The following is a 56,575-nucleotide window of genomic DNA, read 5'->3' as shown; positions in this document are numbered from 1 at the left end:
GGAAGAACGGCTGATTGACGCGCTGAATCCACGATGACATGGTCAGCGTGCTGCGAAGCTATCGCGCGAATCCGAAGCTGCTGCCGCCGTTCGAGCCGCGCTTGAACGGCTATGTGTCGGCGGCGGATCAATCACAGCTGACGCTGCCGTCGTCGAGCGTCGCCGGGATGCCTGCCGGAACGCACGAGATCATCGTCGGCGACCAGGAAATTCACGTCGCCATTGCCGGGTTGGAAGGGGCACGGCTCTACCGTGTCTATGACTTCAGCCGTTACGAGAAACACTTCAAGCAGATGATCAACGTGCTGATGGTCGTTACGGGGCTTTTTGCGCTGCTGACCATCTGGCTTTCATTCGGCGTCTCGGGACTGCTGGTACGCCAGGTTGCCGGCCTTGCCCGCCAGGTCAATGCGCTTCGGCACGAAAACGCGGCGCTGATCGATTCGGGCAGGTATGACGAAGCCGAAATTGCAGGACTGGTCGAGGCTTTCAACGACTATCACCGACGCATGGCCAACATGATCGCGCGAGAAAAAGACTTACACGCAATAAGCAATGGCAGTGGTCGTTAACAAAAAACCGCCACGAGTCTCGTGAACTCGTGGCGGTCTTCCGACAGTCGTCGGTCTATACGACGATGGTTGATAGTCGAGGCGTCAATCAGTAGTCCCACTGCACCGGGACGAAACGGAAGCTTTCGCCGTGCTTCGCAACGTGACCGATGGACGGGAACGCGACATGCGCTGCTGCCAGCAGAGAGCCGGTTTCAGCGGCTTCGTTGAATAGCGCGATTCGCACGTCCACAGCCTTTTCAGGATCGTGCTCGAAGCCATTTTGCCAAGCAGGATTATCGAAGCCGACCTCGAAAATTGCGTCGCCTACGAACGTCAGCTTCTCGCCCTTTGATGCGACGTCGACGACGCAGTGCCCCGGCGTGTGCCCGCCCGTCACGCGTGCCGACACGCCCGCTGCGATTTCGACGGTTCGATCGAATCGCACGATATTTTCGCCGTAGAGTTCCACGAACTTTGCAGCAGCCTTGCGAAGCGCCGGAGGAACCGATTCCGGCATCACCGTCTTGCTGAAGTCCGGATTTTTCCAGAACTCCACTTCCGCGGCCGACACGTGAATACGCACGTCGGGGCGCAGCTTGGCCTTGACGCCAGCAACGTTGAGCCCGCCGACGTGATCCATGTGCATATGCGTAATCACGATATCGGTAATCGCAGCCAGGTCGATGCCAGCCGTTTCCAGGCGCATCACCGAGCGACCGGCGCGCGAAAAGTATTCGAAGCCGTCGCCCACGCCCGAGTCGATCAGGATCAGGCGTTCGCCGCTGCGCACGAGCGCGATATTCAGCGCCCAGTCGAACATGTCACGTTGCAGGAAACGGCCATCGAACCATTCGTTGCGGTCCGCTTCGCTCACGTTAGTGGACATGGTGGAGGTGGGCAGCGGCAGAATGCCATCGCTGATCAGCACGACGTCGATGTCACCCACGCGCACGGCGTAGCGCGAAGATACGAGTTCGCCTGAATCTTCCTTGCCAAGGTTGGCGATAACCGGCTGCACATTGCGGGTAGTTGCGCTCATCTTCAATAGTCCTGTTGATTAAGTGGGGTAAGCCGCACTGGGCGACGCGGTTCACGAGCACGACCACGAGTTTCGCGCGCTTCGTTGTGCTCGCGTTTCGACTGATCGTCAGAGCGATTTTAGTTAGGCTGGCGAACGTAAGTAGTGTCGCAAATGCGTTTATCGTGTTGTCCGAATGGCAACAATCGAAGCCCATGTTGATTGATGTTCCGCGCGCAACACTGTGGGTGCCGGCAACGATCTACCGCAGGAAGCAGCACGTACGTACGATCGCTCGTGGATGGACCGCCGTCGCCGCGCACGCCGAGTATGGCGCCATACGCGGCGGCAATCTGTAGAGGCAACATCCCATGGAGAAACTACATGAAGTTCATCGTCATTGGCGGTACGGGACTTATCGGCAGGAAGGTGGTGAAGAACCTGCGTGAGCGCGGCCATGCCGCCGTCGCGGCTTCTCCAGCAACGGGCGTGAATACGTTCACGAACGAAGGACTGCGGGTGGCGCTCGAGGGGGCCGACGTCGTCGTCGATCTTGCCAATTCACCTTCGTTCGAGGACAACGCCGTTTTGGCCTTCTTCGAAACGTCGGGCCGCAACCTGTTCGCGGCGGAAATCGAGGCCGGCGTCCGGCATCACGTCGCGCTTTCTGTCGTCGGCACCGGCAGGCTTTCGCAAAGCGGCTATTTCCGCGCCAAGATCGCGCAGGAAAAACTCATTCGCGATTCGGGCGTGCCATACACGATCGTGCATTCCACACAGTTCTTCGAGTTCCTCGGTGGCATTGCGCAATCGGGCACCGAGGGCGACAGCGTCCGGCTCTCGCCCGCTTTCTTCCAGCCAATTTCGTCCGACGACGTGGCCGTGGCCGTGACGGACTTCGCGGTTGGCGAGCCGCGCAACGGCATCGTGGAAATCGCCGGGCCGGAACGCGTTCGACTTGCGGCAATGGTGCGACGCTATCTACAGGCGACGCATGATAACCGTACGGTCTTCGAAGATGCCGACGCGCGTTACTTCGGCGCGCAACTGCAGGACGACACGCTTGTGCCAGGTCCGCATGCGCGGCTGGGCTCTGTCGATTTCGACGCGTGGTTCCGGCAGGCCCAGGCGGCGAAGTAAACGCGACCCATGAAGGCGCGTTATCAGAGGTCTTAGCGTCGAGCTATTCCACTCGTCGATTAGCGCTCCCCCTGTTTGCCCGTCTGGTAAGGCGGGCTTTTTTTCTGTTCATACCGGAGTGCCCATACGCACGATCAGATGTCGCGCGTGTGTGGAATGATCACCGCCTGGCCGTGCAGTGTGCCGTTCGCGTCGAGTAGCTGCCACAGTGTGGCTTGCTCGATCATGAAGCGCTCGCCAGACTTGGCAACACGCACGCCCCGGTAGTTCGTCTCGTAGCCGAGCCGCTGCACGCGTTCGAGGAATTGCTGCCGTTCCTCACGATTCGGGGCCTCGGCGGAAAGCCGCGACGGCAGCCTGGTGATTTCATCCCAGCTATATCCAAAGCGGCGCTGTGCGGCCTTGTTGCCGTAAATAAAGACCGGGTCGGGATCGGTATTGTGCGCGAGTACCGCGAATGGGGCATGTTCATAGAGCCATTCGGTCGCTTCAGCAACGGGCATGACGTGCGGAACCAGACTGTGGCCGACTAGCCGGGCGTAACTGTCGGAAAGGAGTTGGTAAAAAGACGGATTACGGTGAAGTGGAATCATCGGATTTATATCGACGAAGAACATTGGGGACACTGGATCGCGGAATCCTGATCCAGATTGTCCATGATTGGTGCATCCAGGTCGACCAACCGAGACCTGACGGGGACAACGGTGTTGAGCGGCCGGTCGAAACCATTGCCGCACCAAAAAGCCCGCCGAAGCGGGCCTATGTTAAACGTTAGCTGCGCACGAAGGCGAGCAGATCCGCGTTGAGGACCTCTGCGTTCACCGTCAACATGCCGTGCGGAAAAGCCGGGTACGTCTTCAGTGTCCCGTTCTTCAACAGCTTGATCGACTTCAGCGCCGCGGCGGCGATCGGTACGATCTGGTCGTCGTCTCCATGCAGTACGAGCGTCGGGACGGTAATCGCCTTGAGATCTTCCGTCTGGTCAGTTTCCGAGAAGGCTTTGATACCCTCATAATGCGCTTCCGCACTACCCATCATTGCCTGCCGCCACCAGTTTTGGACCACACCCTGGTACACGGTCGCGCCGGGACGGTTGAAGCCGTAGAAAGGACCGGCCGCGACGTCGAGGAAGAACTGGGCTCGATTGTCTGCAAGCGCTTTCCGGAAACCGTCGAAGACTTCGACTGGTAGACCTTCTGGATTTGCGTCAGTCTTGAGCATGAGCGGAGGCACGGCACTGACCAGGACGGCTTTGGCTACTCGTCCCGCCGGCTGCCCGTGTTTCGCTACATACCGGGTTGCCTCGCCGCCGCCCGTCGAATGGCCGATATGCACCGCGTTATGCAGATCGAGTGCTTCAACGACGGCAAAGGCATCGGCAGCGTAATGGTCCATGTCATGACCGCCCGAGACCTGCGACGAACGACCATGGCCGCGCCGATCATGCGCGATGACGCGGTAGCCTTTCTGCACGAAGAACAGCATCTGCGTATCCCAGTCGTCGGAAGATAGCGGCCAACCGTGATGGAAGACGATAGGCTGTGCGTCCTTTGGACCCCAGTCTTTGTAGAAGATATCGACATTGTCCTTAGTCCTGACGTACGGCATGGTCATGCTCCTTTGACGTTATCCGCGCTAGGAGACGGATCATCGTGATCCGGCGCCCGCGCAACAGAGGTCACCGCTTCGGCACGAACGCTCGCAAAAAGCGGACGAAGCAAAGCGGTGTGAAGACAGGCATTGGGACGGAACAAAGACGTACCGTCGGAAACATCGTAGCAGTCGCAAGGGTATGCGAACCATGCTTAATGTTGCCGGACATGCAACACGGTGAGCCGTCCCGCCCGCCTCACGGTCCTCGGGCTACAGGGCAATCGTTTGCTGTTCGAGATCCTCCGTTCGCTCGCCTAGCATCGATCGAACATCGCGCTCGATGTGCGCGCACAGCGTCGAAATCGGCACGTCATTCGCGCTTCCTTCAAACGGGTTTTCAGTGCTGTCGCCCACCTGTTCGAGCGAGGTGTACATCCACGACGCGGCCACGCTGAACGGCACGACGAGCCATATCATGTTTCCGTGCATAAAGCCGCTCACGCTGTCGTTGAGCCTGTCGAATTCTCGCAGTAGGCCAAACGGAAAAAGCAGGCAGAAGAAGCGGACGAATAGCGCGCACACGGTTGCGTATTGACGGGGATACGGAAATTCCTTCAACTGTTCTGCCTTTGCTTGCAAATCAATGAAATCGCCCAACGCGCGTTGAAGTTCCAGATAGTACGACGGATGCAGTTTTCCCGCCGCGTGAAGCTTCTGCAGACATGCGCCTTGGGCGCTCAGCAGGCTTGTCGCGGCGCTCGGGGAATCGAGCGTCTGCTCGGTCTCCAGCACAGTCAAATATTTGCGCAGCGCTTCTTCGAGACTCCTTTCCCATTCGGGCACCCTGTAGTGCCGACGGTATTCGGTATTGAATCGCTTGCTCATGCTTTCCCACACGCGCGGGCGGCGCAGCGAGTAACGCAATGCAGTGAGCCAGGCGAGATGACGGTCGATCAACTGCCGGCTGGTGCTGTCGTCGTCCAGAAAATCGCGGGCAAGCTGGCCCCAGCGCCGGCTCGCGCTCACGATGCCTGTCCAGATCGTTTGGGCATCCATCGCCCTGTTATAGGTCTGAACGTTCTTGAAGCCGACAATGAACGACGTGGCGGTGCCAAGCAGAACGACGATCGTGAGCGGCACTGACAGCCACGCCATGCCGCAAAACTTGAAGAGAATGACGGGCAACGTGCCCCAGATGATGAGGGCATAGATTTGCCTTCTCGTCCAGAACAGGAACTCCGATAACTTATAAGATTTGCCGAGGTGCATGGCGCGGCTACCTGGTGACGCGGTGACGTTCGCCCGCGATTGACTCATGCGTGGACAGTCGCTTGAGGGCTCAGGCGGGATAAGGCCTTTCGACTCGCACGTGAAAGATGCAACCAGGCACGCAGAGCATGACCTGTGCATCCATCATCTGACGCTCCGTGGGGCTACCTCGGCTTGTCGCTAACGTGAATCCGCGCGGGACGCAGTTCAATTCGGCGCACTCTGGTACGTTGCGACGAAGCGCGCCTGTGCGACGATCTTGCCGTGCATCTGAAACGCAACGAGCGCCGGACTCGACGCAGCACTGACGTCGATATGTGGCACGTCAAGTGCGTACGCAGTGACCACATAGCGATGCGGCTTGCCTTGCGGCGGACAGGGCCCGCCGTACTTTGATATGCCGAAGTCAGTCAGCGTTTCAATGGCGCCAGCCGGCAGCAGTTGTCCGTTGCCGGAGGCGCCTTTCTGAAGCGACGTCTGCGAGGGCGGTATGTTGGCAACCGCCCAGTGAGTCCAGCCCAGACCTCCCGTCGGCGCATCGGGATCGTGGATGGTCACGACGACGCTGCGGGCTTCGGCCGGTAGGTGCGACCAGGACACACCGGGCGACACGTTCTCGCCGTGGCAACCGAATCCGCTGTACACCTGTTCATTCCTGAAGCGGCCATGATCGAGGTCGGCAACTTTGAGGGAAAACGGTTCAGCGGCGGCGACCGCGGGCAGCGTTGCGAGTAGCGCGCATACGCAGACAGCTTTTCGTGGCAGGACAAAGAGTCCCATGTCAGCCTCCTGTGATTGAAGAAAGTGCAGTGACTTCGCTGTCAGACGGTATCGCGCGCCGGTGCGCGGTGGAAGCCGGGCCACGGAAACCACTGTGTTGCCTCATGCGCAACAAGCACCTGTCCCGTGAGCGTGATGCAATTCCAGAGGGTGCCCGCTCAGTGCGGATGTCTGGTCAACGAGGGCGCGAGGGGGGACTGGCGTTCAACGGGACGATGGGCGATTCTCGGTTGTTCGAATCGATCCAGATCCAATGCAGGACTGCGGCTGGTTACTTCGCGCGATCACACAAACTGTGCGCGGCTTGAAGGAAGGATGCGCGCTTATCTGACGTGCATAACGCTAACTGGAACGCGTGCTCGTCACCGCCTCGATGGCAGCTGTCAGTTCTTTGGCACTCAAAGGCTTGGTCAGAAACGCACAGGCGCCCGTGGCTAGCGCTTCCTGCTGCAGTTCAGGCTTCGGATAGGCGGAGACAAATACTGTTGGTATGGACCGTCCGGTTTCGATCAGACGCAGAGTCAATTCGAAGCCCGACATGCCGGGCATCTGTACGTCCGAAATGATGCAATCGGGCTGCGTTTCTCCGGTACGTGCGATCAGGTCCGCTCCAGACTCGAAGGTCAAGACAACGTAATCGAGCGATCTGAGCAGGCTTGAGAGTCCAGATCGAAACGAGGGATCGTCATCAACGACCCAGATTACCTGTGGCGAGCGCAATTATCCTTCTCCCAGTCCGCGCCGGCTGCGACGGTTTGGCCGCCCTGTCGTGTGTGCGCAAACGAAGGATACTCAACGTAGAGCCCGGTTGAAAGCATACGCGGGTATATCGAGAGGTCAGTGCGGGTCGTGGGTGGAATGCGGGAGGCGAGTGAGCTACGCACTGCAGCGGGCGGTGCCGGCGATGTCGGCACCGCCTCGCCAGAATCCTACATTTAAATTACACTTCGGGAGGCAGTTTAAATCTTGGTGCGCGACCGATGCGTTGTGCACATCAGTACAGGAAAGGAACGCGAATGGAGAAAAATACCTTTCCAGCCTTGGCTAACACCGACGGTGCAATTGTCTATGTAATCGACGACGACGCGTCGCTTCGCTCGTCGCTCTCGAGCTTACTGCGTTCGTGCGGATATTCGGTGCGAACCTTTGAGGGGACGCGCGATTTCATTTCGGCCGAAAAACCAGGTGTTCCGAGCTGTCTGCTACTGGACGTTCGCCTGCAGGGGGAGAGTGGTTTGACGTTCCAGTTGAGCGCGAGAAGGCATCAGGTCGACATGCCAATTATCGTCATGACTGCCCATGCGGATATTGAAATGTCGGTGGAGGCCATGAAAGCCGGCGCCGTTGATTTCCTGACCAAACCTGTCCGGGAGCAACGTGTTATCGACGCTGTTTCATCGGCGATCGGTCGTCATGCCGAGCAATTGGAAAAATCTCTGACAAGGGTTGCGCTGCTGGCGCGTTATAACACGCTTACCGCGCGGGAGCGTGAAGTGATCTGGTTCGTTGTGAAGGGGTTTTTGAACAAGCAGATCGCTGCTGAAATGAACTTGAGCGAAATCACCATCAAGATGTACCGTGGCGCCGCGATGAAGAAGCTTGAAGCGTTATCGCTTCCCGATCTGATCAGAAAGACGGACATCATCAAGGGTTGTGTCTCGACGAAACAGGAATGGTGATAGCGCAGCTTCGCGAAGCCTGACAGCGCGGCGCTATGTTCTCCCGCCGGACCGAACAGGTTTCGCGTGCGTAATTGTAGTGAACCGATCTCCGCGTATTTGTGACATCGCGGACAAACAGTTGATCCGGTTTTTCATGAAACAGATCATCCTGATCGATTTAGTATTTCATCTCTGCCGCTCTGGATTTTCCCTCATCTTCGATATGGGTATCTAACTAGCCGAACTTGTCGAGGAAGTAGAATAATCCATATCCGATTGGAAATTGTGACCTTGATCATCATGCGTTGAATTTTGATTTAGTGCTTCACTCTTATTGCCATGATTTTTCTGAAGGACCAATTTGTCCTACAGAAAAACAGCCGCCAGGAAGGAAAGAACGATGCTTAAGGATTTTGAAGGTCGTCTCGCTGTGGTCACGGGAGCGAGTTCCGGAATTGGGCTTGCGACTACCCGTCGCTTATTAAACAATGGGGCGCGCGTGCTGGCGATGAGTCGAACGAAAGGGGGTTTGGCGGCATTGCAGTCGACATTCGACGAGAGGCTCGTATGGATCAAAGGGGACGTCACACGAAGTGACGATCTCGAGTTGCTTTCTGCGGAGGCCCAGCGGCTGGGTCCGATCGACTTTCTGGTGCCGAATGCAGGCATCGCTATATTGGACGACGGTCTTGAAGCCGCGGCGTTCGAGCGTCAATGGGCAGTGAACGGAGCGGGTGCGCTGAACACGCTTTCAGTGGTGCGAGAACAGTTGGCGAAACCTGCGTCGGTTGTGTTCATCGGGACGTTTCTGTCACAGACAACATTTCCGGGGCTGGGCGCGTATATAGCATCAAAGGCGGCGGTCAAGGCGCATGCGCGGACGCTCGCAGTGGAACTGGCACCACATGGCGTCAGAATCAATCTGGTCTCGCCGGGACCAACCGCTACAGCAATCTGGTCCTCGTTGGGCTTGCCAGATGATCAGCTTTCCGCGATTGCCGAACGTGTCAATCGGCGTTTGCTTCCTGGCCGCTTCCTCGAGGCCGATGCGGTAGCCGACACAATCATGTTTTTGCTGTCGCCGGCGTCTCGCGGGATATATGGTCAAGACTTGATAGTCGATAATGGCTATACGTTGGCCTAGGACATTTATCTTCGGCCACGCGTCTGCACTCAGACGGCTATTCCGCTGAAATACATTTGGGACCCAACATCGCATTCGAACTGAACGCGATGTTGCGTTGCTGTCTCTCGGTCGGCTGTTCAAGCCTTGTTCAAGCGCGCCGAGAATCGATTTGTCTTATCCTGACGCACCATTCCATCCGCCTTCGTCTCGCACACGACAAGGTGCGCGTTTGCATGGCCATCCATGCGCAAACGGCTTCGAAGCGGGAGCTCGACATCAACTGCGGTTTCAGACCGGCGAACGAGTGGGTAACGATAGACCCGCAGGCTGACCCGCGGCCTTTCCCGGGCGCTTGAAACGGGTGGCGAGCGCGAGATGCGGGCCGTCGAGCCTGTGGTCGATACTCCGACGCTCGCCCATGCCTTGCCCTCCACTCGTTAGGCCACGCTCCTACACTGTCTATAACCCCGAGTTCATCAAAAACGTCACCTCTGCTTCGTTCGCACGCGAGACCGTAATGACCGCACCGTTACCGGCATTGACCATCGAGATCGATCCGCAACATGAGTTGCCGATCTATCTGCAAATCTGCGAGCGCTTCCGGACTGCGATCGCCGCGGGGAATCTGCGCCCTGGAGACCGCGTGCCCGCATTGCGCGGTCTGGCCACGCAGCTGAATACCGCACTCGGCACGGTTGAACGCGCGTACACGACCCTCGTCGACGAGGGCTACCTGCAGGTGCGCGGCGCGGCGGGCACCTTCGTATCGCCATCGCTTCCGGTGTCGGCGATGCGATCGTCAAGGCTGCAAACCGCTCGGTACTCGCTCGACAGGCCTCGCGCGGTCGCAGGCGGAGTAACGACTGAGCCGGTCGCGCCGCACGGCCGTCAATCGGCGCTGGATCGACCGGTCGTCCCCTTCAGCGGCGAACCGCTGCCGTTACAACCGGGCTTGCCTGCGCTCGACGCTTTTCCGCGCAAGGTCTGGAACCGGCTGTTCTCGTTTCGCGTACGCAGCGGTGAACGTGCGGCACTCGCTTATCCAGCGCCGGCCGGCTACCAGCCACTGCGCGAACACATCGCTACCCATCTCGGACTGTCGCGCGGCGTCACCTGCCTGCCCGAACAGGTGTTCGTGACCGGGAGTTACCGCGCGACGCTCGAACTCGTGATACGCAGTCTCGCATCCGCGGGCGATCGCATGTGGTTCGAAGATCCCGGCTATCTGCTCGCACGCAGCTTTCTGGCCGATGCCGGCGTGCGGCTCGTGCCGGTGCCGGTCGACGGCGAAGGGATCGACGTCGAGCGCGGCATACAACTGGACGCGCAGGCACGCTTTGCACTCGTTACGCCGTCGCATCAGAGTCCGCTCGGACACACGCTGTCACTCGCGAGGCGGATCGCACTGCTCGATTGGGCGGAGAACGCCTCTAGCTGGATCCTGGAAGACGATTACGACAGCGAGTTCCGCTACACGGGCCGGCCTTTGCCGGCTTTGAAGAGCATTGACCGGCACGGTCGCGTGATCTATTGCGGCACCTTCAGCAAGGTGATTTTTCCGGGCTTACGGCTCGCGTATGTGGTCGTGCCGGAACGGGCGATCGAGAGCGTCGAGCGGGTGACGCACAGCATGAACGCAGGCGCTTCGACATTGCTGCAGGCGGTTGCTTCGGATTTCATCGGGCAGGGACATTTCGCGCGCCATCTGAAGCGTATGCGCGCGTTGTACGAGGAGCGTCGGATGCTGATCGTGGACGCGTTGAAGGGGGCGTTCGGAGAACGGCTGATGGTCGATCCGCCATCGGGCGGAGTGCAGTTTGCGACCCGATTCGCCGAAGGCCCCAATGGCGCAATCGACGATGTCGCAGTTGCCGCGCGCGCCCGCGAAGCCGGACTTGCGGTTCTGCCGCTTTCGAGCTGGTACGCGGATGGCCGCGCACCGCACACTCCGCGCGGTCTGGTGATGGGCTTTGCGAACGTTGCCGATGCGCGGGAGGCCGAGCGTCTCGCGCAATTGTTGCGAGCCTGCCTGGACGACTGACATCACGAATCGATCAAGCGTTGCGACCGTTTAAATCATGGAACGGTCCGGATCGCGTGCAACGCTGCCGCCGCCGGTCGGACACTACGCTGGCATCGCCGCAATGCAGTTCATAGCCTCGCTCGCATTGGCGCGGTCCAAATTATTCAGATCAAGCGCCCGGATCTGCTCAGTCATGAAATCGATAAAGACGCGGACCCGGATCGGCAGGTGTTCACGGCAAAGGTAGCAAATGTAGTAGGCGCGCTCCTTCGACACATGCTGGGTCAACGTCATCACAAGCTCCTGGCGCCTCGCGCAGTCCCAGATCTGATGCGCCGGCATCTGCGCAATGCCGCGACCACCGAGGACGGCATCGCGTACGAGATCCGCGTCATTGAACGTCAACTTGGAGGGCGGGAGGAATTTTTGAGTCCGGCCCTCCACCATGAACTCCCACTCGACGACTCGCCCAGTTGAATGTTTCATGTTGATGCACTCGTGCTGGCCAAGCTCGCCGAGGCTGGAAGGAAGTCCGTGCCGCTCGGCGTAGGCACGCGACGCGCAAACGATGAGCTGCATCGGAATCAGCCGCTTTGCGACGATGCGGGAGTCCGTGAGGTGTCCATCGCGGAACGCAACATCGATCTGGCTACCGGCGAAATCCACCGGTTTGTCATCGAGAAGCAGTTCGACCGAGATGTCCGGGTAGAGCTCGGCGAACTTCAACAATAGCGGCGCGACCACATTGCGCCCGAAACCGATGCCCGATGAGACCCGCAGCAAGCCACGAGGCGGACCGTGGCGCAGGTCGAGCATGTCGTTGACGGCCCCGACGATATGAGCCACACCAAGATTGCAGTGCTCAAAAAAGCGCTCTCCCTCGCGCGTCAGGCGCGTGGTTCTCGTCGTTCGAAGGAATAGGCGTGTGCTGAGCTGCTTCTCGAGCCGCTGGACACTGCGCGAGACGCTCGAGCGTCCAACTCCAAGTCGCTCGCCCGCTTTGGCAAAACTCCCTTCTTTAGCAACCGCCATGAACGTGACGATGCCTGCATAGCTGCTCGCAAAGCAGTTTAAGAAAGGATCGGCGTGGTTCAGAAAATCGGCAGAAAAGGCGGGTGGCGAGATATTCAATTGATTCATGAAACGCTCCAAAGCTATTCGACTTGCGGACGTTGAGACGCATGGGCATGTCGTCCCGCGCGAACGGGACAGAGCTCCACAGCGACGTTTCCCCAAGCCAAGTTACTTCGCACGCGTACCTCATACCAGTCTACGATCGTACGGACCCCGCATACCTTTGTTTGGTCAAGTGTTTCGATTCAAAATCGACCGTCGCTAATTGATTATCGAAAAAATTAGAGAGGAGGAAATCGGAGCCGGATTCGATAACAACGCTGTATTGGACATCGGGTAAGAGGGCAAATCCGACACTTGCCATCGTGCGTGATTGCAGAGCAGTAAAAGGCTTACCTTGCATGACGCCGAAATGACGCGAACGACAGTGGACCGTTCCCGATACCTACGATGAGATGACGTTACGGTGGTCTCTACTATACGAAGGTATGAGCGTTCCAATCCGGTAAGTAGCTTATGCCAATTCAAAGTAGGGTGGCGACGTGGGTCTATCAGGGATACCGTTGACCATGACGATTCAGCCTGCATTTGCATCTGTTCAGCACGGAGATCGGACTAGCAATAGGAAGAAGGACCATGAAATCTGCCTGACTGTGACCCGCCCACACCCGCAACACCGATTCGAGTAGAGCGCCAGCCGATCGATACCGACGGCAATCCTCTGATGTGTTTGTGCGGCGAGCGGTCCCGAAATGCCGAAATGGCGTATGACGCGGCGCAATCGAATCCGTCGATTCGCCTCTCGCAGCCGCCTGACGAGCAGCAATCATTCCAACTTGGAGGAACCCGTATGGTATTGGAACAATCGGATATTTGCGATCCATGGGCGAGGACCGTCGGGTTGCTGGGGCAATTGTCGAACGAGCTACCCGTAAACGGCGAAACGAGCGTTGCCGCTTTGTTCAAGCGGGAAGTGCAGAACGTGTCAACGGTACCGGTCGTGGGCGTCACGGTACGGCTGCTAGAGCGTTCGACTGCCACGAGAGTTACGCTCGCCTGGAGTGATCCCTTGCGTTGTGCTTACCATGATCAGGAGTGGCATCTGACTCGCGCACGCCACTCGGGAGTTTGCGCGATAAGTGGAATGAAAATCCGCCGGGGTGAGATCGTTTATCGCCCTCGGGCAACGCGCCCGAGGATGCCGGTTAACGCGAATGCGATGATTCATCCCATTGCGTTACAGGGCGATCAGTGAAGTCACTGGAATGACAACGCCAGGATTCGATCGATGGTCACTGTTCGTTATCGGCTATAGGCGGGGTCCATCACAACCCATACGTTATCGATGAAGCAAGCATGCTGTGATTGTTGCTTTTCTGGAAACTCAGAAGCATGCACTGCTGATCTTCTATCGGGGACAAGGCATTCATATGATGGTGAGTCAGATCCGATCCGCCCGGTAGATGGCTCGGTTGAACGCCGCGAAATGCTCTGAGTTTTTTGTTCTTTGCGATGCACTACTTGCCATCTGAATGAAAGCAATATTCGGCTCGCACACAGAGCTCTGAACTTTCTATATTTTTCCGTGAGACTTGTCGTGCATCGCGCATTTACTAACGCGTCGCTCTTCGTGTTGCTATGCCTCGCAGCAGCGTGCGTATTCGCCCAGTCACCGGCTTTGTCGTCCGCGATGGACGAGCGTATGCGCGCCTGCACGTCGTGCCATGGTGTACAGGGGCAGGGGCGCAGCAACGACTACTTCCCCCGCATTGCCGGCAAGCCTGCTGACTATCTGTTTAATCAGCTGTCCGCGTTTCGCGACGGCGCCCGGACCTATCCGCCGATGAGTTACCTGCTGGCGTTTCTGACCGATGAAGATCTGCGCAGGATCGCCCAGTACTTCGCTGGCTTTCAGCCTCCGTATCCCGATCCCGATACTGCCGCGGTGCCGCCCGATGTGCTCGACCACGGCAAGCAACTCGTGATGAACGGCGACGCGTCACGCAAGCTGCCCGCGTGCGCGGCGTGTCACGGAGCCCGCCTGACCGGCGCGAAGCCCGGCGTGCCAGGCCTGCTCGGTCTCCATGCGAGCTATATCGCCGGGCAGATGGGGACGTGGCGCTCGGGCACGCGACACGCAATCGCGCCCGACTGCATGCATGAGATCGCCGCGAGGCTGAATGATCGCGATATCTATGCGGTTTCCAGCTGGCTCGCGCGGCAGCCTCGGCCCGACGATCCCTGGCCGTCGCCGGCAGGCGGTTTAAAGCTGCCGCTAGCATGCGGGAGCCAAATGCAATGAGGAATCGAATTTCCCGTCCCGCTTCATGCGTCGTTACGTTCGTCGCTGCTATAGCCGCGTCGATGTTCGTTTGCACCACGGCGAGCGCGGAAACTCGGCAGGCGGCATCCGCCGATGCCAATACGCGGTCGGGGATCATCGCGCGTGGCGAATATCTCGCGCGCGCGGGCGACTGTATCGCCTGCCATACCGCGCCGCGTGGCAAGCTTTTCGCGGGCGGGCTCGCGATGGAAACACCGTTCGGCACGCTCTACTCGCCCAACATCACGCCCGATCCGCAGTACGGAATTGGCCACTGGAGCAAGGACGAATTCTTCAGGATGATGCGCACGGGCAAGTCACCCGACGGCAAGCTGATCTATCCGGCCATGCCGATCGCGCAGTACACGAAGGTCACCCGTGAGGACTCGGATGCGATCTATGCTTACCTGCAATCGATCGTGCCGGTACCGAAGCCGAATCGGCCGCATGAACTGAAATTTCCGTTCAACCAGCGCGAACTGCTTATCGGGTGGCGCACGCTTTACTTCCGCGAAGGGGCCTATCAGCCGAATCCAACGCGGTCAGTCGAATGGAATCGCGGCGCGTACCTCGTGGAAGGCCTCGGCCACTGCACGATGTGCCATACGCGGATCAACATGCTCGGCGGTTCGTCGCGCAGCGAAGAGTTCGCGGGCGGCCTGATCCCGGTGCAGCAGTGGTATGCCCCGTCGCTGACCTCCGACAAGGACGGCGGCCTTGGCGACTGGAGCATCAAGGACATCGTCCATATGCTGCAGGCGGGTCTCTCGGAGCGTGGCGCGGTGTATGGCCCGATGGCGGAGGTGATCTACCACAGCCTCCAGTACCTGAGCGACGACGACGTCAGGGCGATGGCGATCTACCTCAAGGCGCTGCCGGACAACAAGGGCCGCAAGAACGGCCCCTCCGCGGCGACCGACACGAAGGTATTCGCGCGCGGCGCACAGGTGTACAGCGACAAATGCGCGGTCTGTCACGGCAGCGATGGCAAGGGGAACGTGCCGAAGTATTCGCCGCTGGCCAGCAACCAGTCGATCGAAATGGATTCGGCGGTCAATCCGATTCGCATCGTGCTCAATGGCGGCTTCCCGCCGGGTACGCGGCGCAACCCTGAACCGTACGGAATGCCGCCGTTCGCGCAGGAATTGAGCGACGACGACGCAGCCGCGGTCGTGACTTACATTCGGACCGCGTGGGGCAACCACGGCCTGCCGGTCACGGCGAAAGAGGTCAACGAGCTGCGCAAGGCGCCATTGCGCTAGACGAGCACGACGGCGCTCGGTATCCGGGCACCGTTTCGTATCACCACCTCCTCACTGAGCACCCCATGATGGAGACCAACGACAACCGCAAAGATCCGCTGCTGGACGCCACGATCGAGCTCATCGTCGCCGGCGGACCGCGCGGCGCGATCGCGCTGGCCGGTGCGGCCACCGTGATCGTGTTCGCGATCTGGTTCGCCTTCTATTTCCTCGCATTCCTGCCGCGCGGCCCTATCAGCTGATCATGTCGACCGAAACCTCGCACCAACCCAATCATGATGGCCGCTCGGTCGCGATGCGCGTCGAGCGTCGCTGGGCCGTCTTCGCCGGCGGCCTGATCCTGCTGCTCGTGATCGTGATGATCTACCTGGGCATGCACTCGGCGATGACGTCACCGTCGCGCGTGGAAACGATCGACCCGAGCCGACTGCAGATGTCGGGGGAATTCGTCGAGAGCAACCTGGGCAGCGCGGTCGAGCCGGATGGCTCCGTCACGGTGCGCTTCATTGCCCAGCAATACTCGTTCACGCCGCAATGCCTGCTGATGCCGGCCGATACACCGGTGACGCTGCGCGTCACGAGCGCCGATGTCGTGCACGGCCTCGAGATCATGGGCACAAATGTCAACGCCATGATCGAGCCAGGCTATGTCTCGACGCTCGCCACCGTTTTCCCGAAGCCGGCCGAACACCTGATGCCGTGTCACGAGTACTGTGGCTTCGGCCATCAAACCATGTGGGCTCACGTGAAAGTCATCGACAAGGCCACGTTCTTCGAGGCCGCCCGCCACTCCCGGAGGCTCAGCTGTGTTTCTCGCTAAGCGGCTCGTGCTCGCGCATTTCTGGCTCGCCTTTGTCTCGTTCCTTGTCGCGCTCGTGCTTGGCGCGTGGCAGATGCTCGTGCGCAGTCCACTGTTCGCGTGGGTGGGCAATCCCGAGATCTACTACCGTTCCGTGACGGCGCATGGAACCGTTATGGCCTACGCGCTGCCGACGCTGGTCGCAATGGGGTTTGGCTACGCAATCTGCGAGCTCTCACTCAGACAGCGGCTGATCGGACTCAAATGGGCATGGGCGGCCTTCATCCTGCTCGCGGTGGGCGCCTTGATGGCACTCGCGCCCGTTGCGACGGGCCATGCCTCGGTGCTGTTCACCTTCTATCCGCCGATGATCGGTAGTGTGTTCTACTACCTCGGCATCGTGCTCGTGGTAGTCGGCTCGTGGATATGGGTCGCGCTGATGTACGTGAATCTGCGTGCATGGAGGCGCGTCAATCCCGGTCAGCCGATTCCGCTCGCCATGTTCGCCAATGTGGCGGGCGCGTATCTTTGGGCGTGGACGGCGGTAGGCGCGGCACTCGAGATCCTGTTCCAGATCCTGCCGGTGGCGCTCGGCCTGAAGTCGACCATCGATGTGGGTCTCGCGCGCGTGTTGTTCTCGTGGACGCTGCACGCCATCGTTTACTTCTGGCTCATCCCGGCCTACACCGCGTACTACACACTGGTGCCGCGCGCCATCGGCGGGCGGCTCTACAGCGATTCGATGGCCCGCATCGCGTTCGTGATGTTCCTGGTGTTCGCGATGCCCATCGGCATTCACCATCTGTACACCGATCCGCAGGTCGGCACCGGTTTCAAGTTCATACACCAGGTGTTTACGGCGATGGTCTCCGTGCCGACACTGCTGACCGTGTTTACGATTTGCGCGTCGGTCGAGATTGCGGGTCGCCTGCGCGGCGGCACCGGACTATTCGGCTGGCTCACGGCGCTGCCGTGGCGCAATCCGATGATGCTCGCCATTGCGTTCTCGTTCGTCATGCTCGGATTCGGCGGCGCCGGCGGGCTCATCAACATGAGCTACCACCTTGATTCGACGATCCACAACACGCAGTGGATCACTGGCCACTTCCATCTGATCTTCGGTGGCGCGGTCGTGATCATGTACTTTGCGATCGCCTACGACCTCTGGCCCCAACTCACAGGACGCAAGCCCGATGAGGGCTTGATCCGCAAGCAGCTGTGGCTGTGGTTCATTGGCATGCTGGTGGTGAGCTTCCCTTGGCACTACGTCGGTCTCCTGGGCGCTCCGCGTCGCATGGCTTATTACGATTACACGAACCCCGCTATCGCGCCGCAGGCAATATGGGTGGCAGTCTCGGCATTCGGCGGGATCGTGCTGCTCATTTCCGGTGCGCTCTTTGTCTACATTCTCGCGAAGGCCCAGTTCGGTTCGTCGAACCGTACGCATGAAACGCCGGAACCGTTCGAGTTCAGTGTCTGCGTGCACCCGGTCGAGCGCGTGCCGGTAGCGCTCAAAAGCTTCAGGCTGTGGATTGCCCTGATGATCGGCCTCACCGTCGTCAACTACTCGGTGCCGATCGTGCAGCTGCTGCGTCTGCCGAACACGTCCGTTCCGGCCGTTGCCGTGGGAGCACCGCGATGAAACTGGAACGCGTGTTCAGCCTTCGCAACCCGTGGTTTACCGTGAGCGCCGGCGGGACATTTCTCGTCGCTGTCCTCGCGATTCTCATTGGCTTCGTCTGGTTGCCATCGATGCAGCGCGACTTCACGGCGAACGAGTTGTGGAGCGCGATCTGCAGCGCGGCGGGTGTGCCGTCGTCGGGGTCCAAGGGCAGCGACATCGTGCCTGACGCACCGCCGAGCAATGTCGTCGTGCTGCCGCCGCTGCGCGCCGTTCGCATCGACGCGGTCTCGAGCGGACGCGGCGCCACGCTCGCCACGCAGCGTTGCTCGATGTGCCACGGCGCACAGAGCCCGGCCGGGATAGCGGCTCCGGCGCTCGCCGGCCAGTATGCCGATGCGATCTATAAGGAACTGCGCGACTTTCAGAGCGGCGCACGGGAGAGCGCGATCATGCAGCCGATCATCGCGAGCCTGAGTGACCAGGACCTGCACGATGTCGCCGAATACTATTCGAGCCGGCCACGCCATACGCAGTTGCAGGAAGCGGGCAGCCGCGATTACGGCGCCGCACACGCGCTTGCGATGCAAGGCGCGCCGATCCGCAATATCGCTCCTTGTGCAGCGTGCCACGGCACGATCGACCGCAAGGGCGCGACGCCCTCGCTCGACGGCCAGTCAGCCTCGTATCTTGCCGCTCAGATGCGCGCATTTGCTGGCGGCACCCGGCATAACGACATCGGCGAGCAAATGCGCAACGTCGCGCGGCAACTTCGACCCGAAGAGATCGACGGTCTCGCAAAGTATTACGCGGTTCAGCGGTGAATGCGCGATTTTGGCGACCGACTGCGCAGCCGGATTTTTTCAGGCAAATCCCCGACGACTACGACGGAACGCCGGGATGCATGGGTAGCCTGAACTGAACGCGCGCGCCGCGTGGGCAGCACCCACTGACCCACAAGCGGCCGCGGTGCGCATCGATGATCGAACGCGAGATAGAAAGTCCCATGCCACGGTGGCCGCCCGCGTGCAGACGAAACGCCGGCGGCGATGCGCATCTGCTCAACGCGAACATTCCACCCCGGAGTGCCGGTGCGCGACACCCCGGCTCACGCGAAAAGGTCACACAGTCTGATTGGTGCTGCCCGAGCAACATCGTGAGCCGGTTGCCGCGTCTACCGGTTGGGATCATGGGGTCCTAAGATGCCTTCGTGCGGGTTCGATGCTGCTGAACGCATCCCCCACGCCACACATATCTGCTCATTTCAACCAGGAGGCATCATGTCGCAGCGTATCAACTACATCCAGCAATCGCCGGAACTATTCAAGAAGTTTCTGGAATTCAGCAATCTGCTGAAAGAGAGCGCGATCGAAGAATCGGTTCGCGATCTCGTATCGATTCGCGCTTCGCAACTCAACGGGTGTGCGTTTTGCCTCGACATGCACGTAAAGGAAGCGAAGATTCACGACGAGCGCGAATTGCGCATTCATCATCTCACGGCCTGGCGTGAATCGACGCTGTTCGCTCCGCGTGAACGCGCCGCGCTCGCCTGGACCGAAGTGCTCACGAAGCTTCCGGAGCAAGGCGTGCCTGACGATATCTACGAGCGCGTGCGCACGCAGTTCAGCGAAAAGGAACTCTCGGACCTGACGTTCGACATCATGGCGATCAACGCGTGGAATCGCGTGAACGTTGCGTTCAGGACCGTGCCGGGTTCGGCCGATAAAGCGTACGGCCTCGACAAGGCGAATCTGAGCTGAGCGCATCCTCTACACGTTTCGTCGGCGCCGGTCCGCACGCACGGACCGGCTCATACTGGAGCACACGAATATGCTTCGCCTGAAGAAAGCCCCACTCGTGACCTTGCTTGCCGTGGGCGCGTCGCTGGGCATCGCTCACGCTGGCACGCCCGCTGAGGCCATTGTCACTCCACTGATGACGCAACGCCTTGGCGATTATCCGGGCAAAGAAGCCTTGATGATTAGCGTCGAATATCCACCGGGCGCCGAGGACCCCGTGCATCGCCATCACGCGCACGGTTTCATCTATGTGCTGGAGGGATCCATCGTCATGCAGGTCAAGGGTGGCAAGGAAGTAACGCTGACGCCCGGCCAGACCTTCTACGAAGGTCCGAACGACGTGCATACGGTGGGGCGTAACGCCAGCCAGACGCAGCCGGCGAAGTTCGTCGTGCTGCTGCTCAAGAACCAGGGCGCGCCGGTCTTGGTTCCCGAGAAACAGGGCCATTGACTGTCGCGACGGCGACATCCGCCAAAACGTTCGCACGGGTGATCGCGTCAGCGCACGCGTACCACCCGTTCGTCGCTTGCGTTGTATAGCGGCCCGGCTCCGGCCGGCGCACGTCTCTTTTGTTTCGCGACTCAGCAGCGTGCTGCACGTGACGGTCTTCCGATCCTCTCGACCCCGGCATTCCGCGCCAGATTGCAGCGCTGCTGCCGAGTGACCGTCATACACCGATATCCCGAGATTGACGAGCTCACGCCATTGCGTCAGCCCGTCACCCAACACACGTTCAAACGAGGCGGGTCTGATTGCGCAGGCGCAGTCTGGCGCCGCCGTATTGTCCAATTGCCCGCGCTCGAACCACGCATAGCCTATAAGGCCACGAAGTGCAGCACCGCGGTACGGCGTTCGCAATAGGTATTCATGACCTAATCAGATTGTCATTTCTTGTACCTTCCGATTTCGCCGCTGAATTCGTAAAGTTATCTTTTCGACGCGAATCCCGGCGATTTCAACCAGTCATTCGAGTCATGCGATTTGCGATGAACACAGGCACACTTTCCGCGCCGAACCACGAACTCTGGTTTCAGAAACCGAGTTCGCGCATACCTGAAACTACGACTTGCAGTTCGTTCGCGGTACTCGGGACACCGCGGGCGTGAATCCTGAATTATGAGTATTTGGGCGCGCGATCCTACTTAACCGGGGAACCGTAGGGTGGACACATTAGGTACCCTCAGCATATTTGTACACGCGGCGGAGACCCGCAACTTCACGCGAACTGCTCAGCGGCTCGGCCTCTCCGCGTCAGCGATTGCAAAATCGATTGCCCGTCTCGAAGACCGGATGGGCATCCGCCTGTTTCATCGCAGCACCAGAAACGTAATGCTTACCCACGAGGGCGAAATGCTCCTGGAAAGCTGTCGACGCATCATCGAAGAACTGGAGATGATCGAGGAGCGCTTTACCAGGAGAGGAAAGGCTCCGAGCGGCAGGCTACGCGTGATTGCACAGATTCCCAGTGCCTATCTCGCCCCGGTACTCCGCAAGTTCATCGTTGCCTTTCCAGAAATAGAACTCGATATCGAGTGGGGAACTGGCGCTGCCGGTTTGATAGAAAGCGGATTCGATGTTGCAATCTGTCCCGGCCTCGATACAGACTCCCGACTGATGTCGAAGCACCTTGGGTACTCCAAGGTTTGTATTGCGGGTGCCGCATCCTATTTCGAGCGCTGCGGAATACCTGCGACACCGCAAGACCTTGCGCATCACGTCTGCATTCATCTGAAAGATGCCGGAAAGCTGATCCGATGGCCACTCGGGCTCAGCGAATCGGACGCCGGCGAGCCGCCTGTCTCTATGGCGGTTTCGATGCTTGGCGCGCTGGTCAATCTGGTGGAGTGCGGGTCCGGCATCGCATGCCTGCCGGAATTCGCGATCGAGCGGCAATTGAAGGATGGCTCAATGCGGCGCGTGCTGGGAGACCATGTTTCTGGCAGTTACCAGTGCGTGGCAGTGTGGCCATCCAGTCGGCATATGGCGACGAAAATACGGGCATTCGTGGACTTCGTGGCTAATAACCTATTCGGGGAGGCGAAGGGCGACGAAGCCTGACGCTAGCCTTTGGCCTGCCAGCGACGCGAGCCGCTATCCGGCACGTGTATGCCTTATGCCTCCAACGATAGCGGCTCCGTGATGTCCATGCGATCGGTTCGTTCGCATCCGGCGTTGCAAGTGACGTCGGCCTACGTGATCGCCAGGATGCGAGCCGGCGCCCGCTAAGTCATCTTGACGCTCCCGGAAAAGTACGCATTACTTGTGCGTTTGCAGCTCCGATCGAGTTGCGCTCTCTCCCGATGCATCCAGCGCTTCGAGCGCATTTCGAACACCCGCGCCATACAGCGGGTCTGCCTTCGTACAGTGAGCTATGTGCAACTCCCGGACCGGGCGTGAAACGCCGCGCATTGCGCGTGCGGTGTTCTCGAACAGGGCTTTCTGTTGTGCTGGCGACATTAAACGGAACAGATCGCCGGGCTGGGAATAGTAGTCCTCGTCAACTCTATGGTTCCAGTGGGCGGCTGCTCCCTCAATGGAGAGCGGCGGTTCGCTATAGTCGGGCTGATCGAGCCAGGCTCCGCGCGTATTAGGATTGTAGGAAGGCGTGCCACCTCGATTGCCGTCGACACGAAGCAAGCCGTCTCGATGATAACTGTTGTAGTGGCTGGTACCGCGCGGAGAATTCACTGGGATCTGATGATGGTTCACCGTTAGTCGGTATCGCTGCGCATCGCCGTAAGAGAATAATCGCCCCTGCAACATCTTGTCCGGGGAGAAGCTGATGCCCGGCACAACGTTTGCGGGATTGAACGCCGCCTGTTCGACATCCGCGAACCAGTTTTCCGCATTTCTGTTGAGTTCGAATTCGCCAACTTCAATTAGCGGGTAGTCCTTTTTCGACCAAACCTTCGTGAGATCGAACGGATTGACCTTATAGGTGGCGGCCTCCTTTTCCGGCATGATCTGGAAATACAGTTTCCAGCGCGGAAATTCTCCTCGTTCGATGGCCTCGTAAAGATCACGATGATGCGTCTCGCGGTCGGCCCCAACCAGTGCGTTCGCCTCCTCGTCGGTTATGTTCTGAATGCCTTGCTGTGTCGACATATGAAACTTGACCCAGAACCGCTCGTCATTCGCGTTGAGGAGGCTGAATGTATGGCTGCCAAATCCATGCATATGCCGGAAGCTGCGCGGAATACCACGATCGCTCATGACAATCGTGACTTGATGCAGCGCTTCGGGAAGCTGGGTCCAAAAGTCCCAGTTGCTGTCGGCATTGCGCAGGCCGGTTCGCGGATCACGCTTGACGGCGTGGTTGAGGTCCGGGAATTTGAGCGGATCACGGAGAAAAAAGACCGGTGTGTTATTGCCGACGAGGTCCCAGTTTCCTTCTTCCGTGTAGAACTTCAGGGCAAATCCACGAATGTCGCGTTCGGCATCGGCCGCGCCGCGCTCACCCGCAACGGTCGAGAATCGCGCGAACATTTCAGTTTTCTTGCCGACGGACGAGAAGATTTTGGCTCGTGTGTATTTGGTGACGTCATGCGTCACGGTGAATGTACCGAATGCCCCGGATCCCTTTGCGTGCATGCGACGCTCAGGAATCACTTCCCGGTCAAAATGCGCGAGTTTCTCAAGGAGCCAGACATCCTGAAGCAGGGCAGGACCTCTGGGTCCTGCGGTTTGCGTGTTCTGGTTATCCGGCACCGGTGCGCCAAATGCAGTCGTGAGCTTGCCCATTGTGACGTCTCCAGGAATGGGTTGATTGGGGGATAGGGGAACCACCGTGCGAACAGGCCTGGATTCAGCGCAATTACGTTGCCCGGCATTGCAGGCATCATGCGACGCAATACCTGGCGGAACATCCTGCAAAAAAGAACGTAATACAGAAACCGAACGGTTTAGTTGAATCGATCGGCTATTACGTGCCCGTTCTCGAGCATGATAATTTGAGCAGTGAGGTTCGCGCGCTGGAGCTGCGTCGTGAAAATGCAACGAAGGTAAGCACGACCCCGATCTCTACCAGCGTCGAAAAGATGAAATCTATGACTGCAGTCGTCGTTATTCGCTATTCGGCTTTATGTCGCCACGGACGATCACGACAAAACCGCGCGATGCCGGGGTAGCTTGAACTGAACGAGCGCGCCGCATGGAGAGCACTCGCTGACCCACAGTCGGCCGCGGTGCGCATCGATGATCGAACGACAGATCGAAAGTCCCATGCCAAGGCCCGTGGACTTCGTGGTGTAGAACGCGGTGAATGCGCGTTCGGCGCCGTCCGGACCAAAGCCCGGACCCGAGTCGCGCACCGTCACGAGCACGCACGCGCCGTCGACTTCACCGGTACTGATATGCACCTGTCGCACCCCATCGATGCCGCTCATTGCCTCCAGCGCATTGATGATCAGGTTGAGCATGACCTGCTGCAGTTCCACACGGTCGCCTTCGACGAAGGGCAAACACTCTGCAAGCTGCATCACGAGCAGGGCGCCGCATTTCCTTGCTTCGCCCCGCACGAGTTCGACGATCTCGCGGATCGCCTCGTTGATGTTCACCGGCTCCTTTTTCCGTGGCGCCTTTCTGATCAGTTGCCGCAGCCGCCCGAGCACCTCGCCGGCGCGGTTGCCATCCCTGAGGATGCCGTCGAGCGCCAGGCCGACCTCGGTGAGGTTGGCGGGCTCGCGGTTCAGCCATCGCAATCCGGCTTCTGCATGGGCCACCGTCGCGGCGATGGGTTGATAGACTTCGTGAGCAATCGAGGCCGCGAGCTGCCCCATAGTCGCCACGCGGTTCGCGTGCGCCAGATCGGTCTGTACTTCGCGGTAGCGCTGCTCGCTCTCGCGGATTTTTTGTTCCGCCTGCTTCTGCTCGGTCAGATCGAGTACGAACGCCAGGCCTTCCCGGCCGCTTGCGTCGAACGCAGCGAGGCCCACAATAATGGGAACGCGACTGCCGTCCTTCCTGATGTATTCCATTTCGAACGGCTTGGTGCGTCCAGTTTCCGTTAACTCGATGCGCGCGCGGATCGCGTCGTCATGCTTTTCCGGTGGCGTCAGATCCAGCCAGCGGACGCGGCCGGAGACCAGATCGTCGCGGTCATAGCCCACCATGCGCAGAAATACGTCATTGGCTTCGAGGATATTCCCGTCGGCATGCCAGACATTGATCCCGATGATGTTGGCATCGACGAGACGCCGGATCTTTGCTTCGCTTTCCGCGACATCGCGGTACAAACGGGCATTTTCGAGCGAAATCGCAGCCTGCGAGGCCACGAGCTTCAGCACGGCGATCCGGGCCGGGCTGAACACGCGGGCAGTGAGGTTGTTCTCGAGGTAGAGCGCACCCATGAGCTTGGCTGCGTTCATCAAGGGCAGGCAGAGAACGGACCGGGCGCGATGCAGACGGACGTAGGGATCCGCGGCAGCCAGGGGATCCGTTGCGGCATCGTCCAGAAAGATAGTCTCGCGCGTACGCAAGACCTGGTTGAGGATCGACTCCGGCAACATCGCTGCGGTGAGCGGCGCGTCGGAGAGCTGCACGTGGACCGCGTCGCCGGCGGTGGTGGCTTCCGCAGCGATCCGATGGCCGCCCGCATCCGACAGGATCAGCAAGCCCCGTTCGGCGCCCGCCTGCTCGATCGACGTGCGCATGACCATGCCGAGCAGCTTTTCCAGATGGATCTCGCCGGAAGCCGCCTGCGACACCTTGATCACGGTCGCCAGATCGAGGTGCTCGATGGGTGCCGCGATCGTATTCGTCGGTCCGGTCGCCGCCGCCTCGTCGGTTCTCAAGTACGGATACTGTTCCTCGAGTTGCCGCGCCTTGCCGATGGCGCCCCAACGCAGATAGCCATTGTGGGCGTCCTGCATGCAAACGCGCGCAAACTTGCGAAGATCGCGTGCGGCATAAAAGCGGGACGCAAGTTCGTTGGCCAGTGCCTCGACGTGCGCGAAATCGCTATCCTGCGCCAATCGGATGGCTTGCTCGTAGAGCATTTCGGCGTCGATCACGCGGTCTTCGATGCGGGCGATCTCGGCGCCGACCAGCGCGGTATGGCTGGCGAAGTTCTCCGCGCAGAGATCCGCCCAGATACTCAGTTGCTTATGATGGGCACGCAGCGTGTCAAGGTGCTGCGTACGCTCGCCAGCCGGGATGGCGTCGATCCGGCCAGCCCACGCCAGCGCGGCATAGAAGCAATATTCAGCCTCCTCGGTGAACGAGTACATGACCCAGCCTAGCTCATTCGCCTGTGCAGCCGCGTGCGTGGCCGCCTCATAGTCGCCGGCAAGATAGCGTGCCTGTAGCTTCCGAATCCAATACATGCACACGTACGACACGGAGGTTTGAGACAGGTGACGTTCTGTGTGAAGCTCGTCGAACTCGGCGCAATCGAAGCTGCCGAACCCCGGTGTCAGGCCGCGGAGCGTCCGGATCAGTGCGAGCTGCAGCCCACTAAAGGCTGTGACCATCGGAAACTGCACTCTCTCGCAGTATGCGATGCCGGATTCTGTCTCCCGGTGCGCCTCGGATAGTGGTGCGCCGGTTACAAGCAGGGTCGAGACGACGTGATTGCGTGAGAACGCCCCCCACGGAATATCGCCGGTCCGATTGGCCATGTCGAAAACGCGGTGCATCTGCTCTGCGCAATTGCGCATGGGTTGAACCAGGCGCGCAGCATACATGTAGTAGGACAGATACGTGCGCGCTTTGTAGCGTTCGAGGCCACGCCGTTCGACCAGTTGGCAGCCGAGCTCGCCGAACTGGAAACCGGCCTGATAGTCGCCGAAAACGCGTCCGGCGAACCTCGGAAAATTAGCGTAGGCCACGGACGAGGCGTCGCTATTGCCGTGCTCGAGGCTCAGCGTGATTGCCTTGCAGATCGTCAGGCAAGCGAGGTTCCCGTCGCTGTGGAGGGCAGGCGGGACTAGCGAGATCACTGCATCGATGGTTGCGAGGGCGACCGCGTCCTGCATCGGCGGCAGATCGATGAGCTCCTCGATGGCCCGCTCCCCGAGTAGCGGCCAGATGCGCTCGTATTCGCTGCGCACGGCCGCGTCGTCCGGATGCGGTGACCAGTCGATGCCCACATGCCGAAGGAAGGCGAGGCACACAGCGACCCCGATCTCGCGCTTGCCGAGCATCAGGAAGACATCCATCTGCAAGCACGCGACCCGGGCGCGCTCGACGGTGGTCGTAGCACGCCTCGATAACTCCGCCAGTCGCGTTTCGGCAGCCAGCAGTTGTCCCGTCAGGAGCTCGCACTCGGCCCGGTTCAGCTCCAGTGCAAAGGTCAACTCATGCCGGCGTTCCCGGCCATTGTCATTCAACAGATCGGCGCCGGCGCTGAAATAGGCGAGCGCCGAGGCATAGGCTGCCGACGCCCTGGCGCGCTGGCCGGCGCGCAGATTGAGTTCGGCCAGTTGCTCGCGTTCATCCCGTTCGGTGATCAGCGCAGCGCCGCGATTGAGCTGCCCGACAATTTCGAAGATCGCTTCCTCGCGTTTTTCCGCCGGGGCCTGCGCGATGAGCAGGCGGCCGATCCGCAGATGCGCGTCGGCGCGCGAAGATTCAGGAATCAGGGAATAGGCGGCCTGATGAACCCGGTCGTGAACGAACGCGTAGGCGCCTTCGAGCCGCACGGCCAGTTCCTGACGGACTGCCTCCCACAACACGCCGTGAACCCGCATCTCCTGCATGCCGAGCACGGCGGATAATGTCGCGATGTCCGCGGTGTTCCCGAGACAGGCAAGCTGCTGAAGCGCGTGCTGTATCGCGGGCGGCAGGCGCGTCAGCTTGCCTGCCATCAGATCCACGACGTTGTCGGTGTAACCGCTGGCCTGGATGCGTTCGGTATCCCAGCACCACTGCCGCGCATCGTGATCGAATGCCAGCAGACCGCCTTCGGCCAGCGCGTGCAGGAACTGGATCACGAAGAACGGATTACCAGCGGTCCGGTCGGTCACGAGGCGCGCCAGTGGCGCAAGTTTTTCAGGCGCACAGTGCAGCGCGTCCGCGATCAGATTCCCGATGTGCGCACCGGTCAGCGGCGCGAGCCGGATTTCCCCGATCTTCGCGCCCGCGCTGCGGATCGCCTGGAGCCGGGCCGTCAGCGGATGGGCGGCATCCACCTCGTTGTCGCGATAGGCGCCGATGACCATCAGATAGCGCAGTTCCGGCTGGATCAGCAGGTCCGCGAGCAGGTCCAGGGTCGCTGCATCGAGCCACTGCAGGTCGTCGAGAAACAGGGCCAGCGGATGGTCGGCCTGAGCGAATACACCGATGAAACGCCGGAACACCTGCAGGAAGCGCTGTTTCGCCTGTTGTGGTTCGAGCTCCGGGACCGGGGGCGGCTCGCCGATGATCAGCTTCAGTTCGGGGATCAGGTCGCTGATGAGCGCCGCATTGGGTGCAAGCGCCTCGGCCAGTCTTGTGCGCCAGCCTGCCAGCTTCGTGTCGGACATGCCCAGCAGCATGCGCACCAGGCTTTGAAATGCCTGGATCAGCGTGGCATACGGAATATCGCGCTTGTACTGGTCGAACTTGCCGGATGCAAACAATCCCCGTGGCGGCACGAGGATCTTGTGCAGTTCATTGACCACCGACGATTTGCCGATGCCCGAATAACCGGAAACCAGCACGAGCTCGGGCACGCCATTGCTGAGAATCCGGTCGAACGTGGTGACCAGGGTATCGACTTCGCGCTCACGTCCGTAAAGCTTCTCGGGGATCATCAGCCGGTCGGGGGTGCCGTGCTCGTCCAGCGCGAAGTCGTCGATACGCCGCTGACCCTCCCAGTCCGCGAGGCAACGCCGCAGATCATGCTCGACACCGGCAGCGGTCTGATAGCGCTCCTCGGCTGTCTTGGCGAGCAGCTTCATGACGATGCGGGAGATGACGGCGGGGATGGCTTCCACCCGCGCGCCGGGTGACAACGGCGTTCTGGCGATATGGCAGTGCACCCATTCCATCGCGTCCGTGGCGGCAAACGGCAAGACACCCGTGAGCATCTGGTAGAACGTGACGCCGAGCGCATACAGATCGCTGCGCGAATCGATCGAGCGATTCATCCGGCCGGTCTGCTCGGGCGCCATGTAGGCAAGTGTTCCGGCGATGGTTTCGGGTGGCTCGGGCGCCTGGCGCTCGCGTGGCAGGCGCGAGGCCAGGCCGAAGCCGGTCAGTCGCGGCTGTCCATCGGTGCAATGCACGAGGATATGCGCGGGCTTCAGATCCTTGTGGACCAGGCCGCGTTGATGAAGCTTGCCTAGCGCAGCCGCAATGCCGCAAGCGATTTCGAGGAAGTACCCGATCTCGAGTGGTGTGCCGAGCAGACGCACGAGTGGTTCACCACCTGGATCTTCGAATGCCAACGAGACCTGTCCGTTCTCACGCACCAGCCTTAGCGGCCGTACCGCCCACGCACTGTCAAGCTCGTCCTTCAGCCCGAACTCGTGGGCAAGACGATCGAGACTGGCGGGCATCGGCTGGTCAGCGGCAAGCCGTGCGAGCAGCACACTCTGGCCGGCCACCACCGGGAACTGTTCTCGCGAGAAAATGCGCTCGCCGTCGTCCCATAGAACATTTCTTTTCTGATCCATCGGAGTCGCAACGAGATAGGTCAAATTCTGCGGATACAGGCACTTCGGAAGAATACACGTTCCTTATGGCGGCGTCATTGGTAATGCGGATCATTATCAACGGGGGCGCAAGTAGCAGCATCATGCGTGAATCCTTTCCCCGGCATCATTCGCACGTACGGCAGTGACAGCGCGATCAGGTCCTTTTCGATCTCACCTTCGGGTGCGAACGTGGTGCAGCTACACGGACGGACGCGGCAGGCGTGGCCTTCCATCCAACCAGTTGTGCCGTGACGAAATCCATGAATACCCTTGCGCGCATTGGAATGTCCCGTCCAAAGGCATGAAGCGCATGCACGGGCACGGCCGCCAGCGCCTCGTCCTGCAGCACGGCGCGTAACCGTCCGGCAGCGAGGTCATCTCGCACGGCGATCGCCAGGATCTGCGCAATACCCAGTCCATTCAACGCTGCCACCCGCATTGCGTCGCCGCTGTCCGCGTCGAACACGCCGTCGACAGCGACAGTCGTTCCATCTGCGAAGATCACGGGATACGCGCGCCCGTTGAGGCGATAGCGCACGTGTCGATGCGCGATGAGATCCGCGATCCTCCGCGGTGTTCCGTTTTCACGCAGATAAGCCGGCGCAGCCACCAGCACCAGCGGCAACTCTGCAATGGTGTGCGCATGCAGACCGCTATCTCCTAGCCATCCTGCTCTGATCGCGATATCGAAGCCATCGCGGATCAGATCGACATGGCGATCGCTGACGCTCACATCGAGCGCGAGTTCCGGATGTTTCGTCATGAGTTGCCGGGTGAGCGGGTCCAGCAAAAGGCGCCCCAACTCGCCTGGCAGGCTCACGCGCAATCTTCCCGTGGCAGTTGCGGGCGATCGCAGAACTTCGTCTGCACTCTCCAGGCCGCGCACGAGCGGAGCGACTCTCTCGTAGTACGCCTGCCCTTCCACGCTCAGGAGGAAGGCGCGCGTCGACCGTTGAAACAACCTGACGCCCAGGCGCTTTTCGAGCCTCGCGATGCTTTTGGACACTGCGGAAGGGGTGGTGCCTAACGTTTGCGCTGCACTCGTGAATGAGCCAGTCTCGACGGCGCGGACGAATGCGGCAAGACCATTGAAATTTTCGACAGACATGATGACAGAACGGAATAACTGAAATGATCATCGTGTGACTTTAGCGCCTTCGCAGCCATTGCTACATTCCGGCTGTACGCCAGATCGGCGAAATAGGACGAGGAAAGAAAATGAATCGGCTCGCAAATAAGGTCGCTGTCGTCACAGGCGCGAATAGCGGAATTGGGTTGGCGACAGCCAGGCTGTTGGTCGAGGAGGGTGCGAATGTGATCGTGGTAGGCCGCCGGGCAGATGCGGTCAATGCGGCCGTATCCGAACTTGGAGATAGGGCGATCGGGTTGACGGGCGATCTCGCGAACCCGCAAACGCACGATGAGGTGGCCTCGCTGGTTTCCCGCCGTTTCGGCGGACTCGATATCTACTTCGCCAATGCGGGAATCAATACTATTGCGCCCTCGAGCGATGTGAGCCACGAATCGTACGACCTTCACTTCACGACTAACACCAGAGCCGTCTTTTTTGGCGTCCAGAAAATCGCACCGTTGATGCGCGAGCACGGCGCCATTCTGCTGACCAGTTCGATTGCGAGTTCGAAGGTGTTCGAGGGGCACGCCGTCTATGCCGGCACCAAGGCCGCGATCGAGGCATTTGCGCGGAGTTGGGCGCTCGAATTCCAGGCACGTGGCATTCGCGTGAATGTCATCAGTCCGGGACCGGTCGATACGCCAATTCTCGGGAAACTCGGCATCGGGAGCGCCGAACGGCCCGCATTCGAGGCGGCCGTTGCAGGCCGCATTCCACTGGGTCGCCTCGGCCGTCCCGAAGAATTGGCGCGCGCGGCGCTCTTCCTTGTCAGCGACGAAAGCAGTTTCATCAGCGGCATCAATCTGAACGTCGATGGCGGTATGTCGCTGATATGAGTTGACCCGAAGTGATTAACGGCTCGTGAAATGAACGGCAAACAGCACATGCTCGTCCCGACTGGCTTGACGAGGTCTCCCCCGGCTTCGAGCGACGACTCGCTCGCATCCAGTTTCGCCACCAGCTATGCGGGCGTGATCTCCTTCCTCGCGGTAGTGAGCGAAGGCAGCTTCGCCAAGGCTGCCAGTCGGCTCGGCATCGGCCGCTCGGCTGTAAGCCGCAACGTCCAGAAACTCGAAGCGCAAATCGATGCGCGGCTCCTGCTGAGGACCACGCGCAGCACGGCATTGACACGCGAAGGCGAACTTTTCTATCAGAACTGCAACCCCGCTGTCGAGCGCATCGTCCAGGCTCTCGCGGATATGCGCGAACTTCGCCAGGGTCCGCCGCGCGGCCAGTTGCGCGTCTGCTCGACGACGGGCTTCGGCCGCACGATCGTCGCGCCGCTGCTCAGCGGCTTCTGTACGGCGTACCCCGATATTGCGCTCGACTTCATGCTCAAGGACGGCCCCGTCGAATTCACAACGGAGCGTATCGACGTCGCGTTTCGTGACGGCAAGCTGGACGACAGCCAGGTCGTCGCCAAACAGCTGATCCCGATGCAGATGATCGTGTGTGCGTCGCCGGAATACGCGCGCGCTCACGGTTTGCCGCGCTCCGTCGAAGACCTCGAGATGCATCGCTGCATCAATCTCCGTCTTGCTTCGGGCCGTATCGCCGGATGGGAATTCAAGGTCGGCGGCGTGAGCCGTAAAGTGGTCCCTAAGGCCGTGCACGTTCTCAACGATGCGGATCTGATGCTGCAGGCAGTGCTTGCGGGCCACGGCGTTGCCCAGCTCGCAGCCTACCAGGTGAGCGAACTGCTGCGCGCGAAGCGTCTGTACGCGTGCCTTGCGCAGTATGCGCCCGACGACCGCGGTCATTATGCGTGCTATCTGAGCCGCAAGCATTTGCCGTCGCGCATTCGGGTATTTATCGATTACATGACCGAGCAGATCCGCGCGCTCGATCTGCAATGTCCAACTGAAGTCGTTCGTCCAGCCTGTTGTCCTTGATTGTTGATGCGATGACAACACGGCGAGCCCGTGCTCGGGGCTACTGCCGCTCGCACATGGCGCCTAGGATTTCACCTGACGTGGAGCGCTGTTCCGGACGCTCACATTGGCATGCGAATCCGACTTAGCTTGAAGAACACGCAACGATGTAAGAGGAGCCCGAATATGGAGGCGCAGTCGAATATTCTCGATCCGTGGCTGATGACTATTGGCATCCTTGGGCAACTGTCGGGTGAGAAGAGCTCGGGAAGCAACGTTGCATCGGAGTGGACACGATGGTCGGAACGTTCGGCAGGAAAGCGGGCAGACGGACTCACAATCCGCTTTTTGGAGCGTGCCACGACAACGAGCGTCACGCTCGCGTGGCTGGACCCGTTGCGATGTGTCTACGGAAACCAGGAATGGCACCTGATTCGTGCTCGTCGCTCAGGAGTATGTGCAGTCAGCGGTCGCCAGATCCAGCTGGACGAGTACATTTACCGGCCCCAACGTAGGCGCCCTCAGGCCGTGAACGCAGACGCGATGATCCTTAAAGACGAATTGGAGAAGCGCTTGTAAGCGAATGCGGCAAGCGCTGCCGGGAATCGGGCTGACCGTCTTCGGGTCGCGTGCAGGCAACACTACAGGAACATGACCATGGGACAAGAAGAGGCCGGCGTTTCGGTAGCCCCAGATGCGCCGGTGCTGGGCGATGACACAGACGTCGATGGCTTCGCCGTCCCGCGGCGCACCTCATGGACGAGACGCCTCGTCAAAATCACTGCATTGTGGGCGCTCGTCGAATTTCCCATGGAATTCTGGGTCGCGCCAGACGACATGCAGCGGCTCGCGCTTGCGCTTGCCACCGTAATCTGGCTTCTTCTCGCATTTTATGTGCTCAGGGGCAGCGCGGCGGCGCGCGGCACACTTGCCTTCCTGTGTGTGTTGAGCGTTATCGCCATCGCGCCGGCGCTGCCCGCCGAGTACGCGGGGTTTCGTGTCGCGTTCTGGTTGTCGTTGGTCGAATGCGCACTGAAAGGCCTGTTATTCGTCGCTTTGCTGTCATCACGCCATACCGCCGTGTCTGGATGATGTTCGGCGCATGCCGCACGATATCGCCTTATTTCTTCACCGCTGGCCCCCGATATGCGAGCGTCCGGACATTAACTCTCGACGGTCGTCAGAACGCAGGCTACAACGTCGATTGCGATGCTCGTGATGAGCGGGGGGCGCGGGATCTTCGTGCTTCCCCCTCCACCAATCTGGAAGGCGATCAGAAAGCGACTCGACATCGGTAACTGGTATGCAGAAACGTCGAATTGCAGCGCACGGGGCATTCGTTGCCCGAAATGTCTCAGGTCCAGGCTGCCCACGGGATGGTCCAGTTCATCAAAGACATACCCAGTTGCCCGTACCGGGTATGCAGCGTCACTTTGCATCGTGACGTTAAAAGTCACCGTTGAGATGATCTGCTCATTTTCAATTTGAAATTGGGAAAAATAAGCGGCTACAAAGTCAACGTTCCAGTCGTCAGGACAGACGCAACACTCCTGGAAGCCGGACCATCCCGCTGGCGTAGCGGCCAGCGTGGAGGGCTTGAGTCGGGTGGCTTTGACAATCGGAATCTCCGTCAGCGAATTTCCAGCTTCCCCCGTCACACAAAACGGCCTGAAGACGGAGGGAGCTGATACAACCGAGGTGCTGTCCATATCGGTTTGGGGACTGTGGTGAGAGCTAGCAGCGCAGCTAGCGCCACACGAAGTACTGGAGGGTTCAGGTGAGCGCAAAGGCAGGACGCCGCCTGCCTGGGTCCTGTCCTGGCTACAAATTGATGAGCGATTGGTCGACGGTTTGCTGGGTCTTTATCGTTTGAGCGTTGGCCTGATAGTTCCGTTGCGCCGTAATAAGCGCTACGAGCTGGTCAGTCAGATCAACGTTCGAACTTTCCTGCATAAATCCTTGTAGCACACCGTGGTTGAAAGTGCCCGGCGTGCCGATTTGCGCAGCCCCTGACGCCAGAGTTGCGTAAAACAGGTTGCCGCTTTGACTTTGAAGCCCATTCGGATTGGCGAAAGTCGCCGTCGCCACTTGCCCAATGACGAGTGTCTCCCCGTTCGTGTAACCGGCAGTGATGGTGCCGTCGTCAGCGACGGAAAGTGTGCCGTTGTAAGCGGCCGCGGCGTATCCGTCGGGGTGATACCGGGTCACGCTGTCTGTCGTCGCGGCGTACTGCGTGGTGTTGCCGAGATCGATGGCAATCGTTTGCGGGCTGGCGCTGCCGTTGGTCGTGTTCATCTCGAACGAAAGCGAACTCGAACTGGTGAGTCTCCCTGATGAATCGAAAGTCAGTGTTCCGATTTGCGTGTACGGGGAAGGCGTCCCGGTTCCATTGTCAACGGTGACATCCGAACCTTGGGGCGCTATATAGGCACTCCATTGATTGGGGGTGGCCGGATCTTTCACAAGATAAATGCTGATCTGATGCTCGTTACCTTCTGAATCGTACGTAGTAGCCGTCGTTGCGAAGTTGTAGCTCTGGTTGTTGGTAGGGTCGAACGGCGTGACTTTCGGGGTTTCATCTCCCGCGTTGAGATTGAAAGACCACGCGATCGCGCTGGTCGGCTTCGGGGGCAGATTTGCCACGGTCGCAGTCGTTAATTGAATCAGTCGTGAAGTGTCGACGACACTATTCGGACCAACTGCGTATCCCATTAACGGAAGGCCATTGCTGCTGTTAATAATATTTCCGTCACTGTCTTGCTGAAATTGACCGTTTCTCGAGTAGACCAGAGTACCGTTCTGAGAAAGCAGAAAGAAACCATTTCCTCTAATGTCGAGATCGAGCGGATTACCTGTTTGGGTAGGTGTTCCTTCCGAGAAGTCCCGGACGATCGTCGACGTTGCAACACCGATGCCGATCTGATTATTCGTCGCGCCGAGCATCGCGTTAGCGTACATGTCGGAAAAAACCGCCGTGCCTTGTTTGAATCCCACCGTGTGGGCATTTGCAATATTGTTGCCGATGACATCAAGATCGTTTGAGGCGGCATGCAAGCCGCTTAGCCCCGTCTGGTAACTCATATGGTCTTCCTTGGTCGAACATCAGAGTGTGTGGTGATGTAATTCCGCCGGAGGCAGGCGGTTTCGCCCGAGGAATTCTAAGTGATGTGTTTTCCTATTATTTATGAAGCTTCGTCCAAATATTTGTTCCGTATATTCATAAAATAGCGCGGCTATTGAGAATTAATGTTCTGTTTCAGGCGGTTGCTGCGGATTTCAACTGATGGAGACATTTCGCGCGACATTTGAAGCGTAGGCGCGCGTTGTACGGGGAGCGTCGCATGTCCTTGCAGGACGAGTTATTAGACGCACGCGAGTGGGCGACCCGCATGCAAAAGAGGGCAAGGACGAGAGTCCTTGCCCTTGTGATCAGTGAAGTTCTAGCCGCGCTTAGCTTTGGATGAATGCGAGCAGATCCGCGTTGAATTTCTCTTTGTGCGTGTCAGTCAAGCCATGCGGCGCGCCAGGGTAGACAATTAACTTCGAGTTTCTTATCAGCTTTGCCGATGCGCGGCCGGCTGCGTCGATAGGCACGATCTGATCGTCTTCTCCATGAATGATCAGCGTCGGGACGTCGATCTTTTTCAGATCTTCGGTAAAGTCGGTTTCGGAGAATGCCTTGATCGAATCGTACGTGTTTTTGTGGCCGCCCTGCATGCCCTGCGCCCACCACGAATCGATCAAGCCCTGCGACGGCTTGGCGCCGGGGCGGTTGAAGCCATAGAACGGTCCGGATGGCACGTCTTTGTAGAACTGCGAGCGGTTCGCCAATTGAGCAGCACGCAGGCCGTCAAATACCTCGATCGGCAATCCCCCCACGTTTGTGGGAGTTTTCAGCATCAACGGCGGAACAGCCGACACGAGCACGACTTTTGACACGCGTCGAGTACCGTGACGGCCCAGATAGCGTGCAACCTCGCCGCCGCCGGTGGAAAAGCCAACAAGTACGGCATCCTTGAGGCCGAGCGTTTCGAACACCGTCGCCAGGTCGTCGGCATAGGTATCCATTTCATTGCCGTTCCACGGTTGGCTCGAACGTCCGTGGCCTCTGCGGTCGTGCCCCACGGCGCGAAAGCCGTGCGACGCCACTAGCATCATCTGCGATTCCCAACTATCGGAGCTAAGCGGCCAGCCGTGACAGAACACCACGGGGCGGCCTGCACCCCAATCCTTGTAGTACAACTGAGTGCCATCTTTCGACGATATGGAACTCGAGAAGTGTCGGTGGTTCGCTTTCGATGCCTGCGGTGAAGCGACGGCTGGGCTTGCCTGAACCGTACCCGGGAGCATGGCGGCCGCGGCACCGCCGATCAACAATTTTCGACGTGTGGGTTGTTCATTCACCTTACTGCTTTTCATATTCATCCTCGTTGTTGAGCGTCTGCTCTGAGCGGGTCTGGTTTCGTTGACCATGGCGATCGCACGAAGTCATGCTTCAGCAGCGCGAGAGGAATGTTAGGGGGGCATCCCGACGAAAAAAAGGCTGAAAGAAGGCAACGTCGTGTTGCATCCGGAAACATCAAAGGACGCGACGCTAATCGGCTCTTGAATGAGGGGCCACCCCGATCTGGCGCGGCCGAATGCAGTTACCGAAGGCAGGGTGTCGATATTGCGCCGACGGAAGTAGCGCTTCTCGAGGTTTCCGATAGAAGTATCTGATTCACAACGCTAACCGGATCGCTTGCTCGTCGCAGTCTCGATGGCAGCTGCCAGGTCGTTGGCACCCAAAGGCTTGATCAGAAGGGCACAGGCTCCGGTCGCGAAAGCTTGACGATGCAGTTCGGGCGTCGGATATGCGGTGATAAATATCGTTGGTATGCGCCACCCGTTTTCAATCAGGCGCACAGACAATTCAATGCCCGACAATCCCGGCATTTGAACATCTGAAACGATGCAGTCGGGCTGAGTATCGCCGGTATGTGCCAACACCTCGGCGGCCGATTCGAAGGTCACGACATCGTAGTCAAACGATCTGAGCAAGGTTGATAGACCCGATCGAACCGAGGGATCGTCGTCAACGACCCAAATTACCTGTGACGCGCGCAATTATCTTTCTCCCTGTCCGCGCCGATTGCGCGGAGTGGCCATCGCGTCCAGCGGATGAATGCGATCATACCCGACGGGTGGGCCGCTTAAAATCATACGCAGGTATATATAGGGGCAGTACTGTTTGTCGGTAGAATGTTAGTAGCCAGTAAGTCGTGAGCTACTGCCGGCGCTGCTTGTGATACCCGCTCCGACCGCACCATTAGCTTACAATTACATCTCATTCCGAAAGAGCGACTATTCCCACTGACGGACCTATGCATTGTGTACACCAGTACGGGGAAAGGAACGCGAATGGAGAAAAACGTTTTTCCGGCCGTGGCTAGCACAGACGGTGCAATCGTCTATGTAATCGACGACGATGCGTCAATGCTCTCGGCACTATCCAGCTTGTTGCGTTCGTGCGGATATTCGGTGCGAACCTTTGAGCGGATCCGGGATTTCATTTCGGCCGAAAAACCAGGGGTTCCAAGCTGCCTGCTACTGGACGTCCGCCTGCAGGGTGAGAGTGGTTTGACGTTCCAGTTGAGTGCGCGAAACCATCAGGTCGACATGCCAATTATCGTCATGACTGCCCATGGCGATATTGAAATGTCAGTGGAGGCCATGAAAGCCGGCGCCGTTGATTTCCTGACCAAACCTGTTCGAGAGCAACGTGTTATCGACGCTGTTTCGTCGGCGATCGGCCGCCATGCTGAGCAATTGGAAAAATCTCTCACAAGGGTTGCGCTTCTGGCGCGTTATAACACGCTGACCGCGCGGGAGCGTGAAGTGATCTGGTTCGTCGTGAAGGGATTTTTGAACAAGCAGATCGCTGCTGAAATGAACCTGAGCGAAATCACCATCAAGATGTACCGTGGCGCTGCGATGAAGAAGCTTGAAGCGCTATCGCTTGCCGATCTGGTGAGAAAGATGGAGATCGTCAGATCGGCGGAACGCGGACGGTATTGACGGTTAGGGTCCAGGCGGTGAAGTCGTTACGAATTCTCCCGAGGAGTTGCGGATCAAAGGCGGCCCAGATTCTTGATCCGACTGTCTGAGAGCGGAATCTCTCACGCCATCGTGTGTGTACTCCACCAGGCCGCACCCATGGTCTGGCACACGCGACTTCGATTCATTTTGCCGGTTGGACGCTCATCTTCGGCAAGAGCCCACCGGGGCAACGTCGATTGATGTTCTTCGATGCAACGCCGTGTTGCCCTCTTTCCACCTTCTTCTCGTGGGGACATCCCCCTAACATTCGTCTTGCGGTGCTGAAGCGTGACGTCTTGAAACAGCAACTGCCAGCGCTCGGTGCAATCATTGCAGCGAATGGCAAACGCGTTATGCGATCCAAAGTTCTCGCGGTGAATTGAAACAGGCCGTCTCAAGTACGAGGTTCAACCGAACCGTCGCGTATTTATTTTCCATCTGCGTATCGGAGCAGCTTTTTGCCGCTCGCCGGCGCACACCAATGAGGACATTTATGTCAGAACACGTTTACAAGAAGGTGGAACTGACCGGTTCGTCGAAGAAATCGATCGACGACGCGATCACCACAGCGATCGCCAAAGCATCGGAAACGCTGCGCAATCTGCACTGGTTCGAGGTCACGGAAACACGTGGCCAGATCGAGAACGGCAAGGTCGCGTACTGGCAGGTGACGCTGAAGGTCGGCCTGCGCATCGAGGACTGAGCAGCTGCCGCACAACTCGCTGGCGCCTGACGTCGCGCAAACCCGAACAACGATCCAGTGTGAGTGGAAGTTGGAATCGAAAACAATATCGGTGGCATCGCACCACGGCATTCATGCCGATGTCGCCGGGAACCGAAAACTTACGGCCCTCCGCACCGCCGCTATTTCAAGGAAGCACTGAATTGATGGGCTTTCTATTGGCGCGACGCAGGAAAGGAGATGCACGATGAGAATGGCTACTGGAAGACGGTCAATACTTCCAGGTCTGGTGATTCTTCTCGCAGGCTGTGCTGCTTGTGGCATGCCGTATGCCGGGCCACGCCTCGCCTCGACGGAGTGCCGCGACCTGGTGGCGCTCAGAGAAAACGCGCACCCTACCATAGAGCAACGCCATAGCGAACTCACTGCCCTCAGGAAAGCGGGCTACGCTGCGTCAGCGTGGTATGACGATCCATACTACCCGGACGATCTGCAAGCGGCACAAAGCCTGGTCGACTCCTGGTTCAAAACAGAGTGCCAGCAGCTTTAATCCGGCTGAGATAGACAGGCCGAGTACTGACAAAGGCATTCCGCGCACGGAACGAATAACCTGCTGCTGACGTTGGTACAGCGTGGATGGTCCAAGTGATCCGCAAAGCCCGACTCACTGGTGAGGAAAGTCATCCTCATTGCAACGAGGGCTTACTCGTCCTGACGCTACTTTCGCGACACATCCACACCAGAGTAGTCCGGATCGTTCTTTTCGGGGAAAAAGGGTATGCGCAACAACCATCCAATCACGCAGCGCGAGTTCGAAATCCCGGACAATGCGACGTCGTTGATGTCGACAACCGATGCGCAAAGCTACATTAGCTATGTGAACGCTGCGTTCATTGAGGCTAGCGGTTTTTCACGCGATGAAATTCAAGGTCAACCTCGTGACCTTGTCCGTCATCCCGACATGCCGCAGCAGGCGTTTGCCGACATGTGGGCGACGCTCAAAGGAGGAGAGCCGTGGAGCGCGCTGATCAAGAACCGGCGCAAGGATGGCGACCACTACTGGGTACGCGCGAATGCCATTCCGGTCGTGCGCAACGGCCAAACGTCGGGCTACAGGTCAGTGCGGACCAAACCCTCGCGAGAGGCAACCAAGACCGCCGAGTCCCTTTACCGTGCGCTTCGCGAGCACAAGGCGAGCAAGCGGCGCTTTCACAAGGGCCTGATTGTTCGCACGGGCCTGATGGGATGGACCTCTATCCTCAAGACCATGCCGGTGCGCCGGCGCATCCGGTCTGCGTTGCTTGCGGCTGCGCCGTTCCTTCTGTGCGCGGCCTGGCTCTGCGGCGTCAGGGAGATTTCGCTGGTGGCGGGGTTCTCTGCGTTTGCCCTTGGATGCCTGCTATGCTAACTCGGCCTCATGTTCCGGTGGCTCATCGACGACGTAAGCGAACAGGTCATAACAGTCCAGAGCGCGATCAACGAGATCGCACAAGGCAACAACGATCTCAGCGGGCGCATGGAGCAGGCGGCGTCGAATGTGCAGCAGACGGCGGCTTCGATGGCGCAGATGACAGCGACGGTGAAGAGCAACGCCGAAATCGCGATGCAGGCGAACATGCTTTCGGGTTCCGCTAGCGATGCAGCCGCAAAGGGCGGGAAAGCGGTAGCGGAAGTCATCAGCACCATGAATGAAATCACCGCTAGTTCGCGAAGGATTGCGGACATCATTGGCGTCATCGACGGCATAGCGTTCCAGACTAATATCCTGGCCTTGAATCCAGCCGTTGAAGCTGCTCGTGCGGGCGATCAGGGGCGGGGATTCGCGGTCGTTGCCGGGAAGTCCGTGCGCTTGCACAATGTAGCGCGAATGCGGCGAAAGAGATCACGAACCTCATCTCGACCAGCGTTGAGAAAGTCGAGACGGGGTCCAGCCTGGTCGACGACGCCGGTAAGACAATGGACGAGATCGTGACGCAAGTGAAGAGAGTGTCGGATCTGATCGCGGAGGTCAGAGCTGCAACGGAAGAACAAAGCAGCGGCGTCTCCCAGATCGATCAGGCCGTGAGCGATCTCGACAACATCACGCAGCGGAACGCAACGCTGGTCGAGAAAAGCAGTGCCGCTTCGGATAGCCTCAAGCAGCAGGCGACGAGACTTGCGGAGGCGGTGAGCGTCTTCCGATAAAGTTTTCGCGCGTTCGGAGTGCGCATCTCATGCGGCTTCGATGATCGATGCGGCTTCGCAAGCACGGAGTGTCGCAGGTCAGCTAACGCTTTATTGATCAACCCCGCACACACCGAAACCCCGCATACACATACTGATAGTGCGGCTGAAACCAGTTGCGAAATTCCGGCCGCAGCATGCACAGCGCGGTACGCGCCGAACCGCCCTTCAGCACGTAATGCTGTCCATCGAAGAAGTTGGCCGAATAGCCGGGATAGAACGGAAACGCTTCGAACCCCGGCAGCGCTTCGAATAGCGTCGAGGTCCATTCCCAACCGTTGCCGAACTGCCCTTCCGCACCGAACGCGCTGACGTTGTCCGGATGCGCATCGACGGGTCGCGGGTCCCAGCTGCGGAAATCGAAGTTCCCCGATGCCGCGTGCGGCGCGCCGTGCGCCGCGCGTTGCCATTGCGCCTCCGTCGGCAGGGCTTTGCCGGCCCAGCGCGCGTAGGCGCTCGCTTCGGCGTGGCTCACGTAGACGGGCCAGTCGAGCGGCAACGGCACGTCGTCGAACATCGTGCGCAGCGTCCATGCGGTGCGGCCGTTTTCCAATGTGCGTTGCGACCAGCCGGCCGGATGCTCGATGCACTCCGCTTCCTTCCACGCCCAGTCTTTCGGCGACCACCACTTCGGCTCGCTATATCCGCCGTCTTGGAGGAACTCGAGGAACGCACCGTTCGTGACCATGTATCGATCGATCTCGAACGCGGGCACCTCCACGCCCATTTCGCCGAATTCATTGTCCCAGCCGAAACGGCCGGCCTCGCGCGGCATGCCGAGCACGGTCGTGCCGGCGGGCACGCGGACCATCGACGACAACGCGTCGCGCTGCTCCGTGCATGTCACGACCGGCTCGCGCAACGCGGTGTTTTTCTGCGCGAGCGGCAACTGATGGAGCATGTACGCGAGCGTTTCCGCGTGCATCAAGCGATGCTCGATCGCGACGTTCAGCAACTGCACCGCCGCTTCGTCGTGCGCCGGGTTGCCGAGTTCGGCGAGCGCGGCGTCGATCTGCCGGCGCGCGCGCGTCGCATACTCGCGCACGGCGTCGAGCGACGGCCAATCGCTGGGCTGATCGGTGGGAAAGCCGCCGTCTACCGGATCGATGCCGAACGCGAACAGCTGGTCGAGTTCCGGTGCGAAAGCCGGCAGATCGAACAGACGCTGGTCGAACAGATTGCGATCGAACGCTTCGAGATGGCCGATATAGAACACCACGCGATGACGCTCGCGGATCGGCCGTTCATAGAGGTAGTCGGGTTTGACGATTGCAAACAGGTCATCGGTTACTTGACGCGCGTCGTGCAGGCGCTGCACGAGCAGATGATGCGGGGCAGGGTCGCGATTCATTGGGGCCGGGTCTCCATGCAACACGGTCGCCGTGGGGGCGGTCTGAAAACTTTACCCCCTTGCAGACGGCGTGCCAAGACGAACCGCGCGACCGTTCAGCCCGGGCCAACCGCTCAGACCTGCCGCAAGCCTTCCAGATCGACGATGTGAATATGCTTGCCCCGCGTGTCGATCAGGCCACGCTTTTGAAATCTTGACAGGGTGCGGCTGACCGTTTCGAGCGTCATGCCGAGGTAGCTGCCCATGTCTTCGCGTGTCATGCGCAGGTTGAATTCCGACCACGAGTAGCCGCGCTGCGCATTGCGCTGCGACACGTCCAGCAGGAAGGCGGCGACGCGTTCGTCGGCGGACAGCGAGCCGAGCACCATCATCTGTGCGGCCTCGCTGACGATCTGCGCACCCAGCAGCTTGTGCATGCGCTCCTGGATCGAACCGATTTCGCGGCATAGCTGCTTCAGCGCACTGTATGGGACGATGCACACCGTGCTGTCTTCCAGCGCGACGGCGCTGCACGCATGGATGTCCGCGCTGATGCCGTCCAGCCCGAGCGGCTCGCCTGCAAGACGCAGGCCGGTGACCTGCTCGCGGCCGTCGCGGTGGACCATCACGGTCTTCATCGAGCCGGAACGCAGCGCGTAGATGCTGTCGAAGCGGTCGCCGCTGCGATACAGCGCTTCGCCGCGCGGCACCGAGCGCGCCGAACAGATCAGCGTTTCGAGCTTCGGCAGTTCCTCCGCCGACAGCCCCTGCGGCATGCAGATCTGACGCATCGAACAACTGGAGCAGCGCGCGGCGGTGCGTGCGGTGGCGCGTCCCGCCATGGACTCGCGGCTGCCGCTCGCGGCAGAGCCGGCGGAGCGGGTCGAGGAACGGGGCACAGCGGTGGGATTCAGCATGTTCTGCGCGCGATTGAAATTGGTAGTGGTGAAATTGTCCCACCCGTTATGACCCTCAACAGGCGGCAAAGTGACGCGTTCGCTGCTTCGCTTTCCGAGCGGCGGTGGTGCCTCGACGAAGGTGGAAAGGTGAGCCGCCGCGGCTTATGTCGACGTCATGGCTCACCGTCTTGCGCGTGATGACCGTGTCAGACGGGTTGCTTGTCGGCGCCCGCGGCGGACGGCACCAGCAGAACCGGCAACGTGGCCTGGCGCACGCACCGTTCGGCGACGCTGCCGAGAATCAGCCGCTGGAAGCCACGCCGCCCGTGCGTGCCCATCACGAGCAGGTCGGCGTTGAATTCGGCGGCGGCATGCAGCACGATCTCGGCGACATCGCCGAGCGACGAAGCCTCGGAAACTCCCGGGTCGCCCTTCACACCTTGCTCGGCCATCACTTTCGAAAACTCGGCGCGCAGCTCCTGGCCTTCCTCGATCAGGCGGTTGCGCAGGATCGACGGGTCGTAGCCGGGCGCCTCGAAGTACATCGGCGTGTTTTCGACGACATAAAACGGCCGCAGCACAGCGCCATTGGATTTGGCGAGTTCGAGCGCCGCTTCGAACGCACGGCGCGAGGTATTGCTGCCGTCGACCGCTACAAGGATGCGTTTGTACATATCGGCTCCGCGTCAAAAAAGCGTCTGCCACATTGCTAGCCGCGGCAGGGTTTATTGATCTTTTATACCAATGAAGCTTAGATGATTGCCGGAAAAGATGCACTCGACCAGGATGTAAATCAAACATTTGCCAAATATTCAGGCCCGGCGCGGACAAAATGGCGGCCGCGGCGGCGCGCGCGAGTGGCCTTGCATGCTTGCAAACCGCATAAGTTTGCTGAAGCTGAAACAAGGTTGGCCTTACAATCAGGCCATATTCAGACAAGCTGGCCAGTCCGCTGATGAACGATCGAAAAACTAAGGGCTTACCCGACCAGATCTACGGCGACATTCTCAACCGCATCCTCGAAGGCGAGTACAAGGAAGGCGAGCGGTTGCCGACCGAGCATGCGCTGGCGGAGCGTTTCGCCACGTCCCGGCCGACCGTGCGCGAAGCGCTCGCGCGACTGCGTGCCGACGGCATCATCTCGACGCGGCACGGCTCGGGCACGACCGTCGCGCGGCGCCCCGACCCCGATGTGCGCCGCTTCGCGCCACTCGAGACGCTGTCCGATATCCGCCGCTGCTATGAATTTCGCATCGTGACCGAAGCGGGCGCCGCCGCGCAGGCAGCGCTGAAGGCCGACGCCCAGGACATCGCCGCGATCCAGCATGCGTGGGACGAGCTCGAGCGCATCATCGAGGCGCAGGGCATCGGCGCGAAGGACGACTTCCTGTTCCACCAGGCGGTCGCGCGGGCGTCGAAGAATCCGTTTTTCATCACGGTGATGTCGTTCATCGAGGAACAGATCCTGTTCAGCATGAACCTGTCGCGCAATCTGTCGCTGGTCAAAACGGTGGAGCGGCAGCGGCTGGTGCAGGCCGAGCACATGGCGGTGCTCGACGCGATCCGCCGCAAGGACTCGGCGGCCGCGGGCGCCGCGATGCGCGCGCATCTCGAGAACGCGCTGGAACGGATGTTCGGTTCCTGAGCCGACGCGCGCGGGTGAAGGTGTCGAGATTTTCGGTGACGCCACGCTCCGGCGCTGCTCAAGCCGCGTCGGCGACCGGCCCGAATAGCGAGGTCAGCGTTTTCGCGCTTACCGCGACGTCGAGCGCGATGGCCCGCTCGACGCCGATCTGCAGCGGCGGCCCGAGCCGGCTGATATCGAGCCCGGCACGGCGCAGCATGCGCTCGATCGGCGTGGTGGTCACCGTGACGTAATGCGTAATGCCCATCCGCTGTGCGAAGCGCATCACTTCCTGAATTGCGCGGATTGTCATATCCGTGAAACCAAAAGACTGTTCCTCCCCGTCGGTTTCGATCGCCCAGCGGCTCAGTTCCCAGATGTGTCGGCCGACCGGCGCGGCTGCGCCATGCAGCAGTTGCGGGAAGGTGTCTTTGAGCATGTTCGGACCTTCGGTCGGCATCAGTCGCCAACAGCCGCGCAACCGTTCGTCTTCGCCCTGAATCAGCATGTAGTACGGCCCGAGCGCGTCGTAGCCGTCTATCTCCATTCCCGCGATGGTCGGAATTTCCCAGCCGAGCCGGCCGTGAAAGACCCGGGCGCGCAGCCGGTACATCTCGTTGATCAGTTCGTTGTCGAATTCCTGCCGGAGTCCAATACGGATCGTGGTTTGCATGACGTTCTCCTGTGCGTGTTGGGGGCTGCCAGATACGCAGGAAAACTTATGCATTCTGAATCTTTGCGCCACCTACCTACCTGGATAGGTGTGGATGCTTATCGGGTATCGCAAAATTCATCCACGTAACCGCCCCCAACCTACAAGGGTCCAAAATGGAACTCCTCGACAATCACTGGCAACCGCAAACCCACCTCCAGGCGCGCCCCTCGGAGGTCTCTTCGGCAGTGGATCGTGTTCTGATCATTGCCTACCGGAAGAAGAAAAAAGAGAGCCAGCGTCGTTTCTGGGCTCGCTTCGGCGTCACGCAGTCGCGCGGCAGCCGCTTCGAGTCGGGCGCGGAGATCCCGGCGCCGGTGTCGATCCTGCTTGGCCTTTACTTCATGAAAACCGTGTCGGATGCCGATCTGGGTCGCGCCGAGCGCGTGATGTACAGCCGCGACGCGGCCGCGCTGCTCAACCCGGGTCAATAAGCCCAAGCTGGGCCGCGATCACGGCGGCCGCGCGCCGTGAATTCACGCCGAATTTCGCCCTGATGTTTTTCATGTGGAAGTTCACCACGGCTTCCGAACAACTCAGGATGTGGGATATCTCCCACGTGGATTTGCCGCGTGCGGTCCATTTCAGGCATTCGCGCTCGCGCGGAGTCAGCTTCGGCATCAAGCTCTGCGCATGCGAATCCAGATGCTGTTTGCTGGTGTCGATCACGAGGTCGCGCAACAGCACGAGGTTCGGCAACGCGGCGTTCACATGGCGCCTGAACCCGTCCGACGGCTTGTCGTCATTGACGAAGCACATCATGCCGGCTTCCTGATTCGGCCCGTGAATCGGCAGCGTCACACCCGCACCCAAGCCGTACGAGCGGGCTTCCTCGTACAGGGCTTGCTGTGGCGGGGTGGCGAAAATTTCCGGCGTCCAGATCAGCGGCGCGGAGCGTGACAGGCAGTGCGCGACCGTCGGGTCGATATGTACCATGCCCTGTTCGTCATAGGTCTGCCGCCATGCGGGCGCGTAAGTGCTGCGCAGGTAAGCGTCCTCGAGACGCATGGTGGGCCGGGGCAGCATCGCGACCAGTATCCTGTCGAAGCCCCACGTTTCGGCGAGGCCCGTAATCGCGCCGAACCATTCCGCCTCGTCGGCGGCGTCCAGTAGCGGTGCCATCTGCTCGATAAAGTGTAGCGACAATTTCTTGGCTCTCTCAGGCTCGCAAACATCCCATTCGCGGTTATTGGCAGACAAACTTCGGTCCGCTCTTTTGGTCCGCATAATCTATCACTAAAAACTCGAAAGCAATGCGCTGGCGCTCCGCGGGGTAAACGATAGCAGCCATGTGATAGCAGGGACGGCGTTGCCTATTATTATGCTGATTGAAATAGACCTTTAACCCGCCCGGGGTGTCGGGCGAGAAATGCGGCTAATCCGCATCCGGCTACCGCATTTTAATATGTTTCATTGACAGCATTATTTCTTTCGTGCTTCGGAATTAATCGCATTTATTCGATTATTTGGGAAAGCGGGTTATTTGCGCGTCGAGTCGGTCTTGGCAAAAAAGCGCCTGCGCCGTTTCCATGCGGGCTGCGGCTCCATTGTTATACAAAAGGAAATTTCGGGAGCGGCTCCCGGGCAATTCGCCGGCGGCGGCATGCTGGTGCGACCGCCATGCGCAGGTTGTTTGACGACATTGTGATGCCGATGCTACCGTGAAACCTCCGCCCAGCACGTTTCGCGCGTCAACCATCATGAACGAATCTCCGCTCCGCGACGGCGAGTTCGCCGCGTCGGTCATGGCCGTGCCGCCGCTCGCGCGTCGCGCCGACTACACGCTCGACCCTGCCCAGAATTTTGCGCTGATCCGCCATATCGAAGCGGGTGGCGTACGCACGCTACTGTATGGCGGCAACGCGAACCTCTATCACGTCGCGGTCAGCGAATACCGCGAGCTACTGGACCTGCTCGCCGAGGCCGCGAGTCCGGGTACACGCGTGATTCCGTCGCTCGGTCCCGACTACGGCAAGATGCTCGATCAGGCGCGCATCCTCGCGCAGACGCGTTACCGCACCGCGATGGTGCTGCCGCTCGGCGGCTTTACGACGTCCGAGGGCGTCGAGACGGGCCTCACGCGGATCGCCGACACGGCCGGCATGCCGCTCACCTTGTATATCAAGAGCGAAAACTACGTCGCTGTCGATACGCTCGGGCGGCTCGTCGAGCGTGGCACGTTGAGCGCGGTCAAATACGCGATCCCGCGCGACGATCCCGCCGACGATCCGTATCTGCGCCGGCTGCTGCAATGGGTGCCGGCCGCGAAGATCGTGTCGGGCATGGGCGAGCGGCCAGCGCTCGTGCATCTGCGCGAATTCGGGCTGGCTGCGTGGACGACCGGTAGCGGCTGCATCGCGCCGAGCATGGTCATGGCGCTGCTGGGCGCCGTGCAAAGCGGCCGGAGCCCCGACGGGACCGATAGCGCGGACAACGACACCGCCCAACGTTTGTACGATGCATTCATGCCGCTCGAAACGCTGCGTAACGACATCTCGCTGATCCGCGTGCTCCACGATGCGATCACATTCACGGGCCTCGCTGACATGGGGCCGCTGCTGCCACTGCTCAGTTCGACGCCGCGCGAGCATCATGCGAAGATCGCTCAGACCGCGTGCACGCTGCTCGCTCTCGAGCGCGAGTTCGCGCCCACCCCATCGAACCGCTCCGACACGCAGGCAAGCATATGACCGATCACAGCAGACGCTATCCCGATCCCTCCATCCGCGTGTTCGATCCACGCTTCAAGTCGTTGATCATCGCGTCGGGGTCGGTCGAATGCCTGTATCAGGGCACGCGCTGGTCGGAGGGGCCGGTGTGGTTCGGCGACGGCCGCTATCTGCTGTGGAGCGATATTCCGAACGACCGCATCCTGCGCTGGGACGAAACGACTGGCGCGGTCAGCACGTTCCGTCAATCGTCGAACAATGCGAACGGCCATACGCGCGATCGCGAAGGGCGTCTCGTCAGTTGCGAGCACCTGACGCGGCGCGTGACGCGTACCGAGTACGACGGCTCGATCACCGTGCTCGCCGACCGCTATCAGGGCAAGCGCTTCAATTCGCCAAACGACGTGGTCGTCAAATCGGACGGCTCGATCTGGTTTACCGACCCGACCTTCGGCATCGAAGGCTTCTACGAGGGCGAGCAGCAGCAGTCCGAACTGAAGCCGTGCGTGTATCGGATCGACGGGCAGACGGGCGAGGTCTCGATGGTCATCGACGACGTGCTCGCCCCGAACGGCCTCGCGTTTTCGCCGGACGAGTCGCTGCTGTACGTGGTCCAATCGCGCGGCGAGCCGCGCAAGATCCGCGTATTCGATGTCGAGGCCAATGGCAAAGGCACGACGGTGTCGAACAACCGCGTGCTGATCGATGCGGGTCCGGGCACCCCCGACGGCTTTCGGGTGGACGTGCACGGCAATCTGTGGTGCGGCTGGGGGATGGGCACCGACGAACTCGACGGCGTGCGCGTCTTCACCGCGCAAGGCGAGCCGCTCGGCCATATCGCGCTACCGGAGCGTTGCGCGAACGTTTGCTTCGGCGGACGGCATCGCAACCGTCTGTTCATGGCGGCGAGCCACGGCTTGTATTCGCTGTTCGTCAATACGCAGGGCGTGCGCGGAGGTTGAGCAGTTGTCCGCTAACCAGACAACTTGTGTTGCAGCCACTGCGGATGCTCGGGTTTGCCCTTAATTCGCGTTACCAGGCATTGAACGGCAAGGATTTCACGTCAATCGAGCCGTTTTCGTCCAGGCCCCGCGCTCTGGACTATTTGCTTGACATCGGCTGTTGCGCTTCGCTATGTTCCCTTGGTAGAAAGATACCGTCCGCACGCAACACATCGACCAGCGGGCTTCCATACCAAGAAGCGAGGAGACGTAATGACTGTTTCGCACAGGCTGTCGTTCAAGCTGGTATCCGTCTGTATCGCCGCAAGCGCGGCGTTCGCCGTTGCCGCGCACGCGGCCGATCCGGTCACGATCAACATCGTCGACGTGGCCGGCGATCTTCAACTCACGCAGAAGGGCTTCGAGGCGTTCAAGGCCAAGAACCCGAATCTCGTCGCGAACATCACGTTCACGAACGCTCCTTCGCCGCAATTGCCCGGCAAGATCAAGGCGATGCAGGCCGCGGGACGCTCCGATATCGACCTCGTATTGACCGGCACCGACGCGCTCGCGGCCGGCATCGAACAGAACCTGTGGATCAAACTGCTGCCCGATAACGCGGCGCAGTTCCCCGGTGTGCTCGACAAGTACGCGCCGGGCCCGCGCAAGATGCAGGATCTCGCGCAGGGCTACGGGCTCGAGGTCGCGTATATGCCGGCTGGTCCGCTGCTCGAATACAACCCGGCCAAGGTCAGCGATCCACCGAAGACACCCGAGCAACTGCTGCAATGGTGCAAGGCCCACCCCGACAAGCTGATCTACGCGCGGCCGGCCAATTCCGGTCCTGGCCGCACGTTCCTGATGGGCTTGCCGTACGTGCTCGGCGACAAGGACCCGCAGGACCCGGTGCACGGCTGGGACAAGACGTGGGCGTACCTGAAGCAGCTGAACGACTGCATTCCGTACTATCCGGGCGGCACCTCGGCGGTGATGAAGGAACTGGGCGAAGGAACGCGCGACATGACCGTGACCGTGACCGGCTGGGACATCAATCCGCGCGCGCTCGGCATCGTGCCGGCCGAATTCCGCGTACAGCCGTTCGACAACATGACGTGGGTCAACGACGCGCACTACATGGTGGTTCCGAAGGGCGTGCCGAAGGAAAAGCTCGACGTGCTGTACAAGATGATGAACTTCATGCTGGAGCCCGCGCAGCAGGCATTGACCTACGACGACGGCTACTTCTACCCGGGCCCGGCGATCAAGGGCGTCACGATCGAGCAGGCGCCCGCGCATAGCCAGGAGGTGCTGCAAAAGTATGGCCGGCCGGAATACGCGAAGATGTTGAGCGATCGTCCGCATGCGATGCCGCTGAATGCGGCGGCAATGGTCGCGGCCTTCAAGAAGTGGGATACCGACATCGGCGCGCAGAAGACCCGTTAGGCCTTCACCATTGCGACGGAAAACGAGGCGAAACGCAGCGCGGCGTGAGGTAGCGCCGCGCTGCGTGTTTGCGGCGATCATCCGCGCCTCGGCTTAACTGCTGATGCGCCGCGCGCACCGCACGCGCGGCACTTGCGACCCCCGTCGTCTCACGCGGATCAGGAAACCGTATGAAGCATCACTTTGAGCAGTTGCGGCTCGACTCGGTGAGCCGCAGTTTCACGAACGCGCAAGGTCACGCGATCGCCGCGCTGCAGGGTCTCGATCTGACGATCCGGCGCGGCGAGTTCATCGCGCTGCTGGGACCGTCGGGTTGCGGCAAATCGACGGCGCTGAACTGCATCGCCGGATTGCAGCCGCTCACCGGCGGCGGCATCTGGCTCGACGAGCGGCGCATCGACGTGCTGCCGCCGGAAAAGCGCGGCTTCGGCATGGTGTTCCAGAACTACGCGCTGTTCCCGCATATGAGCGTGCTCGACAACGTCGGCTTCGGGCTGAAGATGCGCGGCGTCGGCAAGAGCGAGATCGCGCGCCGTGCACGCGAGGCGTTGAAACTGGTGCAACTGACAGGGCATGAGCAGAAGCTGCCCGGTCAATTGTCCGGTGGCCAGCAGCAGCGTGTCGCGATCGCGCGTGCGATCGTGATCGAGCCGCCACTGATCCTGATGGACGAGCCGCTGTCGAATCTCGATACGAAGCTGCGCATCGAAATGCGCGCGGAGATTCGCCGCATCCATACGCAGCTCGAACGCGCGACGCTGTACGTGACGCATGATCAGGACGAAGCGCTGTCGATGGCCGATCGCATCGTCGTGATGAGGGAGGGCGTCGTGCAGCAGGTCGCGACGCCGAAAGAGGTCTATACGCGGCCGCGCAATCTGCATGTCGCGCGCTTCATGGGCTATCGCAACGTCGCCGAGTTCACGCTGGAGGGCATGCAAGGCGAGGGCGTCGTGGTCAGTGCGAACGGCGTGCGGCTGATCGGCACGGCGATGGCCGGCTTCGACGGCAAGCGCGTGAGCGTCGCGCTGCGCCCCGAAGACATGGAACGTGCCCAGCCCGGCGCCGACAACGCGTTCGAGGCGCTGATCGACGCCGTCGAATACGGTGGGCACGATTCGCTGCTGCGCGTGAAGACCGCGTTCGGCGACGTGTGGGCGCGCGTAACCGGTGAATGCGCGGAGGGTGAGCGCATCATGCTGCGCGTGCGGCCGTCGTGCGTGCTCGTCTACGATGCCGAGGCCGCATGAACACGCCGACGCTCGTCCCCCCGCTTACTCCCCGCGCGCCGCGCGATGCCAAGGCCTGGCTCGTCGCGCCGGCGCTGCTCTTTATCGTCGCGCTGTTCATTTATCCGTTCGCGTACGGTCTGGCGCTGTCGTTCCGGCCGATGAACGGCGGCGGCCTATGGGCCAACTATCTGACGTTCTTCACCGACACGTCGATGTGGCCGACGATTCTCGTCACGCTGAAGCTGTCGGTGCCGGCCACGCTGATCAACGTCGGCGTGTCGGTGCCGGTCGCCTTTGCGCTGCGCCGCTACTCGCGTTATCAGAAGATCGTCACGACGCTGCTGGTGATTCCGGTGACGCTCGGCACGGTGCTGATCGCCGACGGCATGCTCACGTATTTCGGTCCCCACGGCTGGCTGCCGCAGGCGTTGCAGGCGCTGCATCTGTACACGCAAGAGGTGCGGCTCACGCACAACTTCACGGGCGTGCTGCTGTCGCTGATCGTGTCGGGCTTTCCGTTCGCGTTTCTGTTGACGCTGTCGTACGTGACCGGCATCGACCCCACACTCGCGAGCGCGGCGGCGACGCTCGGCGCGAGTCCGTGGCAGCAGTTTCGCCGCATCTATTTCCCGTTGCTCGTGCCGGGGCTCACGATGGCCGCATGTTTGTCGTTCGTGCAGGCGTTCTCGGTGTTTCCGTCGGCGGTGCTGCTCGGCGCGCCCGCGGGTCCGACGCGCGTGATGTCGATTGCCGCGGCCGAAGCCGCGTTCGAGAGCTACGACTATTCGCTGGCGTCGGCGATCGCGATGGTGATGGGCTTCGTGCAACTGCTGGTGGTCGCCGCGCTGCTCGGCGCGCGCCGCTGGTTCTATCGTGGTCCCGTGACGGGAGGCAAAGGCTGATGACGACCGATCGTCGCGCGACGCAGCCCGACTGGCCCGCGTCCACCTCCGCTTCCGCATCCGCGGCGCCGCAGCCGGGCGATGGCGCCCGCGAGCCCGCGCAACACGCGCGTCAGCGCGCGAACCTGCCGGGCCGCATCTGGCAGGTGCTGGTGTGGGCCGTGATGGCGTTTTTCCTGATCAACGTCGTGCTGCTGATTGCGACGGTCGCGGTGAATTCGATCGCGACGCGCTGGTTCGGCACCGCGTTGCCGCAAGGTTTCACGCTGCACTGGTATGCGCAGGCGTGGAGCGACTTTCAGCTCGCGAGCGTGCTGTGGGTGACCGTGCAGGTGGTCGGCGCGGTCGTGCTGCTGTCGGTGCTGCTCGGCGTGCCTGCCGCGTATGCGCTCGCGCGCGTGCAATTCCGCGGTAAGCGCCTTGCGATGCTGATCTTTCTGCTGCCGTTGATGGTGCCGCCCGTCACCTACGGCATTCCGATGGCGACCGTGATGTACAAGGTCGGCCTCGCCGGCACGCTATGGGGTGTGATTCTTGCGAACCTCGTACCGGCGCTGCCATTCGTGATTCTGGTGATGACACCGTTCATCGAGCAGATCGATCCGAATCTCGAAGCGGCCGCGCGCATTTTCGGCGCGAACACGTTCCGCTACTTCCGTTACGTGCTGCTGCCGCTGCTCGTGCCGGGTATGCTGGCCGCAGGGCTGCTCGTGCTGGTGCGTACGATCGGCATGTTCGAGCTGACGTTCTTTACGGCCGGTCCTGCCACGCAAACGCTGGTGGTCGCGTTGTATTACGCTGTGTTTTCGACCGGCGTGCGCGCGCCGCAATCGATCGATGCGATGGCGATGATCTATATGGCGATCACGTTGATCTGGGTGCTGATCGCACTACAATTCGTGAGCCCGACGCAGATCGTGTCTCGCGTAAAGGAACAGCGGCGCTGACGCGTGGTCGGCGTCAATCGTGGAGTAGACGTTGACGAAGAGAAAGACCGCCGAGGAATTGCGCAGTCATCGCTGGTATGGCGCGAACGATCTGCGTTCGTTCGGCCACCGCTCGCGCACCGCGCAGATGGGCTACAACCGGGAGGAATACGCGGGCAAGCCGGTCATCGCGATTCTCAACACGTGGAGCGAGATCAATCCGTGCCACACGCATTTCAAGCAGCGCGTCGAGGAAGTGAAACGCGGCATCTGGCAGGCCGGCGGCTTCCCGATCGAGTTGCCTGTGCAGACGCTGTCCGAGCCGTTCCAGAAGCCCACCACGATGCTGTACCGCAATTTCCTCGCGATGGAAGCCGAGGAGATGCTGCGCTCGTATCCCGCCGACGGCGTCGTGCTGATGGGCGGCTGCGACAAGACCACCCCCGCGCTACTGATGGGCGCGATCTCGATGGATCTGCCCGCCATCTTTCTACCCGCCGGCCCGATGCTGCGCGGCAACTGGAACGGCGTGACGCTCGGCTCGGGTTCCGACTCATGGCGATACTGGGCCGAACTGCGCGCGGGTACGCTGACGCCGGAAGAGTGGCAGGGCGTCGAGGGCGGCATCGCGCGCTCGCCGGGGCACTGCATGACGATGGGCACCGCGTCGACGATGACCAGCGCGGCCGAAGCACTGGGCTTCACGCTGCCCGGCTTCGCGTCGACGCCCGCGGCCGATTCGCGTCATGCGCAGATGGCCGCGAAAACCGGCATGCGTATCGTCGAGATGGTGTGGGAGGATTTGAAGCCGTCGGACCTGATCACCGCGGCCTCGGTCGATAACGCGGTGACGACTTGCGTCGCGCTGTCCGGCTCGACCAATTCGGTCGTGCATATGATCGCGCTCGCACGGCGCGCGGGCATCGAGTTGACGCTCGATCGCTTCGACGAGATCGCGCGCCGCACGCCCGTGCTCGCGAACATCAGGCCGACCGGCGCCTATCTGATGGAGGACTTTTTCTACGCGGGCGGTTTGCGCGCGCTGCTCGCGGAACTGGGCGAGCTGATCGACGGTTCGCAGAAAACCGTGAACGGCCGCACGCTCAGCGAGAACCTCGCGGGCGCGCAGATTTTTAACGACGACGTGATCCGCCGCCGCACGAATCCGCTACTGCGCGACAGCAGCCTCGCGGTGCTGCGCGGCAATCTCGCGCCCCGCGGCGCGGTGATCAAGCCCGGCGCGGCCGAGCCGCATCTGCTCGTGCATACGGGCCGCGCGGTCGTGTTCAGCGACTACAACGACATGGCCGCACGCATCGACGACGACGCGCTCGACATCGACGAAAGCTGCGTGCTGGTGCTGCAGCACGCGGGGCCGGTCGGTGCGGGCATGCCCGAGTGGGGGCAACTGCCGATCCCGCGCAAGCTGCTGCAAAAAGGCGTGCGCGACATGGTGCGCATCTCCGACACGCGGATGAGCGGCACGAGCTATGGTGCGTGCGTGCTGCACGTGGCGCCCGAGGCGTTCGTCGGCGGGCCGCTGGCGTTGGTGCGAAACGGCGATCTGATCGAGCTCGATGTGCCGCGCCGCAGGCTGAATCTGCTGATATCGGACGAAGAGTTCGCGCGCCGCAAGGCCGCGTGGGTCAAACCGGCGGCGCGCTTCGAGCGCGGCTATGGCGCCCTGCATCAGGCGCATGTGATGCAGGCGGACCAAGGCTGCGATTTCGACTTCCTGCGGCGTGGCGGCGCGAGTCCCGAGAGCTCGGGCGAGCCGGAAATTCACTGACGCTCAATACCCGACGCGATAGACGCGCCCCGTCTGCGCGCCTTCCACGCTGCGCAGATAAGCAAGCGCCGCGCGTTGCGCGCTGACGGGCTCGAAGCCGCGAAAGAACGGCGCATAAGCCTCCATCGATTCAGTCAGCACGGTCGGACTCACGAGGTTGATGCGCAGCCCGCGCGGCATCTCGATCGCCGCGCCACGCACGAAGCCTTCCAGCGCGAGATTGACGGTCGTCGCGCTCGCGCCCTGCGCGATCGGTTCGTCTGCCAGAATGCCGCTCGTCAGCGTGAACGAACCGCCGTCGTTCACATACGGCAGTGCCGCGAACACGACGTTGATCTGACCCATCAGCTTGTCGCGCAGCCCGACCCAGAACTGCTCGATGCTCATTTGCGCCAGCGGACCGAAATGCACGTGGCCGGTCGCGGTGACGACGCCGTCCACCTTGCCGATGTCGCGAAACAG

At 60.5% G+C, this 56,575-nt stretch carries 51 protein-coding genes and 2 pseudogenes (2 of these 53 running past the window's edge); 32 read left to right on the top strand and 21 right to left on the bottom strand.

All coding sequences use genetic code 11. From position 1 onward, the window contains the following. Nucleotides 1-536, top strand: a pseudogene (locus tag ACLFKU_RS23590) (sensor histidine kinase) (its annotated part extends 68 nt beyond the left edge of the window); the annotation flags it as partial. 124 nt (nt 537-660) lie between these two features. On the opposite strand, the gene ACLFKU_RS23585 reads toward ACLFKU_RS23590, so the two are convergent. Then, nucleotides 661-1,593 carry an MBL fold metallo-hydrolase gene (locus ACLFKU_RS23585; RefSeq protein WP_410850648.1) on the bottom strand — a complete coding sequence of 311 codons (933 nt, stop codon included), beginning with the start codon at nt 1,591-1,593 and terminating at the stop codon, nt 661-663. A 363-nt stretch (nt 1,594-1,956) separates the two neighbouring features. Here ACLFKU_RS23585 and ACLFKU_RS23580 point away from each other — a divergent pair, with 363 nt between their 5' ends. Next, nucleotides 1,957-2,712: an SDR family oxidoreductase gene (locus ACLFKU_RS23580; protein ID WP_410850681.1), complete on the top strand. Its 756-nt coding sequence runs from the start codon at nt 1,957-1,959 to the stop codon at nt 2,710-2,712. A 134-nt stretch (nt 2,713-2,846) separates the two neighbouring features. Here the strand turns inward: ACLFKU_RS23580 and ACLFKU_RS23575 are convergent, their stop codons facing one another. The 5 genes from ACLFKU_RS23575 to ACLFKU_RS23555 form a co-directional block, all read right to left on the bottom strand. Next, entirely contained in the window at nt 2,847-3,305 is a 459-nt protein-coding gene (locus ACLFKU_RS23575; protein ID WP_410850680.1) for an MEKHLA domain-containing protein, read from the bottom strand. A 178-nt stretch (nt 3,306-3,483) separates the two neighbouring features. Beyond that, nucleotides 3,484-4,320 (bottom strand): alpha/beta fold hydrolase, encoded by an 837-nt coding sequence (locus ACLFKU_RS23570; RefSeq protein WP_176368731.1) that lies wholly within the window; start codon nt 4,318-4,320, stop codon nt 3,484-3,486. 255 nt (nt 4,321-4,575) lie between these two features. Further along, nucleotides 4,576-5,574, bottom strand: coding sequence for a bestrophin family protein (locus ACLFKU_RS23565; RefSeq protein ID WP_410850679.1), 999 nt, complete (start codon nt 5,572-5,574; stop codon nt 4,576-4,578). Nucleotides 5,575-5,781: 207 nt separating this feature from the next. Next, nucleotides 5,782-6,354 carry a YbhB/YbcL family Raf kinase inhibitor-like protein gene (locus ACLFKU_RS23560; protein WP_176368732.1) on the bottom strand — a complete coding sequence of 191 codons (573 nt, stop codon included), beginning with the start codon at nt 6,352-6,354 and terminating at the stop codon, nt 5,782-5,784. 342 nt (nt 6,355-6,696) lie between these two features. After that, complete coding sequence (locus tag ACLFKU_RS23555) at nt 6,697-7,074, bottom strand: response regulator (RefSeq protein WP_410850647.1); 378 nt, start codon at nt 7,072-7,074, stop codon at nt 6,697-6,699. A gap of 296 nt (nt 7,075-7,370) precedes the next feature. Here ACLFKU_RS23555 and ACLFKU_RS23550 point away from each other — a divergent pair, with 296 nt between their 5' ends. The 3 genes from ACLFKU_RS23550 (at nt 7,371) to ACLFKU_RS23540 (ending at nt 11,182) form a co-directional block, all read left to right on the top strand. Further along, nucleotides 7,371-8,033 (top strand): response regulator transcription factor, encoded by a 663-nt coding sequence (locus tag ACLFKU_RS23550; RefSeq protein WP_410850646.1) that lies wholly within the window; start codon nt 7,371-7,373, stop codon nt 8,031-8,033. A gap of 382 nt (nt 8,034-8,415) precedes the next feature. Continuing rightward, entirely contained in the window at nt 8,416-9,159 is a 744-nt protein-coding gene (locus ACLFKU_RS23545) for an SDR family NAD(P)-dependent oxidoreductase (protein WP_368585518.1), read from the top strand. Nucleotides 9,160-9,658: 499 nt separating this feature from the next. Then, entirely contained in the window at nt 9,659-11,182 is a 1,524-nt protein-coding gene (locus ACLFKU_RS23540) for a PLP-dependent aminotransferase family protein (RefSeq protein WP_410850645.1), read from the top strand. A gap of 84 nt (nt 11,183-11,266) precedes the next feature. Here ACLFKU_RS23540 and ACLFKU_RS23535 read toward each other — a convergent pair whose 3' ends face one another. After that, complete coding sequence (locus tag ACLFKU_RS23535) at nt 11,267-12,304, bottom strand: LysR family transcriptional regulator (RefSeq protein ID WP_410850644.1); 1,038 nt, start codon at nt 12,302-12,304, stop codon at nt 11,267-11,269. 658 nt (nt 12,305-12,962) lie between these two features. On the opposite strand from ACLFKU_RS23535, the gene ACLFKU_RS23530 reads away from it, so the two are divergent. From ACLFKU_RS23530 to ACLFKU_RS23500, 7 genes are all read left to right on the top strand, one after another. Beyond that, nucleotides 12,963-13,493 carry a DUF3331 domain-containing protein gene (locus ACLFKU_RS23530; RefSeq protein WP_410850643.1) on the top strand — a complete coding sequence of 177 codons (531 nt, stop codon included), beginning with the start codon at nt 12,963-12,965 and terminating at the stop codon, nt 13,491-13,493. 447 nt (nt 13,494-13,940) lie between these two features. Next, nucleotides 13,941-14,540 (top strand): c-type cytochrome, encoded by a 600-nt coding sequence (locus tag ACLFKU_RS23525; RefSeq protein ID WP_410842400.1) that lies wholly within the window; start codon nt 13,941-13,943, stop codon nt 14,538-14,540. Next, the gene (locus ACLFKU_RS23520; RefSeq protein ID WP_410850642.1) at nt 14,537-15,823 is read left to right on the top strand and encodes a c-type cytochrome; all 1,287 of its coding nucleotides are present in this window, start codon (nt 14,537-14,539) and stop codon (nt 15,821-15,823) included. Before ACLFKU_RS23525 ends, ACLFKU_RS23520 begins: the two co-directional genes overlap by 4 nt. Nucleotides 15,824-15,888: 65 nt before the next feature. Further along, entirely contained in the window at nt 15,889-16,065 is a 177-nt protein-coding gene (locus ACLFKU_RS23515; RefSeq protein ID WP_410850641.1) for a hypothetical protein, read from the top strand. Nucleotides 16,066-16,067: 2 nt separating this feature from the next. Beyond that, nucleotides 16,068-16,643 (top strand): cytochrome C oxidase subunit II, encoded by a 576-nt coding sequence (locus ACLFKU_RS23510; RefSeq protein ID WP_410850640.1) that lies wholly within the window; start codon nt 16,068-16,070, stop codon nt 16,641-16,643. Then, nucleotides 16,630-18,264, top strand: a complete 1,635-nt coding sequence (locus tag ACLFKU_RS23505) for a b(o/a)3-type cytochrome-c oxidase subunit 1 (protein ID WP_410850639.1) — start codon at nt 16,630-16,632, stop codon at nt 18,262-18,264. The genes ACLFKU_RS23510 and ACLFKU_RS23505 overlap by 14 nt, the downstream gene beginning before the upstream one ends. Further along, entirely contained in the window at nt 18,261-19,067 is an 807-nt protein-coding gene (locus ACLFKU_RS23500) for a c-type cytochrome (RefSeq protein ID WP_410850638.1), read from the top strand. Before ACLFKU_RS23505 ends, ACLFKU_RS23500 begins: the two co-directional genes overlap by 4 nt. Nucleotides 19,068-19,125: 58 nt before the next feature. Here ACLFKU_RS23500 and ACLFKU_RS23495 read toward each other — a convergent pair whose 3' ends face one another. After that, entirely contained in the window at nt 19,126-19,317 is a 192-nt protein-coding gene (locus ACLFKU_RS23495) for an ATP-binding protein (protein ID WP_368624153.1), read from the bottom strand. A 206-nt stretch (nt 19,318-19,523) separates the two neighbouring features. Between ACLFKU_RS23495 and ACLFKU_RS23490 the strand changes: the two genes are divergently transcribed. The 3 genes from ACLFKU_RS23490 to ACLFKU_RS23480 all read left to right on the top strand — a co-directional run bounded on the left by ACLFKU_RS23490 (nt 19,524) and on the right by ACLFKU_RS23480 (nt 22,101). Further along, nucleotides 19,524-20,003, top strand: coding sequence for a carboxymuconolactone decarboxylase family protein (locus ACLFKU_RS23490; protein WP_368585527.1), 480 nt, complete (start codon nt 19,524-19,526; stop codon nt 20,001-20,003). 70 nt (nt 20,004-20,073) lie between these two features. Beyond that, nucleotides 20,074-20,493, top strand: a complete 420-nt coding sequence (locus ACLFKU_RS23485; RefSeq protein ID WP_368585528.1) for a cupin domain-containing protein — start codon at nt 20,074-20,076, stop codon at nt 20,491-20,493. Nucleotides 20,494-21,204: 711 nt separating this feature from the next. Next, nucleotides 21,205-22,101: a LysR family transcriptional regulator gene (locus ACLFKU_RS23480; RefSeq protein WP_368585529.1), complete on the top strand. Its 897-nt coding sequence runs from the start codon at nt 21,205-21,207 to the stop codon at nt 22,099-22,101. Between the two features lie 198 nt (nt 22,102-22,299). On the opposite strand, the gene ACLFKU_RS23475 is transcribed toward ACLFKU_RS23480, so the two are convergent. From ACLFKU_RS23475 to ACLFKU_RS23465, 3 genes are all read right to left on the bottom strand, one after another. Next, nucleotides 22,300-23,784 (bottom strand): catalase, encoded by a 1,485-nt coding sequence (locus ACLFKU_RS23475; RefSeq protein WP_410850637.1) that lies wholly within the window; start codon nt 23,782-23,784, stop codon nt 22,300-22,302. Between the two features lie 356 nt (nt 23,785-24,140). Next, nucleotides 24,141-29,639, bottom strand: coding sequence for an AAA family ATPase (locus tag ACLFKU_RS23470; protein ID WP_410850636.1), 5,499 nt, complete (start codon nt 29,637-29,639; stop codon nt 24,141-24,143). 175 nt (nt 29,640-29,814) lie between these two features. Beyond that, a complete protein-coding gene (locus tag ACLFKU_RS23465) occupies nt 29,815-30,768 on the bottom strand; it encodes a LysR family transcriptional regulator (RefSeq protein WP_410850635.1) in 954 nt (317 codons plus the stop codon). Between the two features lie 110 nt (nt 30,769-30,878). Between ACLFKU_RS23465 and ACLFKU_RS23460 the strand changes: the two genes are divergently transcribed. The 4 genes from ACLFKU_RS23460 (at nt 30,879) to ACLFKU_RS23445 (ending at nt 33,755) form a co-directional block, all read left to right on the top strand. Further along, entirely contained in the window at nt 30,879-31,628 is a 750-nt protein-coding gene (locus tag ACLFKU_RS23460) for an SDR family NAD(P)-dependent oxidoreductase (RefSeq protein ID WP_410850634.1), read from the top strand. A gap of 30 nt (nt 31,629-31,658) precedes the next feature. Next, on the top strand, nt 31,659-32,684 hold the full coding sequence (locus tag ACLFKU_RS23455; RefSeq protein WP_410850633.1) for a LysR family transcriptional regulator: 1,026 nt from the start codon (nt 31,659-31,661) through the stop codon (nt 32,682-32,684). Nucleotides 32,685-32,849: 165 nt separating this feature from the next. Further along, nucleotides 32,850-33,242 (top strand): DUF3331 domain-containing protein, encoded by a 393-nt coding sequence (locus ACLFKU_RS23450; protein WP_410850632.1) that lies wholly within the window; start codon nt 32,850-32,852, stop codon nt 33,240-33,242. A 78-nt stretch (nt 33,243-33,320) separates the two neighbouring features. Further along, nucleotides 33,321-33,755 (top strand): hypothetical protein, encoded by a 435-nt coding sequence (locus tag ACLFKU_RS23445; protein ID WP_368585101.1) that lies wholly within the window; start codon nt 33,321-33,323, stop codon nt 33,753-33,755. Nucleotides 33,756-33,826: 71 nt separating this feature from the next. Here the strand turns inward: ACLFKU_RS23445 and ACLFKU_RS23440 are convergent, their stop codons facing one another. The 4 genes from ACLFKU_RS23440 to ACLFKU_RS23425 all read right to left on the bottom strand — a co-directional run bounded on the left by ACLFKU_RS23440 (nt 33,827) and on the right by ACLFKU_RS23425 (nt 37,769). Continuing rightward, nucleotides 33,827-34,372 carry a hypothetical protein gene (locus ACLFKU_RS23440; protein ID WP_410850631.1) on the bottom strand — a complete coding sequence of 182 codons (546 nt, stop codon included), beginning with the start codon at nt 34,370-34,372 and terminating at the stop codon, nt 33,827-33,829. 112 nt (nt 34,373-34,484) lie between these two features. After that, on the bottom strand, nt 34,485-35,744 hold the full coding sequence (gene flgE / locus ACLFKU_RS23435) for a flagellar hook protein FlgE (RefSeq protein ID WP_410850630.1): 1,260 nt from the start codon (nt 35,742-35,744) through the stop codon (nt 34,485-34,487). Between the two features lie 369 nt (nt 35,745-36,113). Next, entirely contained in the window at nt 36,114-37,082 is a 969-nt protein-coding gene (locus ACLFKU_RS23430) for an alpha/beta fold hydrolase (protein ID WP_410850629.1), read from the bottom strand. Between the two features lie 309 nt (nt 37,083-37,391). Continuing rightward, nucleotides 37,392-37,769 (bottom strand): response regulator transcription factor, encoded by a 378-nt coding sequence (locus tag ACLFKU_RS23425; RefSeq protein ID WP_368585105.1) that lies wholly within the window; start codon nt 37,767-37,769, stop codon nt 37,392-37,394. Between the two features lie 294 nt (nt 37,770-38,063). On the opposite strand from ACLFKU_RS23425, the gene ACLFKU_RS23420 reads away from it, so the two are divergent. The 4 genes and pseudogenes from ACLFKU_RS23420 to ACLFKU_RS23405 all read left to right on the top strand — a co-directional run bounded on the left by ACLFKU_RS23420 (nt 38,064) and on the right by ACLFKU_RS23405 (nt 41,607). Further along, nucleotides 38,064-38,720 carry a response regulator transcription factor gene (locus ACLFKU_RS23420; protein ID WP_410850628.1) on the top strand — a complete coding sequence of 219 codons (657 nt, stop codon included), beginning with the start codon at nt 38,064-38,066 and terminating at the stop codon, nt 38,718-38,720. 514 nt (nt 38,721-39,234) lie between these two features. Then, the gene (locus ACLFKU_RS23415; protein WP_018437078.1) at nt 39,235-39,444 is read left to right on the top strand and encodes a dodecin; all 210 of its coding nucleotides are present in this window, start codon (nt 39,235-39,237) and stop codon (nt 39,442-39,444) included. Nucleotides 39,445-39,670: 226 nt separating this feature from the next. After that, entirely contained in the window at nt 39,671-39,973 is a 303-nt protein-coding gene (locus ACLFKU_RS23410) for a hypothetical protein (protein WP_410850627.1), read from the top strand. A gap of 228 nt (nt 39,974-40,201) precedes the next feature. Then, nucleotides 40,202-41,607, top strand: a pseudogene (locus ACLFKU_RS23405) (methyl-accepting chemotaxis protein). A gap of 97 nt (nt 41,608-41,704) precedes the next feature. On the opposite strand, the gene ACLFKU_RS23400 reads toward ACLFKU_RS23405, so the two are convergent. From ACLFKU_RS23400 to ACLFKU_RS23390, 3 genes are all read right to left on the bottom strand, one after another. Then, nucleotides 41,705-42,997, bottom strand: coding sequence for an SUMF1/EgtB/PvdO family nonheme iron enzyme (locus ACLFKU_RS23400; RefSeq protein ID WP_368585111.1), 1,293 nt, complete (start codon nt 42,995-42,997; stop codon nt 41,705-41,707). Nucleotides 42,998-43,110: 113 nt separating this feature from the next. Continuing rightward, complete coding sequence (locus ACLFKU_RS23395; RefSeq protein ID WP_176369513.1) at nt 43,111-43,767, bottom strand: helix-turn-helix domain-containing protein; 657 nt, start codon at nt 43,765-43,767, stop codon at nt 43,111-43,113. A 314-nt stretch (nt 43,768-44,081) separates the two neighbouring features. Next, the gene (locus tag ACLFKU_RS23390; RefSeq protein ID WP_176106710.1) at nt 44,082-44,549 is read right to left on the bottom strand and encodes a universal stress protein; all 468 of its coding nucleotides are present in this window, start codon (nt 44,547-44,549) and stop codon (nt 44,082-44,084) included. A gap of 281 nt (nt 44,550-44,830) precedes the next feature. Here ACLFKU_RS23390 and ACLFKU_RS23385 point away from each other — a divergent pair, with 281 nt between their 5' ends. After that, a complete protein-coding gene (locus ACLFKU_RS23385; protein ID WP_368585112.1) occupies nt 44,831-45,520 on the top strand; it encodes a FadR/GntR family transcriptional regulator in 690 nt (229 codons plus the stop codon). A gap of 58 nt (nt 45,521-45,578) precedes the next feature. Here ACLFKU_RS23385 and ACLFKU_RS23380 read toward each other — a convergent pair whose 3' ends face one another. Continuing rightward, entirely contained in the window at nt 45,579-46,172 is a 594-nt protein-coding gene (locus tag ACLFKU_RS23380) for an acyl-homoserine-lactone synthase (RefSeq protein WP_410850626.1), read from the bottom strand. Nucleotides 46,173-46,327: 155 nt separating this feature from the next. Between ACLFKU_RS23380 and ACLFKU_RS23375 the strand changes: the two genes are divergently transcribed. Further along, complete coding sequence (locus ACLFKU_RS23375) at nt 46,328-46,645, top strand: hypothetical protein (protein ID WP_013092374.1); 318 nt, start codon at nt 46,328-46,330, stop codon at nt 46,643-46,645. On the opposite strand, the gene ACLFKU_RS23370 is transcribed toward ACLFKU_RS23375, so the two are convergent. Next, nucleotides 46,629-47,333: a helix-turn-helix transcriptional regulator gene (locus ACLFKU_RS23370; protein ID WP_368585114.1), complete on the bottom strand. Its 705-nt coding sequence runs from the start codon at nt 47,331-47,333 to the stop codon at nt 46,629-46,631. The two genes, ACLFKU_RS23375 and ACLFKU_RS23370, sit on opposite strands and share 17 nt — an antisense overlap. A gap of 578 nt (nt 47,334-47,911) precedes the next feature. Here ACLFKU_RS23370 and ACLFKU_RS23365 point away from each other — a divergent pair. The 7 genes from ACLFKU_RS23365 (at nt 47,912) to araD (ending at nt 56,113) form a co-directional block, all read left to right on the top strand. Beyond that, nucleotides 47,912-48,901 carry a dihydrodipicolinate synthase family protein gene (locus ACLFKU_RS23365; RefSeq protein ID WP_410850625.1) on the top strand — a complete coding sequence of 330 codons (990 nt, stop codon included), beginning with the start codon at nt 47,912-47,914 and terminating at the stop codon, nt 48,899-48,901. Then, nucleotides 48,898-49,842 (top strand): SMP-30/gluconolactonase/LRE family protein, encoded by a 945-nt coding sequence (locus tag ACLFKU_RS23360; RefSeq protein ID WP_410850624.1) that lies wholly within the window; start codon nt 48,898-48,900, stop codon nt 49,840-49,842. The genes ACLFKU_RS23365 and ACLFKU_RS23360 overlap by 4 nt, the downstream gene beginning before the upstream one ends. A gap of 252 nt (nt 49,843-50,094) precedes the next feature. Next, nucleotides 50,095-51,264 carry an ABC transporter substrate-binding protein gene (locus ACLFKU_RS23355; protein WP_410850623.1) on the top strand — a complete coding sequence of 390 codons (1,170 nt, stop codon included), beginning with the start codon at nt 50,095-50,097 and terminating at the stop codon, nt 51,262-51,264. Nucleotides 51,265-51,434: 170 nt separating this feature from the next. Next, the gene (locus ACLFKU_RS23350) at nt 51,435-52,514 is read left to right on the top strand and encodes an ABC transporter ATP-binding protein (protein ID WP_410850622.1); all 1,080 of its coding nucleotides are present in this window, start codon (nt 51,435-51,437) and stop codon (nt 52,512-52,514) included. Beyond that, nucleotides 52,511-53,398, top strand: coding sequence for an ABC transporter permease (locus ACLFKU_RS23345; RefSeq protein WP_176106702.1), 888 nt, complete (start codon nt 52,511-52,513; stop codon nt 53,396-53,398). Before ACLFKU_RS23350 ends, ACLFKU_RS23345 begins: the two co-directional genes overlap by 4 nt. After that, nucleotides 53,398-54,345 carry an ABC transporter permease gene (locus tag ACLFKU_RS23340; RefSeq protein WP_176384963.1) on the top strand — a complete coding sequence of 316 codons (948 nt, stop codon included), beginning with the start codon at nt 53,398-53,400 and terminating at the stop codon, nt 54,343-54,345. The genes ACLFKU_RS23345 and ACLFKU_RS23340 overlap by 1 nt, the downstream gene beginning before the upstream one ends. Before the next feature lie 31 nt (nt 54,346-54,376). Then, on the top strand, nt 54,377-56,113 hold the full coding sequence (araD, locus tag ACLFKU_RS23335) for an L-arabinonate dehydratase (protein WP_410850621.1): 1,737 nt from the start codon (nt 54,377-54,379) through the stop codon (nt 56,111-56,113). A gap of 3 nt (nt 56,114-56,116) precedes the next feature. On the opposite strand, the gene ACLFKU_RS23330 is transcribed toward araD, so the two are convergent. Continuing rightward, a protein-coding gene (locus tag ACLFKU_RS23330) for a short chain dehydrogenase (RefSeq protein ID WP_368585122.1) crosses the window boundary here: on the bottom strand, nt 56,117-56,575 show its 3' portion. Its footprint extends 147 nt past the window's final position; only the last 459 of its 606 coding nucleotides appear in the window; its start codon lies beyond the right edge, outside the window — the gene reads right to left on this strand; it ends in the stop codon at nt 56,117-56,119.

The sequence above is a fragment of the Paraburkholderia sp. EG304 genome (assembly GCF_046543485.1).
GTDB lineage: Bacteria > Pseudomonadota > Gammaproteobacteria > Burkholderiales > Burkholderiaceae > Paraburkholderia > Paraburkholderia youngii.
Note: the sequence above shows the minus strand (reverse complement) of the source record. Positions and strands in the feature narration are given on the sequence as shown.

Bases quoted from the DNA above. Each gene is read 5' to 3' on its own strand.
- ACLFKU_RS23585 (WP_410850648.1), bottom strand. From the start codon at position 1,593: ATGAGCGCAACTACCCGCAATGTGCAGCCGGTTATCGCCAACCTTGGC.
- ACLFKU_RS23580 (WP_410850681.1), top strand. From the start codon at position 1,957: ATGAAGTTCATCGTCATTGGCGGTACGGGACTTATCGGCAGGAAGGTG.
- ACLFKU_RS23575 (WP_410850680.1), bottom strand. From the start codon at position 3,305: ATGATTCCACTTCACCGTAATCCGTCTTTTTACCAACTCCTTTCCGAC.
- ACLFKU_RS23570 (WP_176368731.1), bottom strand. From the start codon at position 4,320: ATGCCGTACGTCAGGACTAAGGACAATGTCGATATCTTCTACAAAGAC.
- ACLFKU_RS23565 (WP_410850679.1), bottom strand. From the start codon at position 5,574: ATGCACCTCGGCAAATCTTATAAGTTATCGGAGTTCCTGTTCTGGACG.
- ACLFKU_RS23560 (WP_176368732.1), bottom strand. From the start codon at position 6,354: ATGGGACTCTTTGTCCTGCCACGAAAAGCTGTCTGCGTATGCGCGCTA.
- ACLFKU_RS23550 (WP_410850646.1), top strand. From the start codon at position 7,371: ATGGAGAAAAATACCTTTCCAGCCTTGGCTAACACCGACGGTGCAATT.
- ACLFKU_RS23545 (WP_368585518.1), top strand. From the start codon at position 8,416: ATGCTTAAGGATTTTGAAGGTCGTCTCGCTGTGGTCACGGGAGCGAGT.
- ACLFKU_RS23540 (WP_410850645.1), top strand. From the start codon at position 9,659: ATGACCGCACCGTTACCGGCATTGACCATCGAGATCGATCCGCAACAT.
- ACLFKU_RS23535 (WP_410850644.1), bottom strand. From the start codon at position 12,304: ATGAATCAATTGAATATCTCGCCACCCGCCTTTTCTGCCGATTTTCTG.
- ACLFKU_RS23530 (WP_410850643.1), top strand. From the start codon at position 12,963: ATGTGTTTGTGCGGCGAGCGGTCCCGAAATGCCGAAATGGCGTATGAC.
- ACLFKU_RS23525 (WP_410842400.1), top strand. From the start codon at position 13,941: ATGCGCGCCTGCACGTCGTGCCATGGTGTACAGGGGCAGGGGCGCAGC.
- ACLFKU_RS23520 (WP_410850642.1), top strand. From the start codon at position 14,537: ATGAGGAATCGAATTTCCCGTCCCGCTTCATGCGTCGTTACGTTCGTC.
- ACLFKU_RS23515 (WP_410850641.1), top strand. From the start codon at position 15,889: ATGATGGAGACCAACGACAACCGCAAAGATCCGCTGCTGGACGCCACG.
- ACLFKU_RS23510 (WP_410850640.1), top strand. From the start codon at position 16,068: ATGTCGACCGAAACCTCGCACCAACCCAATCATGATGGCCGCTCGGTC.
- ACLFKU_RS23500 (WP_410850638.1), top strand. From the start codon at position 18,261: ATGAAACTGGAACGCGTGTTCAGCCTTCGCAACCCGTGGTTTACCGTG.
- ACLFKU_RS23495 (WP_368624153.1), bottom strand. From the start codon at position 19,317: ATGTTCGCGTTGAGCAGATGCGCATCGCCGCCGGCGTTTCGTCTGCAC.
- ACLFKU_RS23490 (WP_368585527.1), top strand. From the start codon at position 19,524: ATGTCGCAGCGTATCAACTACATCCAGCAATCGCCGGAACTATTCAAG.
- ACLFKU_RS23485 (WP_368585528.1), top strand. From the start codon at position 20,074: ATGCTTCGCCTGAAGAAAGCCCCACTCGTGACCTTGCTTGCCGTGGGC.
- ACLFKU_RS23475 (WP_410850637.1), bottom strand. From the start codon at position 23,784: ATGGGCAAGCTCACGACTGCATTTGGCGCACCGGTGCCGGATAACCAG.
- ACLFKU_RS23470 (WP_410850636.1), bottom strand. From the start codon at position 29,639: ATGGATCAGAAAAGAAATGTTCTATGGGACGACGGCGAGCGCATTTTC.
- ACLFKU_RS23465 (WP_410850635.1), bottom strand. From the start codon at position 30,768: ATGTCTGTCGAAAATTTCAATGGTCTTGCCGCATTCGTCCGCGCCGTC.
- ACLFKU_RS23460 (WP_410850634.1), top strand. From the start codon at position 30,879: ATGAATCGGCTCGCAAATAAGGTCGCTGTCGTCACAGGCGCGAATAGC.
- ACLFKU_RS23455 (WP_410850633.1), top strand. From the start codon at position 31,659: ATGAACGGCAAACAGCACATGCTCGTCCCGACTGGCTTGACGAGGTCT.
- ACLFKU_RS23450 (WP_410850632.1), top strand. From the start codon at position 32,850: ATGGAGGCGCAGTCGAATATTCTCGATCCGTGGCTGATGACTATTGGC.
- ACLFKU_RS23445 (WP_368585101.1), top strand. From the start codon at position 33,321: ATGGGACAAGAAGAGGCCGGCGTTTCGGTAGCCCCAGATGCGCCGGTG.
- ACLFKU_RS23440 (WP_410850631.1), bottom strand. From the start codon at position 34,372: ATGGACAGCACCTCGGTTGTATCAGCTCCCTCCGTCTTCAGGCCGTTT.
- flgE (WP_410850630.1), bottom strand. From the start codon at position 35,744: ATGAGTTACCAGACGGGGCTAAGCGGCTTGCATGCCGCCTCAAACGAT.
- ACLFKU_RS23430 (WP_410850629.1), bottom strand. From the start codon at position 37,082: ATGAAAAGCAGTAAGGTGAATGAACAACCCACACGTCGAAAATTGTTG.
- ACLFKU_RS23420 (WP_410850628.1), top strand. From the start codon at position 38,064: ATGGAGAAAAACGTTTTTCCGGCCGTGGCTAGCACAGACGGTGCAATC.
- ACLFKU_RS23415 (WP_018437078.1), top strand. From the start codon at position 39,235: ATGTCAGAACACGTTTACAAGAAGGTGGAACTGACCGGTTCGTCGAAG.
- ACLFKU_RS23410 (WP_410850627.1), top strand. From the start codon at position 39,671: ATGAGAATGGCTACTGGAAGACGGTCAATACTTCCAGGTCTGGTGATT.
- ACLFKU_RS23400 (WP_368585111.1), bottom strand. From the start codon at position 42,997: ATGAATCGCGACCCTGCCCCGCATCATCTGCTCGTGCAGCGCCTGCAC.
- ACLFKU_RS23395 (WP_176369513.1), bottom strand. From the start codon at position 43,767: ATGCGTCAGATCTGCATGCCGCAGGGGCTGTCGGCGGAGGAACTGCCG.
- ACLFKU_RS23390 (WP_176106710.1), bottom strand. From the start codon at position 44,549: ATGTACAAACGCATCCTTGTAGCGGTCGACGGCAGCAATACCTCGCGC.
- ACLFKU_RS23385 (WP_368585112.1), top strand. From the start codon at position 44,831: ATGAACGATCGAAAAACTAAGGGCTTACCCGACCAGATCTACGGCGAC.
- ACLFKU_RS23380 (WP_410850626.1), bottom strand. From the start codon at position 46,172: ATGCAAACCACGATCCGTATTGGACTCCGGCAGGAATTCGACAACGAA.
- ACLFKU_RS23375 (WP_013092374.1), top strand. From the start codon at position 46,328: ATGGAACTCCTCGACAATCACTGGCAACCGCAAACCCACCTCCAGGCG.
- ACLFKU_RS23370 (WP_368585114.1), bottom strand. From the start codon at position 47,333: ATGGCACCGCTACTGGACGCCGCCGACGAGGCGGAATGGTTCGGCGCG.
- ACLFKU_RS23365 (WP_410850625.1), top strand. From the start codon at position 47,912: ATGAACGAATCTCCGCTCCGCGACGGCGAGTTCGCCGCGTCGGTCATG.
- ACLFKU_RS23360 (WP_410850624.1), top strand. From the start codon at position 48,898: ATGACCGATCACAGCAGACGCTATCCCGATCCCTCCATCCGCGTGTTC.
- ACLFKU_RS23355 (WP_410850623.1), top strand. From the start codon at position 50,095: ATGACTGTTTCGCACAGGCTGTCGTTCAAGCTGGTATCCGTCTGTATC.
- ACLFKU_RS23350 (WP_410850622.1), top strand. From the start codon at position 51,435: ATGAAGCATCACTTTGAGCAGTTGCGGCTCGACTCGGTGAGCCGCAGT.
- ACLFKU_RS23345 (WP_176106702.1), top strand. From the start codon at position 52,511: ATGAACACGCCGACGCTCGTCCCCCCGCTTACTCCCCGCGCGCCGCGC.
- ACLFKU_RS23340 (WP_176384963.1), top strand. From the start codon at position 53,398: ATGACGACCGATCGTCGCGCGACGCAGCCCGACTGGCCCGCGTCCACC.